Source organism: Brachybacterium sp. GPGPB12 (assembly GCF_038396325.1).
Lineage (GTDB): Bacteria > Actinomycetota > Actinomycetes > Actinomycetales > Dermabacteraceae > Brachybacterium > Brachybacterium conglomeratum.
Genome location: NZ_CP149573.1, coordinates 1 through 57671 on the forward strand (window position 1 = coordinate 1; position 57671 = coordinate 57671).

At 72.1% G+C, this 57671-nt stretch carries 30 protein-coding genes, 6 tRNA genes, 3 rRNA genes and 25 pseudogenes (1 of these 64 running past the window's edge); 48 read left to right on the top strand and 16 right to left on the bottom strand.

The features are described 5' to 3' along the window. The first annotated feature begins 109 nt into the window (after nucleotides 1–109). From WKH84_RS00005 to rrf, 3 genes are all read left to right on the top strand, one after another. Nucleotides 110–1630, top strand: a 16S ribosomal RNA gene (locus tag WKH84_RS00005). Between the two features lie 339 nt (nucleotides 1631–1969). Continuing rightward, a 23S ribosomal RNA gene (locus WKH84_RS00010) occupies nucleotides 1970–5038 on the top strand. A 122-nt stretch (nucleotides 5039–5160) separates the two neighbouring features. Continuing rightward, nucleotides 5161–5277 (top strand): 5S ribosomal RNA (rrf, locus tag WKH84_RS00015). Together the 16S, 23S and 5S rRNA genes form the textbook arrangement of a ribosomal RNA operon. Before the next feature lie 228 nt (nucleotides 5278–5505). Here the strand turns inward: rrf and WKH84_RS00020 are convergent. After that, nucleotides 5506–6278: pseudogene (locus tag WKH84_RS00020) on the bottom strand (MBL fold metallo-hydrolase); the annotation flags it as partial. Between the two features lie 417 nt (nucleotides 6279–6695). Here WKH84_RS00020 and WKH84_RS00025 point away from each other — a divergent pair. The 18 genes and pseudogenes from WKH84_RS00025 (at nucleotide 6696) to WKH84_RS00110 (ending at nucleotide 21589) form a co-directional block, all read left to right on the top strand. After that, nucleotides 6696–7769, top strand: a complete 1074-nt coding sequence (locus tag WKH84_RS00025; RefSeq protein WP_341855245.1) for a hypothetical protein — start codon at nucleotides 6696–6698, stop codon at nucleotides 7767–7769. Nucleotides 7770–8045: 276 nt separating this feature from the next. After that, nucleotides 8046–8453 (top strand): hypothetical protein, encoded by a 408-nt coding sequence (locus WKH84_RS00030; RefSeq protein ID WP_341855246.1) that lies wholly within the window; start codon nucleotides 8046–8048, stop codon nucleotides 8451–8453. A 198-nt stretch (nucleotides 8454–8651) separates the two neighbouring features. Beyond that, entirely contained in the window at nucleotides 8652–9476 is an 825-nt protein-coding gene (locus tag WKH84_RS00035; RefSeq protein WP_341856718.1) for an HAD-IA family hydrolase, read from the top strand. A 68-nt stretch (nucleotides 9477–9544) separates the two neighbouring features. Continuing rightward, nucleotides 9545–10356: pseudogene (locus WKH84_RS00040) on the top strand (TlyA family RNA methyltransferase); the annotation flags it as partial. A gap of 91 nt (nucleotides 10357–10447) precedes the next feature. After that, nucleotides 10448–11302 (top strand): NAD kinase, encoded by an 855-nt coding sequence (locus tag WKH84_RS00045; protein WP_341855247.1) that lies wholly within the window; start codon nucleotides 10448–10450, stop codon nucleotides 11300–11302. A gap of 10 nt (nucleotides 11303–11312) precedes the next feature. Further along, on the top strand, nucleotides 11313–12239 hold the full coding sequence (locus tag WKH84_RS00050) for an AAA family ATPase (protein WP_341855248.1): 927 nt from the start codon (nucleotides 11313–11315) through the stop codon (nucleotides 12237–12239). A gap of 69 nt (nucleotides 12240–12308) precedes the next feature. Further along, nucleotides 12309–13031, top strand: coding sequence for a hypothetical protein (locus WKH84_RS00055; RefSeq protein WP_341856719.1), 723 nt, complete (start codon nucleotides 12309–12311; stop codon nucleotides 13029–13031). Continuing rightward, nucleotides 13028–14202, top strand: a pseudogene (gene steA, locus WKH84_RS00060) (putative cytokinetic ring protein SteA). The gene WKH84_RS00055 and the pseudogene steA overlap by 4 nt, the downstream one beginning before the upstream one ends. A 15-nt stretch (nucleotides 14203–14217) precedes the next feature. After that, nucleotides 14218–15285: a copper transporter gene (locus WKH84_RS00065; protein WP_341855249.1), complete on the top strand. Its 1068-nt coding sequence runs from the start codon at nucleotides 14218–14220 to the stop codon at nucleotides 15283–15285. After that, nucleotides 15282–16160 (top strand): hypothetical protein, encoded by an 879-nt coding sequence (locus tag WKH84_RS00070; protein ID WP_341855250.1) that lies wholly within the window; start codon nucleotides 15282–15284, stop codon nucleotides 16158–16160. Before WKH84_RS00065 ends, WKH84_RS00070 begins: the two co-directional genes overlap by 4 nt. Then, on the top strand, nucleotides 16157–17281 hold the full coding sequence (locus tag WKH84_RS00075) for a hypothetical protein (protein ID WP_341855251.1): 1125 nt from the start codon (nucleotides 16157–16159) through the stop codon (nucleotides 17279–17281). The genes WKH84_RS00070 and WKH84_RS00075 overlap by 4 nt, the downstream gene beginning before the upstream one ends. Next, the gene (locus WKH84_RS00080; RefSeq protein WP_341855252.1) at nucleotides 17266–17571 is read left to right on the top strand and encodes a hypothetical protein; all 306 of its coding nucleotides are present in this window, start codon (nucleotides 17266–17268) and stop codon (nucleotides 17569–17571) included. Before WKH84_RS00075 ends, WKH84_RS00080 begins: the two co-directional genes overlap by 16 nt. Next, on the top strand, nucleotides 17571–17987 hold the full coding sequence (locus tag WKH84_RS00085; protein WP_341855253.1) for a hypothetical protein: 417 nt from the start codon (nucleotides 17571–17573) through the stop codon (nucleotides 17985–17987). The genes WKH84_RS00080 and WKH84_RS00085 overlap by 1 nt, the downstream gene beginning before the upstream one ends. A 270-nt stretch (nucleotides 17988–18257) precedes the next feature. Then, nucleotides 18258–18368 (top strand): annotated as a pseudogene (locus WKH84_RS00090) (glycosyl transferase); the annotation flags it as partial. A gap of 241 nt (nucleotides 18369–18609) precedes the next feature. Then, nucleotides 18610–19041: a glycosyltransferase gene (locus WKH84_RS00095; RefSeq protein ID WP_341855254.1), complete on the top strand. Its 432-nt coding sequence runs from the start codon at nucleotides 18610–18612 to the stop codon at nucleotides 19039–19041. A gap of 11 nt (nucleotides 19042–19052) precedes the next feature. After that, nucleotides 19053–20859 (top strand): annotated as a pseudogene (locus tag WKH84_RS00100) (CTP synthase). Nucleotides 20860–20870: 11 nt separating this feature from the next. Further along, nucleotides 20871–21152 (top strand): hypothetical protein, encoded by a 282-nt coding sequence (locus WKH84_RS00105; RefSeq protein ID WP_341855255.1) that lies wholly within the window; start codon nucleotides 20871–20873, stop codon nucleotides 21150–21152. Beyond that, the gene (locus tag WKH84_RS00110; RefSeq protein WP_341855256.1) at nucleotides 21146–21589 is read left to right on the top strand and encodes an NUDIX hydrolase; all 444 of its coding nucleotides are present in this window, start codon (nucleotides 21146–21148) and stop codon (nucleotides 21587–21589) included. Before WKH84_RS00105 ends, WKH84_RS00110 begins: the two co-directional genes overlap by 7 nt. Nucleotides 21590–21606: 17 nt before the next feature. Here the strand turns inward: WKH84_RS00110 and WKH84_RS00115 are convergent, their stop codons facing one another. The 3 genes and pseudogenes from WKH84_RS00115 to msrB form a co-directional block, all read right to left on the bottom strand. Next, nucleotides 21607–22107 carry a hypothetical protein gene (locus WKH84_RS00115; RefSeq protein ID WP_341855257.1) on the bottom strand — a complete coding sequence of 167 codons (501 nt, stop codon included), beginning with the start codon at nucleotides 22105–22107 and terminating at the stop codon, nucleotides 21607–21609. After that, nucleotides 22050–23588 carry a DUF3000 family protein gene (locus tag WKH84_RS00120; RefSeq protein WP_341855258.1) on the bottom strand — a complete coding sequence of 513 codons (1539 nt, stop codon included), beginning with the start codon at nucleotides 23586–23588 and terminating at the stop codon, nucleotides 22050–22052. Before WKH84_RS00120 ends, WKH84_RS00115 begins: the two co-directional genes overlap by 58 nt. Before the next feature lie 50 nt (nucleotides 23589–23638). Further along, nucleotides 23639–24080, bottom strand: a pseudogene (gene msrB, locus WKH84_RS00125) (peptide-methionine (R)-S-oxide reductase MsrB). Between the two features lie 315 nt (nucleotides 24081–24395). Between msrB and WKH84_RS00130 the strand changes: the two are divergent. Further along, the gene (locus WKH84_RS00130) at nucleotides 24396–24839 is read left to right on the top strand and encodes a hypothetical protein (RefSeq protein ID WP_341855259.1); all 444 of its coding nucleotides are present in this window, start codon (nucleotides 24396–24398) and stop codon (nucleotides 24837–24839) included. Then, the gene (locus WKH84_RS00135; RefSeq protein ID WP_341855260.1) at nucleotides 24836–25558 is read left to right on the top strand and encodes an alpha/beta fold hydrolase; all 723 of its coding nucleotides are present in this window, start codon (nucleotides 24836–24838) and stop codon (nucleotides 25556–25558) included. The genes WKH84_RS00130 and WKH84_RS00135 overlap by 4 nt, the downstream gene beginning before the upstream one ends. A 155-nt stretch (nucleotides 25559–25713) precedes the next feature. On the opposite strand, the pseudogene WKH84_RS00140 reads toward WKH84_RS00135, so the two are convergent. Both WKH84_RS00140 and WKH84_RS00145 read right to left on the bottom strand, forming a co-directional pair. Continuing rightward, nucleotides 25714–25872 (bottom strand): annotated as a pseudogene (locus WKH84_RS00140) (pyrimidine reductase); the annotation flags it as partial. Nucleotides 25873–26071: 199 nt separating this feature from the next. Then, nucleotides 26072–26218: pseudogene (locus WKH84_RS00145) on the bottom strand (dihydrofolate reductase family protein); the annotation flags it as partial. A gap of 272 nt (nucleotides 26219–26490) precedes the next feature. On the opposite strand from WKH84_RS00145, the pseudogene zapE reads away from it, so the two are divergent. Next, nucleotides 26491–27560 (top strand): annotated as a pseudogene (gene zapE, locus WKH84_RS00150) (cell division protein ZapE). A 410-nt stretch (nucleotides 27561–27970) separates the two neighbouring features. Here the strand turns inward: zapE and WKH84_RS00155 are convergent. The 5 genes and pseudogenes from WKH84_RS00155 to WKH84_RS00175 form a co-directional block, all read right to left on the bottom strand. Beyond that, a pseudogene (locus WKH84_RS00155) lies at nucleotides 27971–29227 on the bottom strand (alpha-amylase family glycosyl hydrolase); the annotation flags it as partial. A 127-nt stretch (nucleotides 29228–29354) separates the two neighbouring features. Continuing rightward, nucleotides 29355–31948 (bottom strand): annotated as a pseudogene (treY, locus tag WKH84_RS00160) (malto-oligosyltrehalose synthase). Between the two features lie 62 nt (nucleotides 31949–32010). Continuing rightward, nucleotides 32011–34178: pseudogene (gene glgX, locus WKH84_RS00165) on the bottom strand (glycogen debranching protein GlgX). Between the two features lie 152 nt (nucleotides 34179–34330). After that, nucleotides 34331–34405, bottom strand: a tRNA-Val gene (locus WKH84_RS00170). Nucleotides 34406–34431: 26 nt separating this feature from the next. Beyond that, nucleotides 34432–34507 (bottom strand) — tRNA-Gly (locus WKH84_RS00175). A 410-nt stretch (nucleotides 34508–34917) separates the two neighbouring features. Between WKH84_RS00175 and WKH84_RS00180 the strand changes: the two genes are divergently transcribed. The 21 genes and pseudogenes from WKH84_RS00180 (at nucleotide 34918) to WKH84_RS00280 (ending at nucleotide 50528) form a co-directional block, all read left to right on the top strand. Next, nucleotides 34918–34989: transfer RNA gene (locus WKH84_RS00180), tRNA-Val, on the top strand. A gap of 26 nt (nucleotides 34990–35015) precedes the next feature. Continuing rightward, nucleotides 35016–35088, top strand: a tRNA-Gly gene (locus WKH84_RS00185). Nucleotides 35089–35154: 66 nt separating this feature from the next. Next, nucleotides 35155–35225: transfer RNA gene (locus WKH84_RS00190), tRNA-Cys, on the top strand. 26 nt (nucleotides 35226–35251) lie between these two features. After that, a tRNA-Val gene (locus WKH84_RS00195) sits at nucleotides 35252–35323 on the top strand. A gap of 192 nt (nucleotides 35324–35515) precedes the next feature. Beyond that, nucleotides 35516–36109, top strand: a complete 594-nt coding sequence (locus WKH84_RS00200; protein WP_341855261.1) for an NAD(P)H-dependent oxidoreductase — start codon at nucleotides 35516–35518, stop codon at nucleotides 36107–36109. Between the two features lie 130 nt (nucleotides 36110–36239). Next, nucleotides 36240–38239 (top strand): annotated as a pseudogene (thrS, locus tag WKH84_RS00205) (threonine--tRNA ligase). Continuing rightward, nucleotides 38236–38820 (top strand): HIT domain-containing protein, encoded by a 585-nt coding sequence (locus WKH84_RS00210; RefSeq protein ID WP_341855262.1) that lies wholly within the window; start codon nucleotides 38236–38238, stop codon nucleotides 38818–38820. The pseudogene thrS and the gene WKH84_RS00210 overlap by 4 nt, the downstream one beginning before the upstream one ends. Nucleotides 38821–38914: 94 nt before the next feature. After that, a complete protein-coding gene (locus WKH84_RS00215) occupies nucleotides 38915–40081 on the top strand; it encodes a PrsW family intramembrane metalloprotease (RefSeq protein ID WP_341855263.1) in 1167 nt (388 codons plus the stop codon). Then, the gene (locus tag WKH84_RS00220) at nucleotides 40069–40236 is read left to right on the top strand and encodes a hypothetical protein (protein ID WP_341855264.1); all 168 of its coding nucleotides are present in this window, start codon (nucleotides 40069–40071) and stop codon (nucleotides 40234–40236) included. The genes WKH84_RS00215 and WKH84_RS00220 overlap by 13 nt, the downstream gene beginning before the upstream one ends. Nucleotides 40237–40412: 176 nt before the next feature. Next, nucleotides 40413–41171, top strand: coding sequence for a YebC/PmpR family DNA-binding transcriptional regulator (locus tag WKH84_RS00225; RefSeq protein ID WP_341855265.1), 759 nt, complete (start codon nucleotides 40413–40415; stop codon nucleotides 41169–41171). A gap of 135 nt (nucleotides 41172–41306) precedes the next feature. Beyond that, nucleotides 41307–41898 (top strand): annotated as a pseudogene (locus WKH84_RS00230) (crossover junction endodeoxyribonuclease RuvC). Between the two features lie 26 nt (nucleotides 41899–41924). After that, on the top strand, nucleotides 41925–42533 hold the full coding sequence (ruvA, locus tag WKH84_RS00235; RefSeq protein ID WP_341855266.1) for a Holliday junction branch migration protein RuvA: 609 nt from the start codon (nucleotides 41925–41927) through the stop codon (nucleotides 42531–42533). 107 nt (nucleotides 42534–42640) lie between these two features. Further along, nucleotides 42641–43651, top strand: a pseudogene (gene ruvB, locus WKH84_RS00240) (Holliday junction branch migration DNA helicase RuvB). 125 nt (nucleotides 43652–43776) lie between these two features. Then, entirely contained in the window at nucleotides 43777–44214 is a 438-nt protein-coding gene (yajC, locus tag WKH84_RS00245; RefSeq protein ID WP_341855267.1) for a preprotein translocase subunit YajC, read from the top strand. 155 nt (nucleotides 44215–44369) lie between these two features. Further along, nucleotides 44370–44906: a hypothetical protein gene (locus tag WKH84_RS00250; protein WP_341855268.1), complete on the top strand. Its 537-nt coding sequence runs from the start codon at nucleotides 44370–44372 to the stop codon at nucleotides 44904–44906. Continuing rightward, the gene (locus tag WKH84_RS00255) at nucleotides 44840–45616 is read left to right on the top strand and encodes a hypothetical protein (RefSeq protein WP_341855269.1); all 777 of its coding nucleotides are present in this window, start codon (nucleotides 44840–44842) and stop codon (nucleotides 45614–45616) included. Before WKH84_RS00250 ends, WKH84_RS00255 begins: the two co-directional genes overlap by 67 nt. Then, nucleotides 45604–46209 carry a hypothetical protein gene (locus tag WKH84_RS00260; RefSeq protein ID WP_341855270.1) on the top strand — a complete coding sequence of 202 codons (606 nt, stop codon included), beginning with the start codon at nucleotides 45604–45606 and terminating at the stop codon, nucleotides 46207–46209. Before WKH84_RS00255 ends, WKH84_RS00260 begins: the two co-directional genes overlap by 13 nt. Then, nucleotides 46206–46685, top strand: a pseudogene (locus WKH84_RS00265) (protein translocase subunit SecF); the annotation flags it as partial. The gene WKH84_RS00260 and the pseudogene WKH84_RS00265, both read left to right, overlap by 4 nt. Before the next feature lie 82 nt (nucleotides 46686–46767). Next, nucleotides 46768–46923, top strand: a pseudogene (locus tag WKH84_RS00270) (protein translocase subunit SecF); the annotation flags it as partial. A gap of 136 nt (nucleotides 46924–47059) precedes the next feature. Then, nucleotides 47060–47932 (top strand): annotated as a pseudogene (locus tag WKH84_RS00275) (hypothetical protein); the annotation flags it as partial. Between the two features lie 185 nt (nucleotides 47933–48117). Next, nucleotides 48118–50528 (top strand): annotated as a pseudogene (locus WKH84_RS00280) (bifunctional (p)ppGpp synthetase/guanosine-3',5'-bis(diphosphate) 3'-pyrophosphohydrolase). Here the strand turns inward: WKH84_RS00280 and WKH84_RS00285 are convergent. The 4 genes and pseudogenes from WKH84_RS00285 to WKH84_RS00300 all read right to left on the bottom strand — a co-directional run bounded on the left by WKH84_RS00285 (nucleotide 50515) and on the right by WKH84_RS00300 (nucleotide 53202). Next, a complete protein-coding gene (locus WKH84_RS00285; RefSeq protein WP_341855271.1) occupies nucleotides 50515–51273 on the bottom strand; it encodes a hypothetical protein in 759 nt (252 codons plus the stop codon). The pseudogene WKH84_RS00280 and the gene WKH84_RS00285 sit on opposite strands and share 14 nt — an antisense overlap. 616 nt (nucleotides 51274–51889) lie before the next feature. Further along, nucleotides 51890–52198: pseudogene (locus WKH84_RS00290) on the bottom strand (hypothetical protein); the annotation flags it as partial. Next, nucleotides 52119–52487: pseudogene (locus WKH84_RS00295) on the bottom strand (DUF349 domain-containing protein); the annotation flags it as partial. The pseudogenes WKH84_RS00295 and WKH84_RS00290, both read right to left, overlap by 80 nt. Further along, the gene (locus WKH84_RS00300) at nucleotides 52450–53202 is read right to left on the bottom strand and encodes a hypothetical protein (protein WP_341855272.1); all 753 of its coding nucleotides are present in this window, start codon (nucleotides 53200–53202) and stop codon (nucleotides 52450–52452) included. The gene WKH84_RS00300 and the pseudogene WKH84_RS00295, both read right to left, overlap by 38 nt. Nucleotides 53203–53436: 234 nt before the next feature. On the opposite strand from WKH84_RS00300, the pseudogene hisS reads away from it, so the two are divergent. Next, a pseudogene (hisS, locus tag WKH84_RS00305) lies at nucleotides 53437–54801 on the top strand (histidine--tRNA ligase). A gap of 103 nt (nucleotides 54802–54904) precedes the next feature. Next, nucleotides 54905–55255, top strand: a pseudogene (gene trxA, locus WKH84_RS00310) (thioredoxin); the annotation flags it as partial. Between the two features lie 197 nt (nucleotides 55256–55452). Here the strand turns inward: trxA and WKH84_RS00315 are convergent. Beyond that, nucleotides 55453–57355: pseudogene (locus WKH84_RS00315) on the bottom strand (DEAD/DEAH box helicase). 312 nt (nucleotides 57356–57667) lie between these two features. Here WKH84_RS00315 and aspS point away from each other — a divergent pair. Beyond that, nucleotides 57668–57671: pseudogene (gene aspS / locus WKH84_RS00320) on the top strand (aspartate--tRNA ligase); it runs 1825 nt beyond the window's last position.

Sequence of the window (57671 nt, forward strand, 5' to 3'; positions counted from 1 at the left end):
GTGTCTGTTTATCGATGCCATTATTTTGAATGGCAGATTATAACGGATGATACAGCAGTTAAATGCTGGTTGTTTGTTTATTTTGTCAGGTTTATAGTTTTTCATGATTTTCATGGAGAGTTTGATCCTGGCTCAGGACGAACGCTGGCGGCGTGCTTAACACATGCAAGTCGAACGATGACGGTGGTGCTTGCACCACCTGATTAGTGGCGAACGGGTGAGTAACACGTGAGTAACCTGCCCTCCACTTCGGGATAACCTCGGGAAATCGTGGCTAATACCGGATATGAGCACTCATCGCATGGTGGGTGCTGGAAAGATTTATCGGTGGGGGATGGACTCGCGGCCTATCAGTTTGTTGGTGAGGTGATGGCTCACCAAGACGATGACGGGTAGCCGGCCTGAGAGGGCGACCGGCCACACTGGGACTGAGACACGGCCCAGACTCCTACGGGAGGCGACAGTGGGGAATATTGCACAATGGGCGAAAGCCTGATGCAGCGACGCCGCGTGGGGGATGACGGCCTTCGGGTTGTAAACCCCTTTCAGTAGGGAAGAAGCGAGAGTGACGGTACCTGCAGAAGAAGCGCCGGCTAACTACGTGCCAGCGACCGCGGTAATACGTAGGGCGCAAGCGTTGTCCGGAATTATTGGGCGTAAAGAGCTTGTAGGTGGCTTGTCGCGTCTGCCGTGAAAACCCGAGGCTCAACCTCGGGCGTGCGGTGGGTACGGGCAGGCTAGAGTGTGGTAGGGGAGACTGGAACTCCTGGTGTAGCGGTGAAATGCGCAGATATCAGGAAGAACACCGATGGCGAAGGCAGGTCTCTGGGCCATTACTGACACTGAGAAGCGAAAGCATGGGTAGCGAACAGGATTAGATACCCTGGTAGTCCATGCCGTAAACGTTGGGCACTAGGTGTGGGGGACATTCCACGTTTTCCGCGCCGTAGCTAACGCATTAAGTGCCCCGCCTGGGGAGTACGGCCGCAAGGCTAAAACTCAAAGGAATTGACGGGGGCCCGCACAAGCGGCGGAGCATGCTGATTAATTCGATGCAACGCGAAGAACCTTACCAAGGCTTGACATGCACTGGACGGTCGCAGAGATGTGGCTTTCTTTGGACTGGTGCACAGGTGGTGCATGGTTGTCGTCAGCTCGTGTCGTGAGATGTTGGGTTAAGTCCCGCAACGAGCGCAACCCTTGTTCTATGTTGCCAGCACGTGATGGTGGGGACTCATAGGAGACTGCCGGGGTCAACTCGGAGGAAGGTGGGGACGACGTCAAATCATCATGCCCCTTATGTCTTGGGCTTCAAGCATGCTACAATGGTCGGTACAATGGGTTGCGAAACTGTGAGGTGGAGCGAATCCCAAAAAGCCGGCCTCAGTTCGGATTGGGGTCTGCAACTCGACCCCATGAAGTCGGAGTCGCTAGTAATCGCAGATCAGCAACAGTCGCGGTGAATACGTTCCCGGGCCTTGTACACACCGCCCGTCAAGTCACGAAAGTCGGTAACACCCGAAGCCAGTGGCCCATCCTCGTGAGGGAGCTGTCGAAGGTGGGATCGGTGATTGGGACTAAGTCGTAACAAGGTAGCCGTACCGGAAGGTGCGGCTGGATCACCTCCTTTCTAAGGAGCATCACCAATATTGGTGGCCATCGTCGTCTGCGAGTGTCAGGCGGGTGGTTGCTCAAGGGTGGAACATCGATGAATAGGCACTTCGCTCGTCGCGCTGAGCGCTAGTACTCCTTCGGGATGGAACGCGTGAGGGCATCGGGTTCGAGGTGGAGACACGCTATTGGGTTGTGAGGTCGCACGCGCCCCCGTTTGTGGGGGTGTGTGGCTGGTCCCCCCGATCATGACTGTCCTTTGGATGGTGGTGGTAGGTGTGGGGTTGTTTCTTGAGAACTGTATAGTGGACGCGAGCATCTTGTAAGCAATTTTTAAGCGCAAAGTGTCTTTGTGTTGCCGTAAGTTTTAAAGGGCGCACGGTGGATGCCTTGGCACAAGGAGCCGACGAAGGACGTGGGAGTCTGCGTTAAGCCTCGGGGAGTTGACAACCGAACTGTGATCCGAGGATGTCCGAATGGGGAAACCCACCACGAGTCATGTCGTGGTACCCGGCCGCTGAATGTATAGGCAGTGTGGAGGGAACGCGGGGAAGTGAAACATCTCAGTACCCGCAGGAAGAGAAAACAAATAGTGATTCCGTGAGTAGTGGCGAGCGAAAGCGGAGGAGGCTAAACCTGGTCTGTGTGATACCCGGCAGGGGTTGCAGGTCAGGGGTTGTGGGACGTGTCTGTGGGGTCTGCCGGCCTTGCGACGTGTACGCGCAGTGGTAGTCGAAGCCGTGGTGAGTGCGGTGGCGTAGAGGGTGTGACCCCCGTAGACGAAACCAGTGCGTGGCGTGACGCTGTTCCCGAGTAGCACCGGGCCCGTGAAATCCGGTGTGAATCTGCCAGGACCACCTGGTAAGCCTGAATACTACCTTGTGACCGATAGCGGACAAGTACCGTGAGGGAAAGGTGAAAAGCACCCCGGGAGGGGAGTGAAATAGTACCTGAAACCGTGCGCTTACAATCCGTCGGAGCCTTGAGGGGTGACGGCGTGCCTTTTGAAGAATGAGCCTGCGAGTTAGTGGTCGGTGGCGAGGTTAACCCGTGTGGGGTAGCCGTAGCGAAAGCGAGTCTGAACGGGGCGTTCAGTCGCCGGCTCTAGACCCGAAGCGAAGTGATCTATCCATGGGCAGTGTGAAGCGCGGGTAAGACCGCGTGGAGGCGCGAACCCACTTCAGTTGAAAATGGAGGGGATGACCTGTGGATAGGGGTGAAAGGCCAATCAAACTTCGTGATAGCTGGTTCTCCCCGAAATGCATTTAGGTGCGGCGTTGCGTGTTTCGTGCCGGAGGTAGAGCACTGGATAGGCGATGGGCCCCACCGGGTTACTGACCTTAGCCAAACTCCGAATGCCGGTACGTGAGAGCGCAGCAGTGAGACTGTGGGGGATAAGCTTCATGGTCGAGAGGGAAACAGCCCAGAACATCAGCTAAGGCCCCTAAGCGTGTGCTAAGTGGAAAAGGATGTGGAGTTGCTGAGACAACCAGGAGGTTGGCTTAGAAGCGACCACCCTTGAAAGAGTGCGTAATAGCTCACTGGTCAAGTGATTCTGCGCCGACAATGTAGCGGGGCTCAAGCACACCGCCGAAGCTGTGTCACTCAGGATTTGTCCTGGGTGGGTAGGGGAGCGTCGTGCGGCCGGTGAAGCCGCGGGGGAACCCAGTGGTGGAGGCTGTACGAGTGAGAATGCAGGCATGAGTAGCGAAAGACGGGTGAGAAACCCGTCCGCCGATTGATCAAGGGTTCCAGGGCCAGGTTTATCCGCCCTGGGTTAGTCGGGACCTAAGGCGAGGCCGACAGGCGTAGTCGATGGACATCGGGTTGATATTCCCGAACCGATCGTAGGAGGACCCATACCGAGGCGGCTGATGCTAACCACCCGAGCTGTCACCGCACCCTTCGGGGTGTGGATGGTGGTGAGGCTGGGAACCAAGGTCGTAGTAGGTCAGCGCGTGGGATGACGCAGAGAGGTAGCTTCCGCGGACTTAATGGAATAGTCCGTCTAAGCGTGCGACCCGGCCCCGGGTAATGCTGGGGCCATGAGGGTGAGACGTGATGGGGATCCCGTATGGGCGTAGGTGAGTGATCCTGTACTGCCTAGAAAAGTTCCGGCGTGACGAATACGGTCGCCCGTACCCTAAACCGACTCAGGTGATCAGGTAGAGAATACCGAGGCGTTCGAGAGAATCGTGGTTAAGGAACTCGGCAAAATGCCCCCGTAACTTCGGGAGAAGGGGGGCCCGATCCGTGAGAGCGGAGAGGGCCGCAGAGACCAGGGAGAAGCGACTGTTTACTAAAAACACAGGTCCGTGCGAAGTCGTAAGACGCTGTATACGGACTGACGCCTGCCCGGTGCTGGAAGGTTAAGAGGACCGGTTAGAGCTCTTCGGAGTTCGAAGCTGAGAATTTAAGCCCCAGTAAACGGCGGTGGTAACTATAACCATCCTAAGGTAGCGAAATTCCTTGTCGGGTAAGTTCCGACCTGCACGAATGGCGTAACGACTTCTCCACTGTCTCAACCGCGAACTCGGCGAAATTGCATTACGAGTAAAGATGCTCGTTACGCGCGACAGGACGGAAAGACCCCGGGACCTTTACTATAGTTTGATATTGGTGTTCGGGACGGCTTGTGTAGGATAGGTGGGAGACTGGAAAGCATTCACGCCAGTGAGTGTGGAGTCGTCGTTGAAATACCACTCTGGTCGTTCTGGATTCCTAACCTCGGTCCGTGATCCGGATCAGGGACAGTGTCTGATGGGTAGTTTAACTGGGGCGGTTGCCTCCTAAAGAGTAACGGAGGCGCTCAAAGGTTCCCTCAGCCTGGTTGGCAATCAGGTGTTGAGTGTAAGTGCACAAGGGAGCTTGACTGCGAGACAGACATGTCGGGCAGGTGCGAAAGCAGGAACTAGTGATCCGGCACCTCATTGTGGAATGGGTGTCGCTCAACGGATAAAAGGTACCCCGGGGATAACAGGCTGATCTTGCCCAAGAGCTCATATCGACGGCATGGTTTGGCACCTCGATGTCGGCTCGTCGCATCCTGGGGCTGGAGTTGGTCCCAAGGGTTAGGCTGTTCGCCTATTAAAGCGGTACGCGAGCTGGGTTTAGAACGTCGTGAGACAGTTCGGTCCCTATCCAGCGCGCGCGTTGGATATTTGAGAAGTCCTGTCCCTAGTACGAGAGGACCGGGATGGACTGACCTCTGGTGTGCCAGTTGTTCTGCCAAGGGCATGGCTGGTTGGCTACGTCGGGAAGGGATAACCGCTGAAAGCATCTAAGCGGGAAGCCTGCTTCGAGATGAGATATCCTTGCACCCTTGAGGTGTGTGAGGCCCCCAGTAGATGACTGGGTTGATAGGCCAGATGTGGAAGCACAGTAATGTGTGGAGCTGACTGGTACTAATGGCCGATGACTTACAGCAACATTCTTTGTGCGTGTTGTTTGCTGTGTGTGTTCGCGTCCACTGTGCGGTTCTTGGGGAACAACCCTCTTTGCCGGCACCTTTTTTGGTGTGGGTGGGTGGCTGGTTGTGTCTCATCGTGTTACGGCGGTCATAGCGTCGAGGAAACGCCCGGTTCCATTCCGAACCCGGAAGCTAAGCTCGATCGCGCCGATGGTACTGCACTCGGGAGGGTGTGGGAGAGTAGGTCGCCGCCGGACATCTTCACTGGGAGTGGAGGAGCGCTTGAACCCCTGAAACGGGTGTTCGCCTCCTCCACTCCCTTTTTTCATGCCCGCGAACAGGGAGAGTGCCCGTGAGCGAGGACATTCGCCGGTCACGGGCCCTTCTGCGGGAATCGGGGCGCTTCTTTCGGGCGCGTGCCGGCGCGTCGTTCTCCTCGCGCCAGCGGGACCAGCCGGCGTAGGCGCCGTCGACCTCGGTCGCCTCAAGGCCGGCCCGAGGACGTTCTGACGCTTCATCCGTCCGAAGTAGGCGTGGGCATCGGGCTGACTGTCCAGGAGGTCCTTGACGAAGCCCTGCTCGTCGTCGGCCGCGAGATGCGGAGCCCACCAGGCGAAGCTCCGCTCATACCCGACCGTCGTGGAGGGCACGGCCCCGAGGGACTTCCCACAGGCCGAGCCGGCGCCGTGGCCCGGGAGCACCTGGACATGGTCGGGGAGGGAGAGGAACACGTCCCGCAGCGAGGCGAAGAGGCGCCGTGCCCCGTCGATGCGCGTGTCCTTCATACCGGCCGCCTCGTCCAGCAGATCCGCCCGCCCAGATCGCCTGCGAAGACGAAGTCCCGCTGAGGAGATGCCCGGGGCTCGGCGCGAAGGAGGTGTCGGTGATGAGGAACGAGAGATGCTCCGGGGTGTGCCCGGCGTGTGGCGGGCGGTGATCGTGACCACGCCGAGCTCGATCGTGTCGCCGTCGTGGAGGCGCTCGGCCGGGAAGTCGTACTGCCAGTCCTCGCCACCCTCCCCCGGGACATAGGCGGTCGCGCCCGTCGCCGCGGCGAGCTCGCGCGTCCCGGAGAGGAAGTCCGCATGGACATGGGGCTCGGTCACGGCGACGATCCGCAGACCTCGATGCCGGGCGAGGTCGAGATAGACGACGATGTCGCGCCGCGGATCGACCACGAGCGCCTGCCGCTGTCCTGGCAGGCGACGAGATAGCTCGCCTGGGAGAGGCCCTCGTCGTAGAGGCGTTCGAGGAGCACGGCTCCTCTTGGTGGCTGCGAGGCACGGTGACCGGGCGGGGCCGTCCAAGTGGCCGGGGACCCAAACGCTTTCGAGGGTACGCCCCGTTCCCGAGGGACACACGGCGGGGATCGCGGAGAGGAACCGGCGGGGATCGCGGAGTGGGACGGGTGCGCGTCGCGGCGCCGAGCGGGAGACAGAGCGCCGAGATCGGAGGGGGCGAGCGGTGCGCGACGGGAGGGCTCCGGGCAGTGCGCCGGCGCGCCGGCGCAGGGTCCGCGAAGCCGAGCACCGTCGGTTCCCGGAGTCTGGGAGCCCCGTGAAAGCAGTCACGGATGATGCCGTTACCCGAGGGTCAAGGGCATGCTCTGGCTTAGAGTCGCCGGGAGACAAACGCATAGGGCGCACAGGGCGAGACGAAGAGGCGGGCGGTCCAGGTGGCTGAGCACAGCAACAACGGGAGCGACCGCGGCCGGGACGACTGGGGTCGTGACGGTCGGCGGCGGGACGAGCGAGGCTCGACGCCTCGATCCGGCGCGTCCGCCGGCGGCCGCGCCGGGGGTCCTCGAGGCCGCCGCGACGTAGGCCCCTCCCGCGACGGAGGAGCACGCCGCGAGGGCGGACCCCGCCGGGACGGCGACCGCCCCTATCTCACCCGTCAGGACGACCGCCCCCGTCACGATGACCGTCCGCGTCGGAACGATCGCCCCCGCGCCGACGGCGCGGGCCGCCGCGAGAACCGCCCCTACCGCGAGGACCGGGGCCGGTGGCAGGATCGCCCGCACCGGGAGGACCGCCCGCGCAGGGAGGGCGAGCGCCGCGACGACACCCGCGGACGGGACGACCGTGCTCGCCGCGACGACCGCCCCTGGCGCGAGAACCGTCCCCCGGGCGGGGAGCGCGGGGACCGCTATGCAGGGCCGCGCCGCGAGGACCGCGGTCGCCGCGACGATCGGCCGCGCCGCGACGATCGGTCCTGGCGCGAGGACCGCGACCGACGGGGGAGCGGCGAGGAGCGTCGCGGAGGTACTGGTCAGCGCCGGGACGACCGGCCCTGCCGTGATGATGGACCCCGCCGCGGCGGCCAGGACCGTTTCGACGACCGCCGGGGCGGCTCGCGCGACCGGGGCCGGGACGCGGGCCGCCGTGAGGACCGTCGCAGCGGCCGTCCGGGCGAGGAGCGGCGCGCCGATCGGCCGATCGAGCCGCGCGTGCCCGAGGGCATCACCGGCCGCGAGCTCGACAAGGAGACACACGCGGAGCTGCGGGGCCTGAGCAAGGAGACCGCGGAGCGCGTCGGTCGCCATCTCGTCTCCGCCCAGCTCCTCGAGGACACCGACCCCGAGACCGCCCTCGCCCACGCCCGCTTCGCCGCCCGTCTCGGCGGACGCGTCGGCATCGTGCGCGAGGTCTACGGCATCTTCGCCTATCACGCCGGCGACTACCGCACCGCATCCCGTGAGCGCGCACCGCGATGCGCATCACCGGGCGCACCGATGTCCTGCCGATGATCGCCGACTGCGAGCGCGGCCTCGGCCGGCCCGAGCGCGCCCTGGACATCGCGGCCTCGGAGGAGGCCGCCGCCCTCGGGGTCGAGTCCGCGATCGAGCTGATGATGGTCGTCGCTGGCGCCTACGCCGACACCGGTGACGTCCAGACCGCCCTGCGCACGCTCGAGATCCCGGCCCTGCGGCACAAGATCGACGGTCGCTGGCAGGTGCGGCTCTGGGTCGCCTACGCCGACCTCCTCGAGCGCGCGGAGCGCGAGGACGAAGCGCGCGCGCTGGATGACGCTCGCCGCCGACGCGGACACCGAGGGCCTCACCGATGCCGCCGAGCGTCTCGGCCGTCCGGCTCCCGCGCCCGCCGAGGCGCCCGTCCTGGAGGGCGACGAGCAGATAAGCGTGCTCGACGCCTTCGACCCCTACGCGCAGGACGACCAGGACGGCGCCGACGATGCAGAGGACGGCGACGTCCCGGTGGATGCCGGCGCGGACGCCGACGCTTATGAGGCAGGCGACGTCGACGGAGCGGAGAGCGCGGCGGAGGCCGCCGACGACACCGAGCGTCGCGACGCGGACGACACCGAGGGCGACGGCGCGGAGGACGGCGACGCGATCGTGACGGCGGAGAGCTCCGACGAGGCCGACCGCCCCGGCGCCCCGGAGTCCGAAACCCGGGAGGAGTCCGCGTGATCCGCCGGCCCGACCCCTCGCTCCTGGACCTCCACGACGCGCCGCTGTTCGACCTCGACGGCACCCTCATGCACGGCGCCCGGCCGATCCCGCACGCCGTCGAGGCGGTCGAGACCGCCCGGGCCGCCGGCCGCTCCGTCGTCTTCGCGACCAACAACGCCTCCCGCACCCCGCGAGCAGGCCGCCGACCACCTCGCCGTGATCGGCCTCGAGGCGAGCCCCGAAGAGTTCGTGACCTCCCCGCAGGTCGCCTCGCGCCTGCTCGCCGAGGACCTCGCCCCCGGCGCGAAGGTGCTCGTCGTCGGCGGACCCAGCCTCGCCGACCAGCTCCGCGCCGACGGGCTCGAGCCGGTCGAGACGGATGCCGAGGACGTCGTCGCCGTGGTCCAGGGCTGGTCCCCGGACCTCGGCTGGGCGCGCCTGGCCGAAGGGGCCTACGCGATCCGCCGCGGCGCGCGCTGGATGGCCACCAACGTCGATGCGACCCTGCCCACCGAGCGCGGCCTCGCCCCCGGCAACGGCTCCCTCGTCGCCTCCCTGCGCCACGCCACCGGCGCCGAACCCGAGGTCGCCGGCAAGCCCGAGCCGGGCATGTTCACCGTCGCCGCGACCCGGATCGGCGCCCGCCGCCCGCTCGTGGTCGGCGACCGGCTGGACACCGACATCGAGGGCGCCGTCCGTGCCGGGATGGACTCCCTGCTCGTCCTCACCGGCGTCGACACGGTCGAGACCGCCCTGCACGCCGAGCCGGTGCGGCGCCCCACGTTCATCACCCCGGACCTCGCCGGGATCGCCGCACCCTTCCCGCGCCCGTCGTCGACGGGGACGGCGCCCGCGCGGCGCCGTCTCGGTGCGCCGCGAGGGCGAGGACATCGCCGTCGTCCACGGCGAGGCCGACGACCCGCGCGTCGCGCGGGCCGTGCTCTCGCTGCGCGCACGACCCATCCCGAGCACGCCTGGCCGGGACGCCTGCTGAGCCGCGACGGGGCCACCGCCCTGCCCGCCGCGGCCGCCGCCCGGTGAGCGGGGACCGGCTCGACGTCGCGCCGCTCGAAGCTGGCCTCGCACGGTCCCGCACCCACGCCCGGCGCATCGTCGAGGAGGGACGCGCGCGGATCGACGGGCGCCGGGCCGACAAGCCCTCGGCCCCCGTCCCCGACGGGGCGCGCCTGACCGTCGTCGACGTGCCCGACGGCATCGAGTACGCCTCCCGTGCCGCGCACAAGCTCGCCGGCGCGCTCGATCTGCTCGAGCTCGACCCTCGCGGCCTGCTCTGCCTCGACGCGGGCGCCTCGACCGGCGGGTTCACCGACGTCTGCTGCGCCGCGGCGCCGATCGCGTGATCGCCGTCGACATCGGCCACGACCAGCTCGCCGACCATGTGCGCGAGGACGCCCGCGTCGAGGTGCGCGACGGCACGAGCGTGCGCGACCTCACCCCGGGCCTGCTCGGCGCCCGCGTCGACCTCGTCGTCGCGGATCTCTCCTTCATCTCCCTGCGCACCGTCCTGCCGGCCCTTGCGGGCGTGACCGCGCCGCACGGGGAGCCGCTGCTCATGGTCAAGCCCCAGTTCGAGGTCGGGCGGCAGGCGCCGCCCCGCACCGGCGTGGTCACCGATCCCGCCGCCCGGATCCGCGCCGTGGAGGGCGTGGTCGAGACCGCCGCCGAGCAGGGGATCGAGCTCGCGGCGATCGGCCCCAGCGCCCTGCCCGGCCAGGACGGCAACCGCGAGTACTTCGTGCACCTGCGGCCCGCCCGCTCGGTCCGGCCGCATGCCGCAGGGGCCACCGCGCCCGGCTCGTCCTGCACGCCGGATGCGCAGGCCTATGACATGATCGGATCTGCCGTGGGTGGGGCACTCCCGCGGCGCCGCTGCGACCAGAACGCCCCCGAGGAGGACTGACCCATGCGACGGTTCCTCCTGTACGTGCACACCGGCCGTCGGGCGGCGCGCGCGCCATGCTCACTGTCCTCGAGGAGCGCGCCGCCGGGGCGTGCGCGCGGTGGTCGTCGACGAGCAGGTCGACGAGGTCCTCTCCCTGCCCGAGGACGAGGCGCCGCCGCGCCTGCTGACCTTCCTCACCAACGGCGGCGTGGACGTGCTCGACGCCGTCTCGGCCGCGGACGCCGTCGAGCTCGGCATCGTCCTCGGCGGCGACGGCACCATCCTGCGCGCCCTCGAGGCCGTGCGCGAGGCCGACATCCCCGTCCACGGCGTGAACCTCGGCCATGTCGGCTTCCTCGCCGAGAGCGAGGTCGAGGACCTCTCCATCACCGTCGCCCGGCTCCTCGACGGCGACTACGAGATCGAGAAGCGCTCCACCCTGGACATCGCCGTCCTCGACGAGCACGACGAGCAGATCGGGCACCACTGGGCGCTGAACGAGGCGTCCCTGGAGAAGGCCGACCGGCAGAAGATGATCAACGTCGCGATCGAGATCGACGGCCGGCCCGTCTCGAGCTTCGGCGCCGACGGGGTGTCGCTGTCCACCCCGACCGGGTCGACCGCCTACGCGTTCAGCGCCGGCGGTCCCGTCATCTGGCCCGAGGTCGACGCGATGATGCTCATCCCGCTCGCCGCCCACGCCCTCTTCGCCCGGCCGCTGGTGCTGGGACGCTCCTCCGAGATCGCCGTCGAGATGACCATGGACAACCGCGACGACGCGATCCTCACCCTCGACGGGCGCCGCGGGGAGGACATCGTGGCGGGGATGCGGATCGAGGCGCGGCTCTCCGCGCACTCGGTGCGTCTGGTCCGCCTCGCCCCGACCCCGTTCGCCGATCGACTGGTCGAGAAGTTCCAGCCGCCCGTCGTGGGCTGGCGGGGCCGCGGCCCGCGCACCCGCTGAAGGGCGCGCCGTGCTGTCCACCCTGCGCATCCGCCACATCGGCGTGATCGACGACGCCCTGCTCGAGTTCGGGCCGGGATTCACCGCTCTGACCGGCGAGACCGGCGCCGGCAAGACCATGATCGTCACGGGCCTGACCATCTTCGCTGGGCGGTCGCCTGGACCGAGGCCGCACCCGCGGCTCCAGCACCGTCGACGGGACCCTCGCGCTCGCCGGGCACGGGGAGCTCGCGGACGCGATGGACGAGCTCGGCGCCGAGGAGGAGGACGGCGAGGTGCTCGTGGTGCGCCGTCTGACCCGCGACGGCCGCTCCCGCGCCCAGATCGGCGGGGTCCCCGTCCCGATCGGGACCCTCGCCCGGCTGGTGGGCACCGCGGTCACCGTGCACGGCCAGTCCGACCAGCGGCGTCTGCGCGACCACGACGCACAGCGCGAGGCCCTGGACCGCTTCGGGGCCGCCGAGATCGAGCCGGCTGCTCGAGCGGCACCGCACGATCTGGCGCGAGCGCACCGCCCTCACCGAGCGCCTCGCCGAGCTCGACACCCTGCTCGCCGAGCGGGAGCGCCGCGGCACCGTCCTCACCGAGGCGCTGGAGCGGCTCGAGCAGGCCGACCCCCAGGCGGGGAGGACGACGCGCGCGCGCCGAGATCGAACGGCTCGGCAACGCCGAGGAGCTCCGCGGCGCCGCCGGGCAGGCCGCGCTCGCCCTGGTCGGCGACGACGACGGGCCCGCCGCCGGATCCCTGCTCGACATCGCGGGGGAGGCCCTCGCCCGCGCCGCCCGCACCGACGGCACCCTCGTCCCCCTCACGGAACGGCTCGACGCGCGCGGATCGAGCTCTCCGACATCGCCGGGGAGCTCTCCAGCTACGCCGACGGGATCGACGCCTCACCCGGACGCATCGAGGAGGCCAACGAGCGCCTCCACGAGCTGACCGTCCTGGTGCGCGACCTCGGCGCCCTCGTCGCCGGGACGGGACGGCCCCGCAGAGGACGTCACCGCACTGCTCGAGACCTCCCGCACCGCGGCGCAGGAGCTCGACCGCTTCGAGGGCGCGGAGGAGGAGCGCGGCACCGTCGCGGCCCGCCTCGAGCGGCTCGAGACGGAGCTCGACGCGGCCGCCGAGGAGCTCACCGCGGCACGCACCGAGGCCGCCGGCGCCCTCTCCGGCGCGGTCCAGGAGGAGCCGCGCCACCTCGAGATGCCCGATGCGGAGATCCGGGTCGACGTCACGGGGCGCGCCCACCGCTCCCACGGCCGGGACGAGGTCGCGATCCTGCTCGCCCCCCATCCCGGCGCCGACCACCTCCCTGTCGCGCAGGCCGCCTCCGGCGGCGAGCTCTCCCGCGTCATGCTCGCCCTCGAGGTGGCGCTGGCCTCCTCCCGCAGCGACCGCACCGCCGCGCCCGTGTTCGTCTTCGACGAGATCGATGCGGGCATCGGCGGGCGCGCCGCCCTCGCCGTCGGCCAGCGCCTCGCACGCCTGGCCCGCCACGCCCAGGTCATCGTCGTCACCCACCTCCCGCAGGTCGCCGCCCACGCCTCCACCCACCTGCAGATCGTGAAGACCTCGCAGGACGGTGCGACCAGCTCGACCGTGGAGACCCTGGACCGGCCGGGCCGGATCCGGGAGCTCGCCCGGATGCTCGCCGGGGACGACGCCTCCGACGTCGCCCTCGCCCACGCCGAGGAGCCGCTAAACGAGGCCGGACGGACGAGGCCATGAGCGCGGCCCGCACCGAGGGCGTGGCCCGCCTCGGCAAGCGCACCAAGGACCTCACCAAGCGTCTCCGCCCCGGCGAGATCGCGATCATCGACCACGAGGACATCGACCGGGTCGCTGCCGAGGCGCTCCTCGAGCGGGAGCCGGCCGCGGTCCTCAACGTCGCCGCCTCCACCTCCGGCCGCTACCCCAACGCGGGCCCGCGCATCCTCGTCGACGCCGGGATCGTGCTCGTCGACTCCCTCGGGGACGAGGTCTTCGAGGGGATCCGCGACGGGGAGCGGATCACCGTCGAGGACGGGCGGGTCTTCGCTCGAGGGGGAGCCGATCGCCGAGGGCGCCCGGCAGGACGACGCGAGCGTCGCCGCCTCCCAGGAGGCGTCCCGGGAGGGGCTCTCCGAGCGGCTCGAGCTGTTCGCCGAGAACACGATGGAGTACATGCTCCGCGAACGGGACCTGCTGCTGGACGGGATCGGCGCGCCCGAGGTCGCCACCCGGATGGACGGCCGGCCGGTGCTGATCGTGGTGCGCGGCTACCACTACAAGGAGGACCTGGCGACCCTCAAGCCCTTCCTGCGCGAGAACCGCCCCGTGATCATCGGGGTCGACGGCGGCGCGGACGCGGTGCTCGAGGCCGGGTTCCGCCCCGACATGATCATCGGCGACATGGACTCCGTCTCCGACCGGGCCCTGCGCTCCGGCTCCGAGCTCGTCGTCCACGCCTATCGCGACGGCCGCGCCCCCGGGATGGAGCGGCTGGCGGAGCTGGGGCTGGCCGAGGGCGCGGTCTCCTTCCCCGCCTCGGGCACCAGCGAGGACATCGCCATCTTCGCTGGCCGACGAGAAGGGCGCCTCGGTCATCGTCGCCGTCGGCACCCACGGCACCCTCGAGGAGTTCCTCGACAAGGGCCGTGCCGGCATGAGCTCTACCTTCCTCACACGTCTGCGCATCGGCTCCAAGCTCGTCGACGCGAAGGGCGTCTCCCGCCTGTACCGTCAGAGGATCTCCACCTTCCAGCTCGTCTCGCTGGCGCTGGCGGGTCTGGCCGCGCTCGCCGTGGCGCTCTGGGCCACCCCGGGCGGTCAGGCGCTCGTGCAGATCCTCTTCGCCCGCCTCGACGGGCTCCTGTCCTGGTTCACCACGCTGTTCACACCCCGGGCCACCGGGTCGTAGGAGGGTCCCGCCCCCGTGATCGACTTCCGCTACCACCTCGTCTCGCTGATCTCCGTGTTCCTCGCGCTCGCCGTCGGCATCGTCCTCGGCGCCGGGCCGCTGCGCGAGAACCTGGGCGACCAGCTCGCCGGCCAGGTCGAGCGGCTGCGCACCGAGCAGGAGCGGCTGCGCACCGAGGCCGAGCGGCTCGCCGGCGAGAACGACCAGCTCTCCTCGTTCATCACCGAGGTCGGGCCGGAGCTCGTGGACGGCACCCTCGAGGGGCGCGGATCGCGGTCCTCACCGACGACGACTCCACCCGCGCCTCCACCGAGCGGATCACCTCGCTGCTGGACGCGGCCGGCGTCGAGCAGACCGTGCACGTCGAGCCGCAGAGCGCGCTGTGGGAGCCGGGACGCGAGCAGGCGCGGGCCGACGCGGTCGCCGCGGCGGAGCAGATCGCGCCCGAGGCGCTCACGGCCGTCGGAGGAGGAGGAGCTCACCGACTCCGAACGCCTCTCCGCGCTGATCCCCGGGCCGCTGGCCGGCGGCGAGGGCGATCCCCTGGACGAGGAGTCGCGCGGACAGATGTGGCAGGTGCTCATCGAGCACGGGATGGTGAGCGTGGACGGCGGGGCGCCGGGCACGGTCGACGGGGTCGTGCACGCGAGCGCCGCCCCCGAGGAGCTCGCCGTCGACACCGACGACGACCAGGCCGCCGCCGAGCGCGCCCAGGGGCCGCTCGCCTCCCGCACCAGCATGCTCACCGCCCTCGCCGGGACCGGCCTGCCTGCGGTGGTCTCCGCCGTGACGCCCGCGAACGACGCCTCCACCGGCATCCTGCGCACCGTGCGCGGGGAGGCGACCTACGACGCGCTGTCGACCACGGACCGGTCGCAGGAGCCCGACGGGCCGGTCCTTTCCGTGCTCGCGCTGGTCGAGCAGACCCGCGGCGCCTCCGGCGCCTACGGCACCACGGCCGATGCCGCCGAGCGTCTCCCCGCCCTGCCCGAGACCGCCCAGGTCGGCACCGAGGGCGACGGCTCCGGGGGCGTCGGCACCGAGGGCGGGGCCGCGCCGTCCGACGGCGGGGGAGCGGAGTGATCGCCGCCCTGCGCGCCGAGCTCGCCCGCACCAACTTCGCCGGACGCGAGGTGAGCCTCGCCGAGGGTGCGCTCGTGGTCGCGGGCACCTGCGCCCTCGGACGGCGCACGGGCCGCCCCCTGGACCTCCTCGCGCTCGCCGGGATCGGCGGGCTCGGGCCGCTCGACGACCTGCTCGAGCCGCATCAGCGACGCGCCGGCCGCCCGGTCTCCAAGGGGGCGCGCGGGCACCTCGCCTCGCTCCGCTCCGGCCGGGTGACGACGGGGGCCGCGAAGGCGCTCGGCATCCCCGCCCTCGCGCCGCTCGCCGCGGCGGGCGGCCCGGCCCCGCGCGGCGGTGCGATGGTCCCCGTGGACGCCGCGCTCACGGCGGGGCGCGCGAACCTCGCCAACCTGCTCGACCTCCGCCCCGGCCGTGCGCTCAAGGCTGTCTCGCCGCCCGCCGCCCTGCTCGCGCTCACGGCCGGGCAGGACGAGCGCGCCCGCAGCGGTGCGGGGCTCGCTGTCGCGGCCCTGCTTCCCGGGGTGCTCGCGGCGCCGGCGGACCTGCGCGAGCACGGCATGCTCGGCGACGCGGGCGCGAACGTGCTCGGCGCCGCCGTGGGCGCCGCCGCGACCCGCACCCTCCCGGCCCCTGCCCGTCTCGCGCCGCTCGGCGGGGTCGTCGCGCTGACCCTGGCCAGCGAGAGGGTGAGCTTCAGCGCGGTCATCGACCGCACTCCGGCGCTGCGAGCGCTGGACCGCGCAGGCCGGTCGCCCGTGTCCTCCCGCGCCGTGGACGGCTCCGCCGTCCCTGGGACGACCGACGGGCCCGCCGCGCCATCGGAGCCGGCGAGGACGTCCAGCGACCCGGACGACGCGGAGGAGGCACGATGAACGGGACCGACACCGCGTCGGAGGCGCGGCCCGTGCCCTCGCCCCGCGGCGGCCGCATCGCCCGCTCCGTGCGCGGTGCGGGGATCATCCTGATCGTCACCGTGTTCGCACGGATCGCGGGCTTCGTGCGCTATCTCGTGTTCGGCGCGAGCGTGGGCGCCGGCGACGTGGGCACCGCCTACACCACCGCCAACATGCTCCCCAACGTGCTCTTCGAGATCGTCGCGGGCGGGGCGCTCGCCGCGGCCGTCGTGCCGCTCATCGCGGGCCTCGTGCCCGAGCGGGACCCCGAGGAGGCGGAGGGGACGGCCGACGTGCCCGTGCCTGCGCCCGCCGCCGGGACGACCGCGGTCCCGCGACCGTCCACGGCGACGCCGGAGCCCACGACCCCGGCCCCCGGCTCTTTGGCGTCGCCGCAGAGCGCCTCCTCGCCCGACTCGCCGACGCGCCCCGTCCCCGCCGGTGCGGCGCTCGCCGACCGGATCGTCTCGGCGCCGCTGACCTGGACGGTGATCGGCACCCTGCTCCTCGCCGCGCTCGTGATCGCCCTCGCCGAGCCGCTCTCGCAGCCGCTGCTCGCCTCCGACCAGACCGGGGCGGCCGGCGTCGGCCTCGGCGCGACGCCGCTGCGGATCTTCGCGGTCCAGTCGCCGTTCTACGGGGTCTCCGTCGTGCTGGCCGCCTACCTCCAGGCCCGGCGGCGCTTCCTCTGGCCGGCGATGATGCCGCTGCTGTCCTCCCTGGTGGTGATGGCGTCCTATCGCGTGTACGCCCTGCTCGTGCCGTCGGTCGCGACGGTCTCCACCATCGAAGGCGCCGCCGTGCAGTGGCTCGGCTGGGGCACCACCGCCGGGGTCGTCGTGATGGCGCGCCCGTCGCGATCGCCTCCGCCCGGGCGGGGCGCGCGTCCGCCCCTCGCTGACCATGCCCGCCGCGCACGCACGGCGCGCCCTCGCCCTCGGCGGAGCGGGGCTCGGCGCGGTCGGCGCCCAGCAGATCGTGCTCGCCCTGGTGATCTCGCTGGCCATGCGCGCGGGCGGCGTCGGCACCCTGCCCGTCTTCCAGTACGCCCAGGCGCTCTACCTGCTCGCCCTACGCGGTGCTGGTGGTGCCGCTGGTGACCTCCGTCTTCCCGCACCTGTCCGAGCCGCGCCTGGTCGGGGACGTCACCGGCTTCGCCCGTGTCGCCGCCGTCTCGGTGCGCACCGTCATCGGCGTGTCCGTGGTCGGGGCGGCGATGCTCATCGCGGCCGGCCCGGCGCTCGGCCAGTTCTTCCGCCACATCGACCGGGCCGAGGCGACCGGGGTGGGCTCCGCGACCGCGGGCCTCGCGCTCGGGCTGGTCGGCTTCGCCGTGGCGACCCAGTGCACCCGCATCCTCTCCGCGGCCGCGCGCGCCGGGACGCGCTGATGGTCGGCGCGGTCGGCTGGGGCATCGCCCTGGTCGCCCTGCTCGTCCTGGTGCCGCCCAGCCCCGCCCGCTCCGCCGCGGAGGCGGCCACCGCCTTCGCCCTCGCGATCGCGGCCGGCATGGCGGTGGGCGGCCTGGTCGGTCTCTCCCGCATCTGGGACATGCTCGAGCACGGCGGCCACGAGCGACAGGTGCGCCGCACCGCCCTCGCGGTCCCCGTCGCCGTGCTCGTCGGGGCGGTGCCGGGACTGCTGCTGGGCCGTCTGCTGATCACGGTCGACACCGGCGAGGTGCTCACCGTGCTCTACGGCATCCTGTGCGGGCTGGTCGCGGCCGTGCTCTCCGCCGCGGTGCTCGGCGCGGTGGACCGGGAGCTCGCCGTCGGCGTGCTGCGACGCCTGCGGAGGGCGGGCTGATGCGCGTCCTGCTCGTGCGCCCCACCGCCAGCGGGGGACTGGCCGCGCACGTCGACCAGGAGCTCGCGGCGCTCGAGAGCGCAGGACGACGCGTCGCCGAGGCGCCGGTGCGGATCCGCGAGCGCCCCAGCCCCCGGCACGACGCCGCGACCGTGACGGCGCGCGCCGGATCGTGCGCGGCGCCGGGGAGCCCGTCGCCGTCCATGCCCACGGGCGCGCGCCGGGGCGCTGGCCGCCCTGGCCGTGCCCTGCCGGGGCGGGCACCGGCTCGTGGTCACCCTGCACAACCGCACCGTCGGCGGGGTCCCTGCCCGAGCGATCGGCGCCGCGCCGCTGCGGCTCCTCGCCCGCCGGGCCGACACCGTGCTCGCCGTCTCCCCGGACCTCGCCGAGGACGCCCGCCGCGCCGGCGCGCGCGACGTGCGACACGCCGTGATCCCCGCCCCGCGGCGCCGGGAGGAGGCGGGGGAGCGGCGCTCCGCGAGCGACGGGACCGGTGCCCGGGAAGCGACCGGGCCGGGAACGCCCGTGGCCCTCGTCGCCCTCGTCATCGCCCGGCTCGCCCCGCAGAAGGGGTCGCACGACCTGCTCGACGCGGCGGCCCTCGCTGCGCGGCGAGGAGGTGCGGATCCTCGTCGCCGGCGACGGTCCGCTGGAGCGCGAGCTCGCCGCCCGCATCACCGCGGAGCGGCTCCCCGTCGACCTGCTCGGCCGTCGTCAGGACGTCCCCGACCTGCTGCGCCGCGCCGACCTGGTGCTCTCCGCCGCCCGCTGGGAGGGGCGACCCGTCGCCCTTCAGGAGGCGCCGCTCGCCGGCCGCGCGATCGTCGCCACCGACGCCGGCGGCACCCGCTGGGTCACCGGAACGGCCGCGCACCTGGTCCCCGTCGGTGACGCGGAGGCGCTCGCCGCGGCGGTCAGGACGCTCCGCGCCCCGCTCGCACGGCGCCGCGCGGAGACCGCCTCCCGGCGGCGGGCCCGCGAGCTCCCGCGTGCCGAGGATCTCCTGGCCCAGCTCGACGAGATCCTCGCCCCCGCACCCCGTCGATGGTAGGTTGGCCGTCCGTGGCAGATACGAGCGCAAGCGCACCTCAGACCGGCACCGGCCCCATCCCCCGGATCGCGGCGGCCGCATCGGCCAAGCCCTTCCGCAACGAGGGCACCACCAAGCACATCTTCGTCACCGGCGGTGTCGTCTCCAGCCTCGGCAAGGGACTGACCGCCTCCTCCCTCGGGATGCTCCTGCGCGCCTGACCGCGGGCGCGCGTGACGATGCAGAAGCTCGACCCGTACCTCAACGTGGATCCGGGCACGATGAACCCCTTCCAGCACGGCGAGGTGTTCGTCACCGAGGACGGCGCCGAGACCGATCTCGACATCGGCCACTACGAGCGGTTCCTCGACGAGAACCTCTCCGCGAACGCGAACGTGACCACCGGCCAGGTCTACTCCACCGTGATCGCCAAGGAGCGCCGCGGCGAGTACCTCGGCGACACCGTGCAGGTCATCCCGCACATCACCAACCAGATCAAGGAGTCGATGCGCTCCCAGGCCGGTGACGACGCGGACGTGATCATCACCGAGGTCGGCGGCACCGTCGGCGACATCGAGTCCCAGCCCTTCCTCGAGGCCGCGCGACAGGTCCGCCAGGACATCGGCCGCGAGAACGTGTTCTTCGTGCACGTCTCCCTGGTGCCCTTCATCGGCCCGTCCCAGGAGCTGAAGACCAAGCCCACCCAGCACTCCGTCGCCGCGCGCGCGCGATCGGCATCCAGCCGGACGCGATCGTGTCGCGCGCCGACCGGGCGCGCCCGCCTCCGTGAAGTCGAAGATCTCCTCGATGTGCGATGTGGACATCGACGCGGTCGTCACCTGCGCCGACGCCCCCTCCATCTACGAGATCCCGCTCGTCTCGCACGGTGAGGGCCTGGACGCCTATGCGATCCGGCGCCTCGACCTGCTCAGCCACGACGTGGACTGGAGCCAGTGGGAGGAGTCGCTGCGCCGCGTCCAGCATCCCGCCTACGAGGTCACCGTCGCCCTGGTCGGCAAGTACGTCGACCTGCCCGACGCGTACCTCTCGGTCACCGAGGCGCGCGCGCCGGCGGCTTCCACCACAGCGCGAAGGTCACGATCCGCTGGGTCGAGTCGGACCTGTGCGCGAGCGAGGACGGGGCCCGCGAGCGGCTCGCGGACGTCGACGCGATCGTCGTCCCCGGCGGCTTCGGCGTGCGCGGCGTGGACGGGAAGGTCGGCGCGGCGCGCCACGCCCGCACCCACGGCCTGCCCGCGCTGGGCCTCTGCCTGGGCATGCAGTCGATGGTGATCGAGTACGCCCGCACCGAGCTGGGCCTGACGGGGGCGCACTCCACCGAGTTCGACCCCGACACCGCCCATCCCGTCATCGCGACCATGGCCGAGCAGGAGGACATCGTCGCAGGCAGCGGGGACCTGGGCGGCACCATGCGGCTCGGCTCCTACGCCCACACCCTCGCCGAGGGCTCCCTCGCCGCCGAGGTGTACGGCACCACCGAGGTCGCCGAGCGGCACCGCCACCGCTACGAGGTCAACAACGCTTATCGCGACCGGCTCGAGCAGGCGGGGGCGCGCATCTCCGGCGTCTCCGAGCTGACCGAGGACCACTCCCTGGTCGAGTTCGTGGAGTCCGCCCGCAGAGGTGCACCCGTTCTACATCGGCACCCAGGCCCATCCCGAGCTGAAGTCCCGCCCCACCCGCGCCCATCCGCTGTTCGCGGGCCTGATCGGGGCGGCGCTCGACCTCCAGAAGGCCACCCGCCTGCTCGAGGTGGAGCCCGACGGGACCGTGCCCGAGCTCGCCGAGCGCGAGGACGACCAGGACCAGCAGGACTGAGACCCGCGCGAGTGCGCCGGGACCTCCTCCCGGCGGCCCGCGACGACCGAGGACGGAGCGGCGATGACCGACGACGCGACCACGCACCCGCAGGACGGCGGCGAGGACCCGCGCGCGACGAGGCCGACCAGCGCCCCGTCGCCGCGCACCGCACGGTGCACGAGGGGATGGTGTGGGACCTCGTGCGCGACACGATCGACTTCGCGCCGGGCGTGCGCTTCGACCGCGAGTACATCCGCCACACCGGTGCCGTCGCGGTCCTCGCCGTGGACGAGGCCGACCGGGCTTGCTGATCCGCCAGTACCGCCATCCCGTCGGCCACCGGCTGTGGGAGATCCCCGCCGGACTGCTCGACCTCGCCGGCGAGCCGCCCCACGTCGCCGCCGCCCGCGAGCTCGCAGAGGAGGCCGGTCGCGAGCCGGTGCGGATGTCCACCCTGGTGGACCTCCGCCCGAGCCCGGGAGGCAGCGACGAGGTGATCCGGGTCTACCTCGCCGAGGGCGTGCGCGAGAGCGAGGAGGAGTTCGAGCGCGTCCACGAGGAGGCCGAGCTGATCAGCCGCTGGGTGCCGCTCGGCGGGGCCGTCGCCGCAGTGCTGGAGGGCCGGATCACCAACGGCACCACGGTCGCCGCGCCGCTCGCCCTGCAGGCGGCGCGCGGCGGGGGAGCACCCGCGGCCGCGCTGCGACCCGCCGACGCACCGTTCATGGAGCGGCCCGGACGGGATTGAGCGGGCGCTTCCCGGGCTCAGACGGACTCGACGAGCGCCCGGTGGATCACCGGCGCGGACTGCTCCGCCTGCCAGGGACGGGCGCCCAGGTCGCGCGCCGCCTGCTCGACCTCCGCCTCGGTCGCGGTTTCCTCGTGCTCCCACACCCACTGGCGCAGCAGCGCGGGCTGGAGGAGGTTCTCCGGCGGCATCTCGAGATCCTCGGCGCGCTGGTTCACCGCGGCGCGCACCACCTGGTAGCGCTCGGCCACCTCGGGATGCTTCTTGGACCAGAGCTTGTGGGGCGGGGGATAGGAGCGCTCGGAGCGCTCCGGCAGGTGCGAGGCCGGCGGCTCGATGCCCGAGCGGGCGACCTGCCACCAGCGGTCCTTGTGCCGCATCTTCGTCGGCGGCGCTCGGTCGAAGGCCTCCCTCCCGCGCGGCGCCTCCTTCGCGGCGGCGACGAGGTCGCGGTCCTTGATCACCCGGTGCGGGGAGAGGTCCGCCTCGCTCGCGAGCTCGTCGCGGCGGGTCCACATCTCCCGCGCCGCCGCGAGTCGCCGCACGGTGCGCAGGGCGCCCAGGCCGTGCGCCCCCGCCAGCTCGAGGAGCGGGTGGGACCGTGCTCGCGGGTGCGCTCGTGGGCGAACTCCTGAGCGGCCCAGTCCGCCTTGCCGGCCTCCTCGAGGCGCCGCGCCAGCACGTCCCGCACCTGGACCAGCACCTCGACGTCGAGCGCGGCGTAGACCAGCCAGCTCTCCGGCGGCGGCCGCTTCGACCAGTCCGCGGCGGAGTGCTCCTTGGCCAGGCGCAGGGCGAGGGTGTCCTCGACCACCGCGCCGAGGCCGACCCGCTCCATGCCCAGCAGCCGCGCCGCGAGCTCGGTGTCGAACAGGCCGCCGGGGCGCAGGCCCAGCTCCGCCAGGCTCGGCAGATCCTGGCCGGCCGCATGCGCACCCACTCGCGCTCGGCCAGCAGGGTGCGCGGCGTGCCCGGCATCGTGAACGCCAGCGGGTCGATCAGTGCGGTCCCGGCCGCCTCGGTGCGCAGCTGCACCAGATAGGCGCGGGAGCTGTAGCGGTAGCTGGAGGCGCGCTCTGCGTCCACCGCGACCGGCTCGGCGGGATCGGATGCCGCCGCCTCGCACCAGGCCAGCAGGGGCTGGATGCGGTCGATCACGGGCACGAGGCCGTCGCGGGGCGCGGTGAGGTCGCGCGGCTCGGGTCCCGGGGCAGGAGTGGTGGCGGTGTCGTGGGGCATCTGGGTGCTGGCTGCGCTGTCCGTGGTCTCGAGGGGGCGGGGGCGGCGAGGGCCGCGCGTGCGGGTGCGGCGGCGGGAGCGGGACGCCGCAGGATCGGCGTGATCGGCGGGGGAGGCGTCGCTCGCGGCGTTCACCGCAGCTCTCCGTCGTCCTCCGCGGTGCGGGGCGCTCGCGCATGGTGGGTGGGCGTGATCGCCGAGATCTGCGGAGGCGCCGGGGGCGACCCCCGGCCGCGGCGAGCATCGCGGTCCAGGCCGCGAAGTGCGGGGCGAGGGCGAGGTCCCCGTCCTCGGAGGGCTCCGGCGTCCACGACACCCGCATCTCGACGTCGACCGTGGAGGGCCGTGAGGCGAGCGCGCCGTAGGACTGGGAGACGACGCGGGTGGCCGTGCGGCCGAGCTCCCGGGCGTCGGCGTCGTGCGGCTCGAGGGACTCGGTCACCCAGGACCAGGCGACGTCGCCGAGCATCGACTCGATCGCGAACTCGGGCTCGAGCCGCGCCTGGACCAGCGCGACCATCCTCGAGGTGCCGTCCCAGGACTCCTGACCGGCGGGGTCGTGCAGGACTACCAGTCGACCGGAGGCGAGCTCGTCGTCATGGACCAGGATCTCTCCGGTGCAGGCCCACGTCGAAGGCGCCATCCTGGACGGGGCCGGGATGGTGCGCCAGGTGAACTCCGGGCGATGGGGAGCGCTGGTCATGGCGTCGATGGCGGCGCGGAAGGTGTCGTCGCCGGTGCGGATTCGATGGACGGACACGCAGGGAGGCTATCCCCGGCGTGCCCGCTCGCCCGGCAGGCGCGCCGGGCTCAGCCGCGGTCCGCCGCGTCGTCGCTGTGCAGCAGGCTGATCGAGTTGATGCAGTAGCGCTGGTCGGTCGGGGTGGGGAAGCCCTCGCCCTCGAAGACATGCCCGAGATGCGAGCCGCGGCTCGCGCGGCCGCACCTCGATGCGGCGCATCCCGAGCGAGGTGTCCTCGAGCGGCTCCACCGCGTCGGAGTCGCTCGGGGCGTAGAACGCCGGCCAGCCGCAGTGGGCATCGAACTGGGTCTCGGCGGTGAACAGCTCGACGCCGCAGGCGCGGCAGGCGTAGGTGCCGGCGGGACGCACCTCCTCGTACTCCCCGGTGCCGGGGCGCTCGGTGCCGCCCTGGCGGAGCACCTGGTACTCGGCGGGGGAGAGGCGCTCGCGCCACTCCTCCTCGCTGATCGCGACCGGGTAGGGGCGGGTGCCGATGGGATCGTTGGACATGATGCCTCCGCTCTGCGGCGCCTGGCGCCGCCTGGGGCCGCGGACCGGCGGGGACGGGCTCGTCCCCGCCGACGCGGACGGGTGTTCTCAGTGTCGATGCTAGTGCGTCGATAGGATGCGCGATATGACGTGCGACCCCGCCCGGAACCGCCCGACCACGGCGCTGACCCTTCGCGAGCGGTCGCTGTCCGCACGCCCCGACCAGGCCCGATGGCTCCACGTGGCGGGCTACGGGGTCACCGGCGCCGCCGGAGCGTTCGCGCTCAGCGCAGGGTCGCTCACCGTCGGCGCCCGGGTGATGGCGCGGCGCCGCTGGTGCCGCGGGAGAGCCTGCGCGGACGGCCCGACGTCACCGTCCGCGCCGTCCACCCCGACCGGGTGCACCTCGACGCCTCCGCGACCACGCGCCGTGACGGCCTGATGGCGCCGCGCCAGTCCGGCGGGACCGTGCACGTGCGTCTGGGGCCGGTCGACGGCCGCCCCACGCCCACGACGGTCTCCCGCCCGCCGCTGGTCGAGGACACCGACGAGCCGCTGCTCGTGGACCGGGCGACGTCCAACGGCTTCTTCTGGGCGGGCACGCCGCAGACGGCGCACGGGCTGGCGACGGAGGAGGTGGAGATCGGCTCGCCCGTCGGTCCGATGCCGGCGTGGCTCGTGCGGCCCGACGAGGCCGAGGGGTCCGTGCCGGGGCAGGAGGACACCTGGGCGATCCTGGTGCACGGCCACGGCTCCGCCCGCGGCGAGGCGCGCGCGTGATCCCGCTGCTGCACCGGCTGGGGCTGACCAGCCTCGCGATCACCTATCGCAACGACGCCGGCGGCCCCGCCTCCGCAGACCGGATGCACCACCTGGGCTCGGCCGAGTGGGAGGACGCCGAGGCCGCGATCGAGTACGCCGTCTCCCAGGGCGCCCGGCGCCTCGTGCTGGTGGGCTGGTCGATGGGCGGGGGGATCGTGCCGCGCACCTCCGTGCGCTCGGCCCACCGCGACCTCATCGCGGCCCTCGTGCTCGACTCCCCGGCCGTGGACTGGCAGGACATCCTCGTCTACCACGCCACCGCGCTGAAGGCCCCCGCCCCGATGCGGCGGCTCGCGCTGTGGATGATGACCTCGAGCATCGGGGCGCGGATGGTGCGCCTGCACGAGCCGCTGGCGCCGCACGAGATGACCCCCGCCTACTACGGACGTCATCTGCGCCACCGCACCCTGCTCTTCCACGCCCTGGACGATGCGACGGTGCCGCCCGCCCCGAGCCGGCATCTCGCCGCGCTCCGGCCGGACCTGATCGAGTTCGAGCCCTTCGAGGGCGCTTCCCACACCCGCGAGTGGAACCGCGATCCCGCCCGGTACGAGCGGTCGCTGGCCGACTTCCTCGGCGATGCGCTCGGTCTGGGGGAGCAGGCCGCCGCCCTCGAGGTGCCGGTGCGCGATCCCGCCGCGCCCGCTCTCGAGGGATCGATCGGGCTGCGACTCTGAGCGGTCGGGTCCCGCGGGCCCCGACCGCACCCCGACCGGGCGTGCTCAGGACCGCCGATAGCGCGACAGCGTCGCACCCTCGCCCAGCAAAGCAGGGACTCCAGCGTCCAGCGCGTCTCGTGCGCGGCGCCGTCGAGCACCCGCGGGGAGGGTCCGCCGACGGTGCGGTGCGCGGTGGTGAAGCACAGCTCGTCCAGCGGCTCCGCCTCCGCCAGCCGGGCGAGGGCCGACGGTCCGCCCTCGGCCTGGATCAGCCGCATCCCCCGGGCGGCGAGCGCCTCGACCGCCTCCTGCGGGGAGTCGGCGGTGAGCACCTGGGCGGCGGGCAGGCCCGAGCGGCGCGCGGCGTCCTTCGCCCCGGCCGACGGGGTGAGCAGGTAGGTCGGCTGATCGGGGTCGACGTAGTCCGGCGGCTCCCGGCGCGCGACCAGATCGCGAGCGCAGGTCGCGGGGCGCCGCCGGGCCGGAGGGAGGGCCGCAGCAGGTCCGTGCGGCCGCGCACGCGCGGTAGTCCTCCGCCCGCACGGTCGTGGCCCCCACGAGCACCACGTCGGCGAGCGCGCGCGCGACGGAGAAGAGGAACGAGTCGTCGGGGTCGTGGAGCGAGCCGGAGGTCCCGTCGGCCCCCGCGACCGCGCCGTCGATCGTGGTGGTCATCATCGCGCGCACGTGCACGGAGCCCGGCGGGAGCCGCGGGGCGGCGTACAGCGCGGCGAGCGCGCGAGCGCCCTCGGCGTCGGCCGGGACGGGCACGGGGGAGGGCAAGACGGCCCCGTCTCGCAGCAGCAGGTGCACGGAGCTCTCCTTCGCACAGGACGGATGGGACGGCCGCTCCGGGGCGGGGGCGGAGGGATGTGCCCTCGATCATCGCGCATCGGGGAACCGCCCGGGGCACGGCACGCGGCGCGGGATGGGCCCCTACACTGACCGGCGTGACCGACTCCCTCTGCGACCGTCGCCCCGAACCGACTCTCGAACGACTGCTCGCGGACCTCGTGCCCCCGCCCCGCTTCGCGCAGGCGCGCCTGGACAACTACGTCCCCGACCCCGCGCACCCCTCGCAGCAGGAGGCCAAGGAGCGCGTCTCCGCCTTCGCCGCCGCCCTCGACCGGCCGCGCGGCGGATTCCTCTCCGGGCGCGCCGACGCAGCGAGGCGGCGCGCGGCATCTACCTCGACGGCGGCTTCGGCGTGGGCAAGACCCACCTGCTCACCTCGCTCTTCCACGCGGTCGAGGGGGAGAAGGTCTACGGCACCTTCGTGGAGTACACCGACCTGGTCGGCGCGCTCGGCTTCCAGAAGGCCGTGGACCTGCTGGGGGGCTCGCGCCTGGTCTGCATCGACGAGTTCGAGCTCGACGACCCCGGCGACACCCTGCTCATGACGCGGCTGATCCGCGAGCTCTCCGACCGGGGCGTCTCCATCGTCGCGACCTCCAACACCCTCCCCGACGCGCTCGGCGAGGGACGCTTCGCCGCCCAGGACTTCCTGCGGGAGATCCAGGCGATGGCCGAGCGCTTCGAGGTGTCGCGGATCGACGGCGAGGACTACCGGCGCCGCGACGGGGTCGCCGAGATCTCCGCACTGCCCGAGCAGGAGGTGCGCGAGCACGCCGCGGCGCAGGACGGCGCGACCCTCGATGGCTTCGACGAGCCGCTCGCTCATCTCATGCGCGTCCACCCCTCCCGCTACGGCGCCCTGATCGACGAGGTCGCCGCCGCGCACCTCACCGGGGTGCACGGGCTCACCCACCACCACGACGCGCCGCGCTTCGTGGTGCTCGTGGACCGGCTCTACGACCGGGAGGTCCCGGTGCTCCTCTCCCTCGCCCCCGCGGGCGGCGCGGAGGCCGACGGCCGGGCCGCGGCGAGCGAGCCCGGGGACGGTGTGCTCGAGGACCTGTTCTCCGCCGAGTCGCTGCGCTCCGGGTACCGCAAGAAGTACCTCCGGGCGCTGTCGCGCCTGGCCTCCCTCGCCCGGGACGGACTCGTCCTCAGCCGCTGAGGCGCGCCCCGCGCGACGACGGCCGCTCCCGCCTCGTCCAGGTGCACGCCCCCGTCCTGTCCGTGACGGAGCGGCCCGAAGGAGCCCAGCACCTCCTCGGCGTGGAGCACCCGCCCGTCGGCCGCGGCGAGCGCGCCCGGGCCGCGGTGGGCGAGCACCGAGAGCTCCCCGCGATGCATCAGCACCGTCTCCTCGGCGAGCACCTCGACGCGGGTCACGGCCAGATCGCCCGAGCGCGCGCCTCGTGCGCGCGGCGCGGCGCGATCAGCTCCCGGTACCACTCCAGCATCCGCCCGTGCTCGCCCTCGGTGCGCTCCTCCCAGCGCAGCTGCGAGCCGACGAAGGTCGAGCGCTCGCTGCGGGTCGGGCACCTCCGCGGCCCAGCCCATCGCCGCGAACTCCTCGGCGCGGCCGGCGCTGACCAGGGGCCCGAGCTCGTCGTCGTGGTCGGTGAAGAAGGCGAAGGGGGTCGAGGCCGCCCATTCCTCGCCCTGGAAGAGCATCGGCGTGCCCGGGCCCAGCAGGATCAGCGCGATCGCGGCGGCATGGGTGCCCGGGGAGATGCCGTGGTGGATCCGGTCGCCGGCGGCGCGGTTGCCGACCTGGTCGTGGTCCTGCAGGAAGGTGACGAAGGAGTGGCCGTCGTAGTCGGGGGAGGCGGGGTCCACCGGCGCGCCCCAGACCTGGCCGCGGAAGCTCGAGTACGTGCCGGCGTGCAGGAAGATCCCCGGCGACACGGCGGCGAGCGCGTCGGCGTCGCCGAAGTCGGCGTAGTAGCCGGCGCGCTCGCCTGTGGCCCAGGCGTGCACGGCGTGGTGCACGTCGTCGGCCCACTGCATGTCCATCCCCAACCCGCCCGCGCCCGTCGGCGTGACGGTCGCGGGCTGGTTGCGATCCGATTCGGCGATCAGGGCGAGGGGGCGCCTGGTCTCCTCCCGCCAGGCGGCGACGGCGCCGGCGAGCTCGGCGAGGAAGTGCGGGGAGGAGTCGTCCTTGAGCTCGTGGACCGCATCCAGCCGCGGCCCGTCCAGTCCCAGCTCCACCAGCCACTGCCGGGCGCCGCCCAGCAGGAAGTCGCGCACCTGGCGGGAGCCGGGCTGGTCGAGGTTCACCGCCTCGCCCCAGGGCGTCTCGTGGCGGTCCGTGAAGTACGGGCCGAACATGCCCAGGTAGTTCCCCGAAGGGCCGAGGTGGTTGTGGACCACGTCCAGCACGACGGCGAGACCGCGGTGATGGGCGGCGCGCACGAAGCGGGCCAGCGCCTCCGGCCCGCCGTAGGCGGAGTGCACGGCGTACAGCCCCACCCCGTCGTAGCCCCAGCCGCGCTCGCCGGGGAAGGTCGCCAGCGGCATCAGCTCGACCGCGTCCACGCCGAGCTCGACCAGCGCGTCGAGCCGCTCGATCGCGGTGTCGAGGGTGCCGCCGGCGCCGTCCGGGCCCGGGGCGAAGGTGCCCACGTGCGGCTCGTAGAGCACGGCGCCGCGCAGGTCCCTGCCCTCCCATCCCGGTGACGGCGCGAGCGCCTGCGCGTCGACGACCTCGCTCGCGGCGTGGACGCCGTCCGGCTGGGACAGCGACCGGGGATCCGGCGCCACAGCTCCCCGTCGTCGAGGCGGAAGGCATAGCGCGCCCCCGCCACGGGCGCCGGGTCCGACAGCTCGAACCATCCCTCCTCGGCCGGGGCCATGGTGTGCACGGTCCCGTCCACGCGGATCTCCACGGCGCCGGCCGACGGGGCCCACACGCGATAGCGGTCTATCGCGCCGAGCGGGGTCGGGGACTGCGGTGCGGCGGTCATCGCGTCTCCTCGAGGTGGTGGGGGACCGGCAGGGCGCCGGTCGGGGTGGCGCCGACGCGCACCAGCAGAGCGACGGGGCTGTCGTCCAGCGGCTCGACCAGCGGGACCATCCCGCCCTCGTGCTCCGCGCCGCCGAGCACGTCGCGCCAGCGGCCCTCGGGCAGTCCGATCCTGCTCTCGCCCCAGCCGCCGCGCTGGGCGAGCCCGTGCGCGAGCCGTGTGACGACGGTGACCACCTCGACCGGTCCCTCACCGCATGCGCGGCCGAAGGCGACGGCATGGCCGGTCGTAGTGGGCAGCGGGTGGTAGGCGGCGTCCCGGCCCTGGAACAGGTCCGGCCGCTCCCGGCGCAAGACCAGCGCACGGTGGGTCAGCCACAGCTTCTCGTCGCCGATCCCCTCGGGACGGGCGCCCTCGATCATCCGTCCGAGGCGGGCGGCGTGCGCGGCGTGGTCGACCTCGCGGCGGTTGTCGGGGTCCACCAGGGAGAGGTCCACGCTCTCGTTGCCCTGGTAGACGTCGGGCACGCCGGGCATCGTGAGTCGCGACGAGCTTCTGGCCGAGGATCGCGGCGCGGCGCACGGCGGCCGTGCGCCGGGTCCAGTCGGCGAGGATCGCGGCGACCTCCTCGGACTCCAGCGCCGCTCGCCCCAGGGCCTGCACCTCGCGCTCGTACTCGGCGTCCTGCTCGGTCCAGGTGGTGTGGGTCTTCGCCTCGCGCATCGCCTTGGCGAGATAGCCCTCGAGCCGGTCCGCGTCCAGCGGCGCGGCCCCGGAGCCGGGCGACTCCCAGCAGGCGGCCAGGGTCTGCCACAGCAGCGGCTCGATCGCCCCGTCGACCCGGTCGCCGCGATGCGCGGAGGTCGCCCGATCCAGGTCCTGCACCACCAGCGCCCACTCGAGCGGTCGCTCTGTGAGGACGGCCAGGCGCGCCCGCACGTCCTCGCTGCGCTTGGTGTCGTGGGTGGACAGGGTGGTCATCGCATCGGGCCGGGTGCGCACCATGTGCAGGGCGTGGTCGTGCAAGACATCCGACTCGACCCCGATCCGCTCCGGGTCCGAGCCCACCTCGTTCACGGCCAGGAAGCGGGTGTAGCGGTAGAACGCGGTGTCCTCGAGCCCCTTGGCGTGGACGGGGCCGCAGGTCTGCGCGAAGCGGACCACGACCTCGTCGCGCTCGGCGCCGCGGTCGTGCGTCCCGCGCCGCCCGCCTCGTCCCCGCACACCAGGGCGACGACCAGCTCGAGGGTCGCGGCGAGGTCCTCGTCGTCCCCGAGCCGGGCCTGTGCCCGCGCCGCGGCCTGCTCGATCACGGCCCGCTCGGCGCCGGGGGCGGGCTCGCCCGGGACGATGTAGGCGCGGTAGCGGTCCATCGAGGTCAGCGGCGCGACGACGACCTTCTGGATGTTGCGCCGCGTGGTGTCGCGCAGGCGGATGTCGTCCTGGCAGATCCCGTGGATCAGCGCGGTCAGCCGTTCGATCTCGGCCCACAGGCTGGTGGTGACCACGAGGTCCGTGGACTCGGCGGCGACCTCCTCGAAGGGGCGCAGGTCGCCGGTGCGCCGCCGCCACAGATGGGTCAGGCCCAGCGCGCCGTGCGGGTCGTGGAACAGGCCCGTCACCCGCCACAGCGCGTCGTAGCCGGTCGTGCCCGCGCAGGGGAAGTCGCCGGGCAGGTGCTCCTCGCCCTCGAGGATCTTCTCGATCACGGTCCAGGCCCCGTCGGTGGCGCGCTCGAGATCGCGCAGGTAGCCGCGAGGATCGGAGAGGCCGTCGGGATGGTCGATCCGGTAGCCGTCGATCACGCCCTCGCCCTGCAGCCTGCAGGAGCGTGCGATGGGTCGCCTCGAACACGGCGGGGTCCTCGACCCGCACCGCGGCGAGGGTGTCCACGTCGAAGAAGCGCCGGTAGTTCAGCTCCTCGTCGGAGACCTTCCAGTACGCGAGCCGGTACCACTGGCGGTCCAGCAGATCGGCGAGCCCGAGGTGCTCGGTGCCTGCGGCGACGGGCGCGACGTGGTCGTAGTAGCGCAAGACGGTCTCCTCGGCGACCGACCCATCGGCTTGAGGGACCTGCTCGACGCCCATCGTGATCTCCCCGTCGGCGAGGACCGCGCCGATGGGCCGTCCCAGCACCGGCACGAGCACCGAGCGCTCGCCGGAGAGCTCGAGGTCGAACCAGTCGGCGAAGGGGGAGGCGGGGCCGTCGCGCAAGACCGACCACAGTGCCCGGTTGTGCCAGATCGGGGTCGGGATCGACATGTGGTTGGGGACGACGTCCACGACGATCCCCATCCCGTGGGCGTGGGCGGCCTCGGCGAGGCGGCGCGGCGCCTCCTCCCCGCCGATCTCCTCGCTGATGCGGGTGTGGTCCACGACGTCGTAGCCGTGGGTCGAGCCGGGCGCGGCCTGCGGCGACGGGGGAGCAGAACAGGTGCCCCACGCCGAGCCTGGCGAGATAGGGCACGATCTCCGCCGCGTCGTCGGCGGTGAAGCCGGCGTGCGGCTGCAGGCGGTAGGTCGAGGTCGGGACCCGGCGCACCGCGGGCTGGGCCCCGGTGACGGCGGGTCGGGAGCGCCGGGACGGCATCTCCCGGGTCGTGGGACGGGGACCGGTCTCGAGACTCACTGCGGGGCTCTCCTTCTCGGGGGTCAGGCGCGGACCGTGCGCTCGAGGTCGTCCGCGGCGCGCTCCTCGTCCTCGCCCGTCTCCGGGGGCCGCATGAGGATCAGCATCGAATGGCCGGGGCGGACGATCTCCTGGCCGGGGTCGAAGACGGAGCCGACGTCGATGGTGTCGCCCGTGCCGAGCACGACCTCCCACTCGGTGCCGTACTCCTCGCCGGGCAAAGACGAAGTCGACGTCGTTGCCGGAGGCGTTGAACACCACCAGCGCCGAGTCGCCCTCGATCCGTTCGCCGCGGGAGTTGGGCTCGGGGATCGCGGAGCCGTTGAGGAACATGGTCAGGCACTTGTTCTGAGGATCGTTCCACTCCTCCTCGGTCATCGGCTCCCCGTCGGTGCCCAGCCACTCCACGTCCTTGAGCACGGAGCCGGCGTCCTCGCGGACCACGCCCTGCAGGAAGCGGCGTCGGCGGAAGATCGGGTGCTCGCGGCGCAGAGCGATCATGCGCTGGGTGAACCAGAGCATCTCCTCCTGGTGCTCGTCGAGGTCCCAGTGCACCCACGACAGCTCGTTGTCCTGGCAGTAGGTGTTGTTGTTGCCCTGCTGGGTGCGTCCCATCTCGTCGCCGTGCAGGATCATCGGCACGCCCTGGCTGACCAGCGGCGTGGCCATGAGGTTCTTGGCCCTGCGCTTGCGCAGGGCGAGCACGGCCTCGTCGTCGGTGTCGCCCTCGATGCCCGAGTTCCAGGAGCGGTTGTGGCTCTCGCCGTCGCCGCCGCCCTCCTGATTGGCCTCGTTGTGCCGCTCGTTGTAGGAGACGAGGTCCCGCATCGTGAACCCGTCGTGGGCGGTGACGAAGTTGATCGACGCGATCGGTGTGCGGCCGGTGTGCTGGTAGAGGTCCGAGCCGCCGGCGAGGCGCGAGGTGAAGTCGCCGACGGTGCCCGGCTCCGAGCGGTGGAAGTCCCGCACCGAGTCGCGATAGCGGCCGTTCCACTCCGACCACAGCGGCGGGAAGCCGCCCACCTGGTAACCGCCCTCGCCCAGGTCCCACGGCTCGGCGATGAGCTTGACCTGGGAGATGATCGGGTCCTGCTGGATGATGTCGAAGAAGGCGGAGAGCCGGTCCACCTCGTGCGGCTCGCGCGCGAGGGTCGAGGCGAGGTCGAAGCGGAAGCCGTCCACGTGCATCTCGGTGACCCAGTAGCGCAGCGAGTCCATGATCAGCTGCAGCACGTGCGGGGTGCGCATCAGCAGCGAGTTCCCGGTGCCGGTGGTGTCGTAGTAGTGCGCCTCGTCGCCCTCGACCAGGCGGTAGTAGGCGCTGTTGTCGATGCCGCGGAAGCACAGGGTGGGGCCCAGGTGGTTCCCCTCGGCGGTGTGGTTGTAGACCACGTCGAGGATGACCTCGATGCCCGCCTCGTGGAGGTTCTTGACCATCTGCTTGAACTCCTGGACCTGCTGGCCCAGCTCACCCGCATAGGCGTACTCGTTGTGCGGGGCGAAGAACCCGATCGTGTTGTAGCCCCAGTAGTTGCGCGACCCCCTTCTCGACGAGATGGCCGTCCTGCACGAACTGGTGGACCGGCATCAGCTCGACCGCGGTGACGCCCAGCTCCTTGAGGTGCTCGATCACGGCGGGATGGCCCATCGCGACGTAGGTGCCGCGGATGTTGTCGTCGATCTCCGGGTGCGGCATCGTCAGGCCCTTGACGTGCGCTTCGTAGATCACGGTGTCGTGGTACTCGTGCGCGGGCGGATGGTCGTTGCCCCAGTCGAAGAAGGGGGAGACCACGACCGAGTGCATGGTGTGGGCGGCGGAGTCCTCGGTGTTGCGCTTCTCGGGATCCTCGAAGTCGTAGCTGTACAGCGAGGGATGGTTGCTGGCCATCCCGGCGATCGCCTTCGCGTACGGGTCCAGCAGCGGCTTCGAGGGGTCGCAGCGCAGGCCCGCGGCGGGGTCGAAGGGGCCGTGCACGCGGTAGCCGTAGCGCTGGCCGGGCTGGACCGCGGGGAGGTAGACGTGCCACACGTGGGCGTCGACCTCGGTGACCTCGATGCGCCGCTCGGTGCCGTCCTCGTCGAACAGGCACAGTTCCACCCGCTCGGCCGCCTCGGAGAAGAGCGCGAAGTTGGTGCCCGAGCCGTCGAACGTGGCGCCGAGGGGATACGACTTTCCTGTCCAGATCTGCATGGCCCCACAGTAGTGGGCGCGGGCGGGCGGGGACCGGTGCGCGGCGAGGCGGGTCCGATCGTGATGCTCCCGCGAGCTCGGTCGGGCCCCGGCGGGCTCGTCCACGCCGGGGCGGGGACGAGAAAGGCCCCGGCCGGAGCCGGGGCCTTGCATGGTGGGCGATACTGGGATCGAACCAGTGACCTCTTCCGTGTCAGGGAAGCGCGCTACCGCTGCGCCAATCGCCCGTCGCGCCGGAGGCGCGGGGGAGGGATGGAGCGGACGACCGGATTCGAACCGGCGACCCTCACCTTGGCAAGGTGATGCTCTACCAACTGAGCTACGTCCGCACATCGGCTGGGCCGACGAGGAGCTACCTTAGGCGCGCTCCGACCGCCTGTGCAAACCCGGACGGTCTTCAGTGTCCGAGGTCACGAGCGGCAGGGCCGGGGTGCACGGAGGGCTCGTGCCGGCCGGCCGGTCGGGGGCGCGGAGCGCGAGGAGCGCCAAAGGTGCTCCCGCTCCGTCCCCGCGTCTCACGGGCGCGGCGCGCCCGTGCAGTCGGATCGGCGGCGCGCCCGAGCGGTCGGATCGGGGAGGGCGGTGGGGCCCGGGTGTCGGCGGGGCCGGAGGGTCGGCTCGTCGGGTCCGACGCCGCTCCGATCGACCGGGACGCAGGTCACATCCAGAAGTGGCGCGAGCACCCGTCGGGAGCATGTAAGCTTCTTCAAGTCCGATCGAGAGAGCGGACATCACCTCAGGGCGATTGGCGCAGCGGTAGCGCGCTTCCTTCACACGGAAGAGGTCACTGGTTCGATCCCAGTATCGCCCACGGCAGGTTCTTCGGATCCCTGTCCTGCGGACGTAGCTCAGTTGGTAGAGCATCACCTTGCCAAGGTGAGGGTCGCCGGTTCGAATCCGGTCGTCCGCTCCGGGGGGACGGCGCTCCCGACCTCGCGTCGGGAGCGCTGTTCCGTATGATGCGAGAGCATCACCCGGTGGGTTGGCCGAGAGGCGAGGCAACGGCCTGCAAAGCCGTGTACACGGGTTCGAATCCCGTACCCACCTCGAACGGCACCCGCCGGTGCCGTCCCGGGCGATTGGCGCAGCGGTAGCGCGCTTCCCTGACACGGAAGAGGTCACTGGTTCGATCCCAGTATCGCCCACCCCAGCAGAAGAGCCCCGACCCCCTGGTCCGGGGCTCTTCTGCGTCCGCAGAGAGGCGCCCCACGCCGGGTCCCGCGGCTGGGGCCCACCGGGCCCTGGGTCCCGGTGCGCGGCCTCCGAGGTCTCTAGGCTCGACGGTGACGAGACCGCCATCACGTCACCCGCCACGCCGACCCGGAGGAGACCTCAGCATGCGTGCCCTCATCGTCCGTGCCCATCCGCTGGACCCCAGCAAGTCCCGTTCCATGACGATGGCCGACGCCTTCGTCGAGGAGCTCACCGCGCATCGCCCCGACACGGTGGTCGACGACGTGCGGCTGTACGAGACCGCCGTGCCCGAGATCGACCTGGACATGATGACCGGCTGGGAGCGGGCGCGAGCGGGCGAGCACTTCTCCCACCTCACCGGTGCCCAGCAGAACAAGCTGGCGCTGTTCGACCAGTACACCAAGCAGTTCCAGAGCGCGGACCTGGTGGTGATCGCGAACCCGCTGTGGAACCTCTCGGTGCCCACGCGTCTGAAGGCCTGGATCGACACCATCTGCCGCGCCGGCGTGACCTTCCGGTACACGGCCGAGGGCGAGGCGGAGGGCCTCGTCATGGACAAGACCGTGGTGCACCTGCAGGCCAGCGGCGGCCGCTTCGGCCAGCAGGATCCCGCGAGTCTGTACATCGCCGGGATGTTCCAGTTCCTGGCCGCACCACCCACACCGTCGCCGCCGAGGGCATGGACCACGAGCCCGATCGTGCCGAGGAGATCATGGAGGCGGCGCTCCTCCGGGTGAGGGAGCTCGCGCGCTCCCTCTGAGCCGCCGCCGTCGAGGGGCCGGTCCGGCGCGGGCGCGCCGGCCGGTACCATCGACGACGGATCCGGCGTCGTCGGCCGGCTCACCCCGAGAACTAAGGAGCACCCCCGTGGCCCAGATCGCCATCACCCTCGACGGATCGCCCCAGGAGATCGAGGAGGGGACCACGGGCACCGCGCTCTTCGAGGGCACCGCCGCGATCGTCGCCCTGCGCATCGACGGGGAGCTGCGCGACCTCGACACCGTGCTCGAGGACGGGCAGGACGTCGAGGGCGTGGACATCTCCAGCCCCGACGGGCTCTCGATCCTCCGCCACTCGACCGCGCACGTGCTCGCGCAGGCCGTGCAGAAGACGAACCCCGACGCGAAGCTCGGCATCGGCCCGCCCATCACCGACGGCTTCTACTACGACTTCGACGTCGCCGAGCCCTTCACCCCCGAGACCCTCAAGGTGCTCGAGAAGGAGATGAACCGGATCGTCAAGTCCGGCCAGCGCTTCGTGCGCCGCGAGATCACCGACGACGCGGCCCGCGCCGAGGAAGCCGCAGAGCCCTACAAGCTCGAGCTCATCGGCCTGAAGTCCTCCGCCGACGACGCCGCCGAAGGAGCGAGCGTCGAGGTCGGTGAGGGCGGCCTGACCATGTACGACAACGTCGACCGACGCGGCGAGGTGGTCTGGACCGACCTCTGCCGCGGCCCGCACCTGCCCTCCACCAAGCTCATCGGCAACGGGTTCGCCCTGACCCGCTCCGCCGCCGCCTACTGGCGCGGCGGCGAGAAGAACCCGATGCTGCAGCGCGTCTACGGCACCGCCTGGCCCACCAAGGAGGAGCTGCGAGCCCACCAGGAGCGGATCGCCGAGGCCGAGCGCCGCGACCACCGACGCCTGGGCAGCGAGCTGGACCTGTTCTCCTTCCCCGATGAGATCGGCTCCGGCCTGCCGGTGTTCCATCCCAAGGGCGCCATGATCAGGATGGAGATGGAGGACTACTCGCGTCGCCGCCACGTCGAGGCCGGCTACTCCTTCGTCTCCACCCCCACATCACGAAGAAGAACCTCTTCGAGACCTCCCGCCACCTCGAGTGGTACGCCGACGGCATGTACCCGGCCATGCACATGGACGAGGAGGTCGACGCCGACGGCAACGTCACCAAGCAGGGCCAGGACTACTACCTCAAGCCCATGAACTGCCCGATGCACAACCTCGTCTATCGCTCCCGCGGCCGCTCCTACCGCGAGCCGCCGCGCGCGGCTGTTCGAGTTCGGCGGCGTCTACCGCTACGAGAAGTCCGGCGTGGTCCACGGCCTGACCCGCGCCCGCGGCTTCACCCAGGACGACGCCCACATCTACACCACCCGCGAGCAGATGAAGGAGGAGCTCTCCAGCCTGCTCGGCTTCGTCCTGGACCTGCTGCGCGACTACGGTCTGGACGACTTCTACCTCGAGCTGTCCACCCGCGACCCCGAGAAGTCCGTCGGCGACGAGACGACCTGGGAGGAGGCCACCCGCACCCTGGAGGAGGTCGCCACCTCCTCCGGGCTGGAGCTGGTGCCCGACCCGGGCGGCGCCGCCTTCTACGGCCCGAAGATCTCCGTCCAGGCGAAGGACGCGATCGGCCGCACCTGGCGCTCTCCACCATCCAGCTGGACTTCTTCGAGCCGGAGCTGTTCGAGCTCGAGTACACCGCCCCCGACGGCTCCCGCCAGCGCCCGGTGATGATCCACCGCGCCCTGTTCGGCTCGATCGAGCGCTTCTTCGGCGTGCTCCTCGAGCACTACGCGGGCGCCTTCCCGGTCTGGCTCGCGCCGGTCCAGGTGGTCGGGGTGCCGGTCGCCGCCGAGTACGTGCCCTACCTCGAGGAGGTCGCCGCCAAGCCGCGCGCCCGCGGCGTGCGCGTCGAGGTCGACTCCTCCGACGACCGTATGCAGAAGAAGATCCGCACCCACACCAAGGAGAAGGTGCCCTACCTCCTCATCGCCGGCGGCGAGGACCAGGAGAAGGGCGCGGTCTCCTTCCGCATGCGCGACGGCGACCAGGACAACGGCATCGACGTCGACGAGGCCGTGGAGCGTATCGTCACCGCGATCGCCGACAAGGTGCAGGTGTGAGCCCGGCCGACCAGCCCGGCGGCGAGCCCGCGCTCGAGGACGCCCGCGACTTCGCGGGCGTCCCCGACGACACCCAGCGGCTGTGGACCCCGCACCGGATGGCGTACATCGGCGGGGAGAACAAGCCCGATGACCCGCACGACGACGAGCAGTGCCCCTTCTGCGCGGGGCCGCGCCGCAGCGACGAGGACGCGCTCATCGTCCACCGCGGCCGCGTCGCCTACGCGATCCTGAACCTCTACCCCTACAACTCCGGCCATCTGCTGGTGTGCCCGTACCGGCACGTCTCGGACTACACCGAGCTGACCGAGCAGGAGGTGGCGGAGGTCGCCGAGATCACCCGCACCGCGATGACCGTGATCCGCGAGGTCTCCGGCCCCGCGGGCTTCAACCTGGGCATGAACCAGGGCGAGGTCGCGGGCGCCGGGATCGCCGCCCACCTGCACCAGCACGTGGTGCCGCGCTGGGCGGGGGACGCGAACTTCCTGCCCATCGTCGGCCGCACCAAGGCCCTCCCGATCCTGCTCTCGGACACCCGTCGGCTCTACGCCGAGGCGTGGCCCGGCGGCGGCGGGGCCTGAGCTAGCATGGCCGAGCGCATCCGGGGGAGCGCCGTGCGGACGGCGGGAGCCGACCGACCGCGACCGAGCACCGGGGGAGAGGCAGGGCCACGCTGTGACCAGCTCGACCGGCGCGCCTGCGCGCCAGCCCGGCCCGCCGCGGGCCGCCGGCCCCGGCGCCGCCGCCCCGGCCGGTCCCGACGCCGGGTACGGCTACGACATCGCGCGCACCGATCCCCGCGCTCCCGGCCGGCTCGGCCCGGGCAAACTCGCCGCGGCCCGGCCCCGCCGACGCTGGCTGCGCTGGGTGTCGCTGATCGGCTCGCTGCTGGGCATCCTCGCCTCCCTGGTCGTGCTGTATCTGGTGGTGATCAGGCCGCTCGGCATCGGCACCGCGCTGGTCGCCCTCACCGCGGCGCTGGTGCCGGTCGCGCTCGTGCTCGGCGCGGTGTGGTGGCTGGATCGGTACACGCCGCGCCCCGGCTCTCGCTCGTCTCCGCTTTCGCCTGGGGCGCGATCGGCTCCGTCTTCGCTGTCGCTGTTCTTCGGGACCTTCTTCGACGCCTGGATCTCCCCGCAGGAGGAGACCGAGCTGATCGACTCCTTCCTCGGCGCGACCGTGCAGGCACCGGTGATCGAGGAGACGATGAAGTCCGCGGGCCTGTTCGCCCTGCTCATCTGGGGGCGACGCTTCATCTCCGGTCCGCTCGACGGCGTCGTGTACGCCGCCCTCATCGCGGGCGGCTTCGCCTTCACCGAGAACATCCTCTACTTCGGGAACTCCTTCCACCAGGCACAGGCCGCCGGGACGGTCGACGTCTTCTGGCAGACCTTCTTCCTGCGCGGCATCCTCTCGCCCTTCGCCCACGTGTCCTTCACCGCCCTGTGCGGCCTCGGCCTCGGCATCGCGGCCGAGCGCCGCTCGCTGATGCTCTACTTCGGCCTGGGCCTCGGCGGGCTGTCGCTCGGGATGGCGCCGCACGCGCTGTGGAACGGCTCGAGCTTCTTCCTCCCGGTGGACCCGGAGGCGCCGCTGGCCGGGTTCCTGCGCTACTACGTCACCGTGCAGGTGCCGATCTTCCTGCTTCGCTGGTGGGCATCGTGCTGTTCCTGCGCCTGCGGGAGAAGCGGATCCTGCGCCGCCAGCTGTCCGAGTACGGCAGGGCCGGCTGGTTCTCGCCCGACGAGGTCGAGATGCTGGTCTCGATGCGTCGACGCCGTCGCGCCGAGGCGTGGGCGGGCCGCCACGGCGCCGTCGCCCGGATGGGCATGCACGACCTGATCCGCTCGGCGGTCTCGCTGGGCATGGAGCGGCACAGCGTCCTGTTCGGCCGGCCGACGGCGAGGACCCGCGCCCGCGAGCGCGAGTCGCTCGAGCAGATCACCGCCGATCGTCGTCTGATCGGTGCGCTGACCGCCCCCGTCGTCCGTGGCTGACCGCCCCGCGGGGCGCGGCCGGACGACACGGGGGAAGCGCTGGCGCGGCGCCGGCGGGGACGCCACGGCGCGGTCTGCGGAGAGGCCCGGCGGCGCGCGGCGTGGAGCGCGTTCGCCATACCACTAGGATGGTGCGGCGATCCGCCACCCCATGGCGGACCATCGGAAGGAGCGAGATGTCCGGGCATTCCAAGTGGGCGACGACCAAGCACAAGAAGGCCGTCATCGATGCCAAGCGCGGCAAGCTGTTCGCCAAGCTGGTGAAGAACATCGAGGTGGTCGCACGCATGGGCGGCCCCGACCCATCGGGCAACCCGACGCTCTACGACGCCATCCAGAAGGCCAAGAAGACCTCCGTCCCCAATGACAACATCGACCGCGCCGTCAAGCGCGGCGGCGGGCTCGACGGCGGCGGCGTCGACTACGAGACCCTGATGTACGAGGGCTACGCCCCGGGCGGCGTCGCCGTGCTGGTCGAGTGCCTCACCGACAACAAGAACCGCGCCGTCTCCGAGGTGCGTCTGGCCTTCAACCGCAACGGCGGCAACATGGCGGACTCCGGCTCGGTCTCCTATCTCTTCGAGCGCCGGGGCGTGGTCACCGTCGCCAAGGGCGAGAACACCGAGGACGACCTGCTCGAGGTCGTGCTGGACGCCGGCGCCGAGGAGATCAACGACGAGGGCGAGACCTTCGAGATCCTCTCCGAGGCCACCGACGTGGTCGCCGTGCGCACCGCGCCGCAGGAGGCGGGGATCGACTACGAGAGCGCCGAGGTGCAGTTCGTGCCCACCATGCGCACCCCCGTCGACCTCGAGGGCGCGCAGAAGGCGCTTCGCCTGATCGACGCGCTCGAGGACAGCGACGACGTGCAGGCCGTCTACTCCAACCTCGACATCCCCGACGACGTCGCGGCCCAGCTGGACGAGCAGGAATGAGCGAGCGGGACGGCGCGGTCGCGGCCTGGGCCGCGTCGTCCCCTCGGCGGCACCGCCGACGCGGGCCGCACCACCCGGACCGGGGAGAGGGCCGTTGACACCGCCGACGGCCATGCCGGGAGGGGAGGAGCGCAGATGACGACCCTGCGTGTGCTGGGGGTCGACCCCGGGCTGACCCGCCGCGGGATCGGCATCGTCGACGCGATCGGCGGGCGACGCGCTCGTCTCGTCCACGCGGGCGTGATCCGCTCGGACTCCGAGGAGCCGCTCGAGCGGCGCCTGCTCGGCATCGCCCTCGGGCGCGCGCCGTGCTCGAGGAGTTCGCCCCCGACGCCGTCGGCGTGGAGCGGGTGTTCAGCCAGTCCAACATCTCCACCGTGATGGGCACCGCGCAGGTCTCCGGCATCGCGCCGCTCGAGGCGGCGGAGCGCGGCATCCCCGTCGCGCCGCACACCCCCTCGGAGGTCAAGGCCGCCGTGACCGGCGCGGGCGGGCGGACAAGAAGCAGATCCAATCGGTGCTGGTGAAGGTGCTGGGCCTGGACGCGGCACCCCAGCCCGCGGACGCCTCCGATGCCGTCGCGATCGCGCTGACCCAGCTGTGGCGGGGCGGCGGCCCCGTGGCGCTGGACCGCACCGGCGGCGCCCGCACGAGCGCGCAGGCCGTGTGGGCCGAGGCGGAGCGACGGGCCCGACGCGCCCGGGAACGCTCGACCTCCCGCCAGTGATCGAACAGGTGTTCTAGGCTGGTGGCGTGATCGCATCCCTGACCGGGCGGGTCGTCCGCCTCGACCTCGACGCCCTCGTGCTCGAGGTGGCCGGTATCGGCTACCTCGTGCGCACCACGCCGCAGGCCCTCGCCGCGACCCGTCACGGGGCCGAGGTCACCCTGCACACCGAGCTCGTCGTCCGCGAGGACTCCCTGACCCTCTACGGCTTCCCCCAGGCTGAGGAGGCCGAGACCTTCCGCATCGTGCAGTCCGTCACCGGGATCGGCCCGCGCACGGCGCTGGCCGTGCTCGCGGTGCTCGACCCGGAGGAGCCGCGCCGCGCCGTCGCCGAGCAGGACGTGAAGACCATCACCCGCACCCCGGGCATCGGCCCGAAGGTCGCCGGCCGGATGCTCCTCGAGCTCGGCGGGAAGGCGCCCGCGCCGAGCGAGGCCTCGCCGGAGGCGGCGTCGGCCCCGGGTGTCGCCCTCGGCGGCCCCGACGCCGACGTGGTCGAGGCGCTCGTCGGCCTCGGCTGGGCGGAGAAGGCGGCGCGCGGCGCCGTCGAGGCCGCGCGCGAGGAGGGCGGGGAGCAGATCGATGCCGCCGCGCTCCTGCGCACGGCGGCGCGCGGTCTCGGAGGACATCGGTGAGCGCGCAGGCGGCGGGCCGCGAGGAGGAGCCGGTCGGCGGGTCCTTCGCCGACGGCTCCTGGGAGGCGACCGAGGACGCGCCGCGCACCGTGACGAGCCCCGAGTCGATGCCGCCCGAGCGCACCGCGGAGGCGGCGCGCGCGCCCGCGTCGGCTGGAGGAGTTCGTGGGACAGCAGGTGGTGCGCGACCAGCTCTCGCTCGTGCTCGACGCCGCCGCGGCGCGCGGCCGCGCCCCCGAGCACATGTCGCTCTCGGGACCGCCGGGCCTGGGGAAGACGACCCTCGCCATGATCATCGCCGCCGAGCTCTCCGCCCCGCGCGCATCACCTCGGGACCTGCGATCCAGCACGCCGGCGATCTCGCCGCGATCCTCTCCTCCCTCGACGAGGGGGAGGTGCTGTTCATCGACGAGATCCACCGCCTCGCACGGCCCGCCGAGGAGATGCTGTACATCGCCATGGAGGACTTCCGCGTCGACGTGGTGGTCGGCAAGGGCGTCGGCGCGACGTCGATCCCGCTGGACCTGCCGCCCTTCACCGTCGTCGGCGCCACCACCCGCGCCGGTCTCCTCCCGGCGCCGCCGCGCGCGACCGCTTCGGGTTCATCGGCCACCTCGACTTCTACGGCGCCGAGGAGTCGCGCGAGGTGGTGCGCCGCTCTGCCGTGCGGCTCGAGGTCGAGCTCGAGGACCGCGCCGCGATCGAGATCGCCTCCCGCTCCCGCGGCACGCCCCGCATCGCCAACCGTCTCCTGCGCCGCGTGCGCGACTGGGCCCAGGTGCGCGGCGGCGGCCGGCGACCTCGACCTCGGCGCCGCGAAGGAGGCGCCGCGGGTCTACGAGGTCGACGACCGGGGCCTGGACCGTCTGGACCGCGCGGTGCTCAGTGCCCTGTGCGGCCGCTTCGCCGGCGGGCCGGTGGGCCTGTCGACCCTCGCCGTCGCGGTGGGGGAGGAGACCGAGACGGTCGAGACGATGATCGAGCCGTATCTCGTGCGCGAGGGATTCCTGCTGCGGACCCCGCGCGGCCGGGCGGCCGCCCCGGCCGCCTGGGAGCACCTCGGCCTCGAGCCGCCCGCAGGGGCGGAGGGCGCCTCGCCCATGCTCGGCCGCTTCTGAGCCCGGGCACCGGCTGGGAGGACCGCGGCGGACCGACGGGTACAGTGGGTTGGTCAGTCGCCCGCGGCAGGGCCTCCCCGTGCAGCAAGCACGATCCCGAGGGGCTGTCCGTCGAGAGGAAAACCGTGGACCTCCTTCCCATCCTGCTGATCATCCTCGTGATGATGTCGCCCCTGTTCCTGCTCTCCCGCGGCCAGCGCAAGGCGCAGGCCAGGCAGCAGGAGCTCGTCAAGAAGCTCGGCGTGGGCGACGAGGTGCGCACGCACTCGGGCTTCTACGGACTGATCGTCGAGGAGTACGACGACGTGGTGGTGCTCGAGTCGGAGGACGGCACGCAGACCAAGTGGGCACGCATGGCGATCGCGATGGCCGTGGACCCGGTCGAGGACGAGCAGGGCGAGGCCCTCGAGGGCGAGACCCTGGAGGGCGAGGCCGTCGAGGGCGTCGCCCCCGAGGGCGCCGACTCCCGCGAGGCGCAGGACACCTCCGCCGCCGGCCAGGTCCCCGGCGTCACCGTCGCCGACGAGGACCCCCGCGAGGACGGCTCCGCGCGCGGTCGCTGACCCGGCCCGCGCCGCGCGCCCGGCCGCGCACGACGCCGCACGACCCCGCGGGGCCTCCTCGCCCCGCCCTCCGCTCCCTGGCCCGTCGTCCTGAGGAATCCCCACCATGCCTGCACGCCGCATCGCCCTGGCGACCCTCGCGGTGCTGATCCTGCTTGCTCGGCGGCGGGATCGGCGCCGGGGTCTGGAAGGGTGGCTGGCGACCCGCCCCCAAGCTCGCCCTCGACCTCGAGGGAGGCACCCAGGTCATCCTCCAGGCGCAGTCGCGCGACGGCTCCGCGATCGACGAGACCGCGATGGAGCAGGCGCGGCAGATCATGAGCCAGCGCATCAACGCGATGGGCGTGGCGGAGACCGAGATCACCGTCCAGGGCGGCACGAACATCGTGATCGACGTGCCCGGGCAGATGGACCAGGAGACCTCCGCCGCGATCCGCCAGACCGCCGCGATGTCCTTCCGCCCCGTGCTCGGCGTGGTCGCGCCCGAGGGCGCGGCGAGGCGCTCGCCTCCGACGGCGGCGGTGCCTCCGATACCGGTGGCGACGAGTCCGCCGGGGAGACCTCCGAGGCCCCCGCCGATCCCTCCCAGCGACTCTTCTCCGGCCTGCTCAGCGACGACTCCTCGATGGCTCCCGCGACCGGTACCGGCGAGGGCGACCTGCCCTACCCCGCCTGGAGCATGGACTGGATGACCCCCGAGGTCCAGACCGAGCTGATGAGCGCGGACTGCGTCGACCCTTCCGCGCGGCAGGAGCGCGCCACGGAGACCGCCGCCGACGAGCCGATGGTCGCCTGCGCCCCGGACGGGAGCGCGAAGTACCTGCTGGGTCCCGAGGTCATCGCGGGCTCCTCGATCGAGAACTCCTCCGTCGCCTCGGACGTCACCCCGACCGGCCAGCCGACCGGCTACTACGTCGTGAACATGTCCTTCGACGAGACCGCCGCGGAGTCCTTCTCGACCATGACCGGCGCCCTGTACAACGGCGAGGGCGCCACCGCCGCCTTCGGCATCGTGCTGGACGGGATGGTCATCTCCGCTCCCGAGGTGCAGGAGCCCTCCCCGGGCGGCGAGGCGTCGATCTCCGGCAACTTCTCCCAGGAGCAGGCGACCCAGCTCTCGGACCAGCTGCGATTCGGCGCGGCGCCGCTCGAGTTCGAGGTCGCCTCCGAGCAGCAGATCTCCGCCACCCTCGGCGCGGACCAGCTCCAGATGGGCCTGATCGCGGGCCTGATCGGGCTCGCGCTCGTGGTGGCCTACGCTTTCGCGCAGTACCGCCTGCTCGCGATCGTGACGACCTCGAGCCTGCTCATCATGGGCGTGCTCACCTACGCCACCCTCACGGTGCTCTCGAACATCCCCGAGATCGGCTACCGCCTCTCCTCGCGGGCGTGGTCGGCCTGATCGTCGCGGTCGCGTTCACCGCGGACTCGTTCATCGTCTACTTCGAGCGCGTGCGCGACGAGATCCGCGACGGCCGCGGGATCGCCGCGGCCGTGGACCACGGCTGGGAACGCGCCAAGCGCACCATCCTCGCCTCTGACACGGTCAACATCATCGCGGCCGTGGTGCTGTACCTGCTCTCCACCGGCGGCGTGCGCGGCTTCGCCTTCGTGCTGGGGCTGACCACTCTGCTGGACCTCCTGGTCGTCTTCCTGTTCACGCATCCGGTGCCGCAGGCGCTCGTGCGCACGCGCTTCTTCGGGAAGGGCCATCCGTGGAGCGGCCTGGACCCGGTGCGGCTGGACCGGGACGTGCCCGCCTACGCCGGGCGCGGACGGGTCCGCCTCGGCGAGGAGCGCGGCCGCGGCGGGCGCCGCGGCGCCCGCGCGCAGGAGGAGGCCGAGCGCGAGCCGATCGCGGTGCGCCGTGCCCGCGAGGCCCGGGAGGCGCGCGAGGCGCAGGAGGCCCGTGACGGGGTCCCCGCGGACGGCACCGCCGACGCCGGCACCCCTGCCGACGAGGACACCGACGAGACCGAGGAGCAGGGCCGATGAGCACCACCTTCGCCACCTTCGGCAACGACCTCCACGCCGGCAGGCGGATTCTGCCGATCGTCTCCCGCCGACGCACCTGGTACCTGATCAGCGTCGTCGTCGTGGTGTCGCTGGGCGCCCTCGCGGTCGTGCGAGGGCCCAACCTCGGCATCGAGTTCACCGGCGGCTCCGAGTTCCAGATCGCCGGGGTCGCCGACGCCGAGCAGTCCTCCGCCCGAGAGGTCGTGCGCGAGCACCTGCCGGACAACGAGCCGAAGATCACCCAGCTCGGCAGCGACACCCTGCGCGTGCAGACCGAGCGGCTCGACTCGGCCGAGACGGCCGAGCTCGCCGGAGAGCTCGCCACGGCCTACGGCGTGCCGGCCGACGCGGTCTCGACCTCCTACATCGGCCCGGTGTGGAGCGGCGACGTCACCCAGAAGATGGCCCGCGGCGTCGTGGTCTTCCTGGTCCTGGTCGCCGCGATGATGGCGCTCTACTTCCGCGACCTCAAGGCGTCCCTCGCCGCGATGATCGCGCTGGGCCACGACATCTTCGCTCACCGCCGCGGTGTACGGCGTGGTCGGCTTCGAGATCACGCCCGGCACGGTCATCGGCTTCCTCACCGTCATGGGCTACTCGCTCTACGACACCATCGTCGTGTTCGACAAGGTGCGGGAGAACACCGCGGACCTCACGGGCCAGCGCCGACGCACCTTCGCCGAGCTCGTCGAGCTCGCCGCGAACCAGACCCTGGTGCGGTCGATCAACACCTCCGTCGTCGCGCTGCTCGCCGATCGGCTCGATCCTCGCCATCGGCGCGTTCCTGCTCGGCGCCGGCACCCTCAAGGACATCTCCCTCGCCCTGTTCATCGGGATCATCGCCGGCACCTACTCCTCGATCTTCCTCGCCCCGGGGCCGCTCGTGGACCTCCGCCGGCGCGAGGACACGATCGCCCGCCACACCGTCGCCCTCGAGCGGGCGCGCCGCGGGGAGACCGGCTCGACGTCCGAGGACTCTCCCGGGAGCCCCCGCGGGGAGGACGCCGCGACCCGCGCCGACGGCGCTGACCCCGACGCCGCTGACCCTGCGGACGCCGACGCGGCGGACGAGGGGGGGGGGCACCCCGGAGGCCGACCCCGCCGACGAGGACGACGGCACCGTCGGCCGCGACGCCGCGCCCCGCTCCGCCCGGCAGCGCGCCGCGCAGGACCACCCGACGCCGACGCTCCGGCAGGTGAGGAACCGATGAACGACCCGCAGACCGCCCCTGCCCCGCTCCGCACCGCGGAGGAGATCCCCGCCGCGGCCGAGATCGAGGCGGCGCGCGCGGACGCACATCGCCGAGTACCCGGACTTCCCGACCCCCGGCGTGCTCTTCCGCGACATCACCCCGCTGTTGCGCGACGCGAGCGCGCGCGCCGCGTCATCCGCTACTGGACCACGCTGCTGCCCGAGGGCATCGAGTACATCGTCGGCACCGAGGCCCGCGGCTTCGTGCTCGGTGCACCGCTCGCCTACGAGCTCGGTGCCGGGTTCATCCCGGTGCGCAAGGCGGGCAAGCTCCCCGGTCGCCCGGCCGGGCTGAAGTACGACCTCGAGTACGGCGGCGCCGAGATCCAGATCCCCGAGAACTCGCTCCCGGCCGGCGCGCGGACCCTCGTGCTCGACGACCTGCTCGCCACCGGCGGGACCGCCGCGGCGACGGTCGAGCTCACCCGACGCTTCGACGTCGAGCCGCTCGGCGCCTCCTTCCTCATCGAGCTCGAGGGCCTCGGCGGCCGCGACCTCTTCGCCGGACGTGCCGCTGACCACTGTCTGGTCCATCCCCGACTGATCTCCGGGGCGTCGCCGTCCGCCGCCGGCGGACGCGGCGCGCACCCCTGTCGCCCGCGCGTAGACTGTGCCTTCCACGCAGGGAGGTGTGCATGCAGGAGCGGACCGCATCAGAGCAGGCCGGGGCCGATACCGGCCCGGCCGACCAGGCCGCGCGCCCTCCTGCCACCTCGCCTGCACAGCCGGACTCGCCGCGCACCCCTCGACCGCGCCGCGACGCTCCCGCTCGCGCCTGTCCTTCTTCGCCCCGCGCTCCTCCCCGGTGGATCCGCTGCTCGCACCGCTGCTGGAGACGATGACGGCGGTGAGCCCGAAGGAGAACCAGGAGCTGGTGCGTCAGGCGTACACCGTCGCCGAGCGCGCCCACCGCGGCCAGACCCGCCGCAGCGGCGACCCGTACATCACCCACCCGGTCTCGGTCGCCACGATCCTCGCCGAGCTCGGCTCGCCGGCCGATGTCGTCGCCGCCGCGCTCCTGCACGACACGGTCGAGGACACCGACTACTCCCTGGACCAGCGCGCGCCGAGTTCGGCGAGGTGATCGCCGTCATGGTCGACGGCGTGACGAAGCTGGACAAGGTCACCTACGGCGAGGCCGCGCAGGCCGAGACCGTGCGCAAGATGATCGTGGCGATGAGCCGCGACGTGCGCGTGTCGCTGATCAAGCTCGCCGACCGCCTCCACAACGCCCGCACCTGGAAGTACGTGCCGGCCGCTTCGGCGGAGCGCAAGGCGAAGGAGACCCTCGAGATCTACGCCCCGCTCGCGCACCGCCTGGGGCTGAACACGATGAAGTGGGAGCTGGAGGACCGCTCCTTCCAGGTCCTCTACCCCAAGGTGTACGAGGAGATCGTCTCGCTGGTCGCCCAGCACGCCCCGGCGCGCGAGCAGTACCTCTCCACCGTCTCCTCCCAGATCCAGGAGGATCTCAAGAAGGCGCGGATCAAGGCCGAGGTCACCGGCCGGCCCAAGCACTACTACTCGATCTACCAGAAGATGATCGTGCGGGGCCGCGACTTCTCCGACATCTACGACCTGGTCGGGGTGAGAGTGCTCGTGGACACGGTTCGCGACTGCTACGGGGTGCTCGGCACGCTCCACGCGCGCTGGTCGCCGGTGCAGGGACGCTTCAAGGACTACATCGCGCCGCCGAAGTTCAACCTGTACCAGTCGCTGCACACCACCGTGATCGGCCCGACCGGCAAGCCGGTCGAGGTCCAGATCCGCACCCGCGAGATGCACCGCCGGGCCGAGTACGGCGTCGCCGCGCACTGGAAGTACAAGGCGATGGCGGGCGGCCAGGGCGGCGGCGAGTCCGCGGCGATCACGAACGACGCCGCCTGGCGCGCCAGCTGATGGACTGGCAGAAGGAGACCACCGACTCCGGCGAGTTCCTGGACTCGCTGCGGTTCGAGATCAACACGCAGGAGGTGTACGTCTTCACGCCGAAGGGGGACGTGCTCGCCCTGCCGCAGGGCTCGACCCCGGTCGACTTCGCCTACTCGGTCCACACCGAGGTGGGGCACCGCACGATCGGGGCGCGGGTCAACGGGCGCCTGGTCTCCCTGGAGTCCGCGCTCGCCACCGGCGACGTCGTGGAGGTCTTCACCTCGAAGTCCGCCGACGCCGGCCCCAGCCGGGACTGGCTCGGCTTCGTGAAGTCGCCGCGGGCACGCAACAAGATCCGCCAGTGGTTCTCGAAGGAGCGTCGCGAGGAGGCGCTCGAGCGGGGCAAGGAGGAGCTCGCCAAGGCGCGCGTCGGCAGGACCTGCCCATGCGCCGCTTGCTCACCCACGACACGCTCGCCACGATCGCCTCGGAGCTGAACCTCGGCTCTATCGATGCGCTGTACACCTCGATCGGCGAGGGTCACACCGGCGCCCAGCATGTCGTCGAGAAGTCGCGCGCCTCCTTCGGCGGCGCCGACGGCGCGGAGGAGGACCTCGCCGAGATCACCCTGCCCTCGAAGGTCCGCCCGCGGGGCGACCGTGCCGAACGGCACACGGCGGAGACGGACCAGGGCGTCATCGTGGATGGCCACGCCGACCTGTGGGTCAAGCTCGCCAAGTCGCGCGCCGGTGCCGGGCGATCCGATCGTCGGCTTCATCACCCGCGGCTCGGGGATCTCCGTGCACCACACCAGCCGCACCAATGCGATCCAGCTTCAGGAGCAGCGCCTGATCGCATGGTCGAGGCGAGCTGGTCCGGGCGGCACTCCACCGCCTATCTCGTGCACATCAAGGTCGAGGCGCTGGACCGTCCCCGACTCCTCACCGATCTGGCGCTGGTGATCTCGGAGCAGCAGGTCAATCTGCATTCCGCCTCGGCGCAGTCGAACACGGACCGGCTCGCGACGACCTTCTTCTCCTTCGAGCTGGCCGATCCCGCGCACCTCCAGTCCGTGCTCGCCCAGGTCAGGCGCGTCGAGGGCGTCTACGACGTCTACCGCGTCACGGCCGACGGCCGACCCGTCGGCCTCGGCGCACCGCTCACGGCGAGCTGAGAGGCCCGGTCCGCTCCGACCGTGCTGTGATCAGCGGACCCCCGAGGTGCATCCCCGTCAGCGGCCGCACGGTGGGCGGTCGCTCCTGGGCCCGTCGCGGCCCGCACCGTCCGGTCCCGTCCTGCTGTGCCGTGTCCGACCGCGCTGTGAGCGGTGTGAGCGCCCGATCCAGCCGCTCCCGGGCCTCCTGCACGCCGGGATGCCGGTGCGGCCGGTGCAGATGCGCGCGCGGCTCCTCGTGCTCCACCAGGCCCGCCCGTTCGAGCCGCCGAAGCAGTGGGCGGGCGATCGCCTCGGGGCTGAAGCGCAGCAGGTCCGAGGCGGTGCGGCGGGGCGTGGTCACGGGCGCGCCGCCGACGGTGTCGATGTCGCCCGGGCCGAGCCGGGCATGGCGCTGGACCACGCCGGCGAGGATCCCTCGGTGCGCGGGGGAGAGCGGCTCGAGCGGTGCCGGCGGCCGACCGCCCAGATGCACCCAGGCGGCGCTTATCCCGGCGATCACGTGATGGGACTGCAGGTGCTCCCCGAGGGCGCGACCGAGCGCCAGGGCACGGCGCACCGAGGTCCCGAGCAGATCCGGGGGCAGGAACACCCCGGGCAGCAGTCGGATGATCTCCCCGCGGGCGACCATCGCGGCGGTGGTCGGGGTCTCCTCCCAGCGCTGCGGCTCGGCGCCGAGGGGGAGGGCGAGATCCGCCGCGTGATGGGACCAGGCCGCGCACAGCCCGATCGGGCGCGACCTCACAGCTGGGGGCGGGCGGTCGCAGGGCGGGGGAGCGTCCTGTGCGGGGGCGTCGGCGAGGAGCTCGCGCGGCGACGGGGTCCGCCAGGGCGCCGCTGAGCGCGGCGTCGACGGGCACCCCGGGGGCGGGCGCGGTGAGGGCGGGCGCGGCGGCGGCGAGGGTCTCCATGCATCGACCCTGGCCCCCACCGGTCCGCACGGCAATGCCCCGCCCGTCCCTGTGGACGAGCGGGGCATTGGGGAGGAGAGGTGCGCGGCGCCGGTCGCCGGCGCGCGGGCGCCTCAGCCCAGGTCGCGGGCGGAGCGCTCGATCACGGCGAGCCACTCCTTGCGGGCTTCGAGCGCCGCCTCGGCCTCCGCGATCTTCTTCGGGTCGCCGCCGGCACGGGCCTTCTCCAGCGCCTCCTCGTAGGAGGCGATCGCGGAGTGCAGCCTGCGAGGACGCACCCTCGACGCGCGCCTTGGTGCGCGGATCGGTGCGGCGCCACTCGGCCTGCTCGGCGTCCTTCACGGCACGCTCGACGGCCCGCAGGCGGCCGTCGATCCGACGCATGTCGCCGCGCGGCACCTTGCCCGCCTCCTCCCAACGGTCCTGGACCGAGCGCGCCGCGGACTTCGCCGCGTCGAGGTCCTTGCCCGGGTCGAGCGCCTCGGCCTCGACCAGCGCCGCCTCCTTCACCTCGAGGTTCTTGCGGCTGCTCGGCCTCGGTCTCGTGGAGGTCCGCGTTGCGCGCCGCGAAGAACGTGTCCTGGGCGGCCTTGAACCGCTTCCACTGGGCGTCGTCCTTCTTGCGGTCGCCGCGGGGCGCGCGACGCCACTGGTCCATGAGGTCCTTGTACGCCCGGACCGTCGGACCCCAGTCGGTGGAGTCCTGCATCGCCTCGGCGCGGGCGATGAGCTCCTCCTTCTGCGCGGCGGCCTCGGCATGCCGCTCGTCGAGCTGGGAAAAGAACTGCTTGCGCATTCGGTCGAAGGAGGCGCGGGCGGCCGAGAGCCGCTTCCACAGCGCCTCCTCGGTGGGGCGGTCCAGGCCGATGTCCTCGGACTGCATCTGCTTCCACGTCGGGACCATCTGACGCATCGTCTCGCCGGCGTTCTTCCAGGAGATCTGCTCCGGCTCGGTGGCGACCAGGGCCTCGATCGACTCGACGAACTCGGTGCGGCGACGGGTCGCGGCCTCACGGCCCTCGGCCCGCTTCGCCTCGAGCGCCCGGATCTTCTCCTTGGCCTGCTCGCGGCTCGGAGGCGCGTGCGCGCGGCGCCGGGATGTCGCCGACGACCTGCGGCTCCTTCATGTTCTTGCGCAGGTTCTCCAGGAGCCGGTTGAGCTCGTTCTGGGTGTGCTCGGGCGCGGTGAGGGCGGAGGCGGTCTGGTCGAGGAAGGCGACCAGGTCCAGGTACCCCTTCGCGAAGGGCTCGAGCGCGGCGTCGTGGTCGGTCTCGGTCGTGGTGCCGATCGTGCGCACCTGGGTGCCGTCCTGGACGGTGACGGTGCCGTCCTCCGCCACGCGCGCCGAAGGCCTTCGCCGCGGCGATCTCGGCGGGATCGTGCTCGGCGGCCGCGGGAGCGACGGGCAGCAGGGCCGCCGTCGGCTTCTTGCCCGCCAGCGCGGCAGGGGAGGGGGGGCCGGTCGCGGGCGGAAACCGCCCGGCGCGGGCTTCGGCCCGGGGGTCGGTGCAGGCGTCGCCGCGGCGGGGGCGCCCGCTCCGCGGCGGGGGCCTCGTCGTCGGTGGGAGTCGCGTCGTCCGAGGAGGTCGCGTCGTCCGAGGAGGTCGTGTCGGCCGTGGAGGACTCGTCGGTCGGGGCGCTCTCCTCGGTCGTGGTGCTCTGCTCGGTCGTGGTGCTCTGCTCGGCCGTGGCGTCGACGACGGCGTCGGCGGGCTGGGCGGGCGCCTGGTCGGCGGGGGGAGGAAGTCTCGGACTCGCTCACGATGAGCTCCTTCGATGGGATCCGGCGCGGGGCGGGACACTGCCGTCACCAGGACGGCCGGGCTGATGGGGTGCTCGTCACGGAGGGACCGGGGCGACCACGTCACGGAACTCTACAGCGGAGCGCGCCGGCGTTCCGCCTCGTCCGGCGCCGTGCGATCGTGCCTCGGGCACGCCCGGCCCCGAGAGGGGATAATGGGCCCGCACCGCAGACGACCAGAAGGAAGTGCACCGCATGGCGAAGATCGCCGCCCTGTCAGGATTCCCGGAGTGGCTCCCCTCCGAGCGTCTCGTCGAGCAAGACGTGATCGACGTGTTCCGGGAGGTCGCCGAGTCGCACGGGTTCTCCGGCATCGAGACGCGCGCGGTCGAGCCGCTCGAGCAGCCTGCTGCGAAAGGGGGAGATCGACAAGGAGGTGTACGTCTTTGCGCCGCCTCCACGCCGAGGAGGGCGACGAGGACGCCGGCGCCGACCGCTCCCGCACCCTCGGCCTGCACTTCGACCTCACCGTCCCGCTCGCGCGCTACGTGCTCGAGCACCAGAACGACCTCGTCTTCCCCTTCCGGCGCTACCAGATCCAGAAGGTGTGGCGCGGCGAGCGCCCCCAGGACGGCCGGTTCCGCGAGTTCTACCAGGCCGATCTCGACGTGATCGGCCAGGACACCCTGCCCGGCCACGTCGAGGCCGAGGTCGCGATCGTGATGGCGGAGATCCTCTCGCGCCTGCCGCTCCCGCAGGTGAGCATCCACGCCAACACCCGCCGCCTCTCCGAGGGCTTCTTCCGCGCGATCGGCTTCGAGGACCACACCCCCGTGCTGCGCGCCCTGGACAAGCTCCCGAAGATCGGCGCCGACGCCGTGGCCTCCCTCTGCGCGACGAGGCCGGCGCGAGCGAGGAGCAGGCGCAGAAGGCGCTCGCCTTCGCCTCGATCCGCACCCGTGACGCCTCCTTCGGTCAGCAGGTCCGCGACCTCGGCGGAAGCGGCGAGATGGTCGAGGAGGGCATCGCCGAGCTCGCCGCCGTCATCGAGCGGGTCGAGGCGGCCGTGCCCGGCATGATCGTCGCGGACCTCTCGATCGCCCGCGGCCTGGACTACTACACCGGCACCGTGTTCGAGAGCTTCGTCGCCGGGCACGAGTCGCTCGGCTCGATCTGCTCCGGCGGACGCTACGACCGCCTCGCCTCCGACAACCGCCACACCTATCCCGGCGTCGGCCTCTCCATCGGCCTCTCGCGGCTGGTCTCCCGCCTCGTCTCGGCCGGGATGGCGGCCCCGAGCCGCGCGGTCCCCACCTGCGTGCTCGTCTCGGTCGCCGACGAGGAGCACCGGAGCCACAGCGATGCGGCCGCCCGAGCGCTGCGAGCCCGCGGCATCTCCTGCGAGGTCGCCCCGAGCGCCGCGAAGTTCGGCAAGCAGATCCGCTACGCCGACCGCCGCGGCATCCCCTTCATCTGGTTCCCCGGCGAGGAGGGCACCGGCGGGGAGGTCAAGGACATCCGCAGCGGCGACCAGTCCGCGGCCGACGCCGCCACCTGGCGACCCCCGCCGAGGACCTGCGCCCGCGCGTGCTCGCCGCCCAGGAGGGCCGGACGGACTGACGGCCCGTCCGACCGCCGGCGGATGAGCTGTCTCACATCGCGGCCCCGAGGGAATGATCCCCGGGGCCGCGGCGTTCCAGCCACCATGGCTACGCTCACCCTGACCACCGAGAACCACGACAAGACCGTCGAGGACGGCATCGTCCTGATCGACTTCTGGGCGGGCTGGTGCGTGCCGTGCCAGCGCTTCGCCCCGATCTACGAGGAGGCCTCGGAGACGCACGAGGATGTCACCTTCGCGAAGGTCGATACCGAGGACCAGCAGGACCTCGCCATGCGCTACGGCGTCACCTCCATCCCGACCCTCGTCGCCTACCGCGAGGGCATCCCGGTCTTCTCCCAGGCCGGCGCCCTTCCGCAGTCCGCGCTCGAGGACCTCATCGGCCAGGTGAAGAACCTGGACATGGACGAGGTCCGCAAGGCCTACGCCGAGGCCCAGCAGAAGCAGGGCTGATCCCTCCGCAGGGCCGACCCCGGCCGCGCCCCCCGCGACCCCGACGACGACAGGACCCCGCCACCCGAGAGGGCGGCGGGGTCCTGTGCTGTGCGGAGGCACTGCGCCGCGAGATGCCCGGCGGAGCCGGACACCGCCGAGCTCACGCCCCGGGCGGTCGCATCGAGGCGGGGCCGGCATCGGGGCGGGAGCGGCGCTCAGCCCTCCCGGCGGAAGGGGCGACGCTTCCCCTCGGGGCGGCCGCCGCGGTCGTCACGGCGCGGACGGTCGTCGCGGCGGAAGGGTCGCTCGCCGTCACGACGCGGGCCCTTGCCCCCGCGCGGCCCGCGGTCCGGGCCGATGCGCGACTCGCGACCGGCGAGCTTCGCCCGGCCGATGCGGTCGATCTGCTCCGGGCTGAGCGAGCCGCGGATCTGGACCAGCGAGAAGTGCGGGAAGATCTGGATCTTGCCGATGTCCTTCCCGTTCAGGCCGCCCTCGCCGGTCATGGCGCCGACGATGCCCGGCGGGCGCGCGCCGTGGGAGTGGCCGACCCCGACCTTGTAGGAGGTGTACCCGCGCTCCGTCGGCGTCGCCTCCCGCGGGCCGCGGTCGCCGCGCTCTCGGTCGTCCCCGCGCAGGCTGCGCGCCGGTGAACTCCTCGTCCTCCGTCGCCGCGCCGGGGCCCTCGTCGCCCACGGTCATCGCGCCGAGCACGGCGGCGAGCTCGAGCGGATCGATCTCGTTCTCGGCGACGAACTCGCCGATCAGCTCGCGGTACAGCTCCAGACGGCCCCGCTCGATCCGCTCGGGGACCTGGGTCAGCGGCGCGGCGAGACGATGCTTGGAGACGTCGCGGGGCGAGGGGATGTCCGCCTCGGCGAGGGTCTGCTTGGTGGCGCGCTCGATGTTCTTCAGCGCACGGCGCTCGTGCGGGCCGATGAAGGTCAGCGCCTCGCCGGTGCGGCCCGCGCGACCGGTGCGGCCGATGCGGTGGACGTACGACTCCGCCTCCTTGGGCACGTCGAAGTTCACCACCAGGCCGATCCGCTCGACGTCCAGGCCGCGGGCGGCGACGTCGGTGGCGACGAGCACCTGCAGGGAGCCGTCGCGGAGCCGCTCGACGATCTTCTCGCGCTCCTTCTGCGGCACGTCGCCGCTGATCGACGCCGCGATCAGGCCGCGGGCCACCAGCGCGGAGCCCACCTCCTCGGCGGCGGCGCGGGTGCGCACGAAGACGATCGCCGCCTCGGCGGACGAGGTGGCCAGCACGCGGGCGAGCGCGCCGGTGCGGTGCTTGAAGGGCACCACGGCGTAGGTCTGGGTGACGCTCTTGACGGTGGAGGACTGCGGGGTGACGCTCACGCGCACCGGGTCCTTCATGTGGGTCTGCGCCACGCGCTGGATCGCGGCGGGCATCGTCGCGGAGAACAGCGCGACCTGACGGCTCTCGGGGGAGTGGGAGAGGATCTCCTCGACGTCCTCCGCGAAGCCCATGCGCGAGATCTCGTCGGCCTCGTCCAGGACCGCGAAGCGGATCGTGTCCAGCTTGAGGTTCGCGCGGCGCATGTGGTCCATCACGCGGCCGGGGGTGCCGACGACGACCTGGGCGCCGCGGGAGAGCGCGCGCTCCTGCGGCCCGTAGGGGGAGCCGCCGTACAGGGCGACCACGTCGAGCCCGCCCATGGAGGTGGCGAAGGAGGAGATCGCGTCGGCGACCTGCATCGCGAGCTCACGGGTCGGGGCGAGCACCAGCGCCTGCACCTCGCGGACGGACGGGTCCACGGCGGCCAGCGGCGGCAGGCCGAAGGCGGCCGTCTTGCCGGTGCCGGTCTGGGCGACGCCGATCACGTCGCGGCCCTCGAGCAGCGAGGGGATCGCCTGCGCCTGGATCGCCGAGGGGGTGGTGAAGCCGAGCTCGTCGACCGCGCGCCGCGGCGGCGCCGGCAGGTCGATGTCGTCGAAGCTGGGCCCGGCCGGGGCCTGCGGCTCCTCGGCGGCCGACGGGGCGGTCCCGCTCTGCGCGCCCGCCCCCTCGGTGCTCTCGGTCACGGTCTCGGCAGGGACGTCGGACCCGTCGGCGGGGTCGGCGGCATCGGGGGCAGGGCGGGATTCGGTCATGGCGTCCTTACGACGGTCAGGGGTTTCAACAGGCCCCAACAGGTCGCAGGGCGTGGTCGCCCATACATTCCGCGCTGCGAGCGCCATGCGCGGGGCACGGCATGCTCGGGCGGACTCGGGCGGAAGGACCTGCGCTCCGGCAGGTCGAACAGATCTCGAGTCTACGGGGGAGAGGGCCCGCTCCGACAGGTCGGCGGTGGCGAGATCCCTCACCCCGGACGGTAGGCTGGCCTCTCCGCGCACCCCGTGCGCCGGACCCCGCGCGCCCCGCGCCGGGGAGCCACCGACCCCCGACACCGCGAAGGACATCCCGTGC

What these genes read in the sequence shown, in the direction of transcription:
- WKH84_RS00030 (WP_341855246.1), top strand. Translation starts at nt 8,046, where the DNA reads ATGACGCTCGCCGCCGACGCGGACACCGAGGGCCTCACCGATGCCGCC.
- WKH84_RS00075 (WP_341855251.1), top strand. Translation starts at nt 16,157, where the DNA reads ATGAACGGGACCGACACCGCGTCGGAGGCGCGGCCCGTGCCCTCGCCC.
- WKH84_RS00085 (WP_341855253.1), top strand. Translation starts at nt 17,571, where the DNA reads ATGGTCGGCGCGGTCGGCTGGGGCATCGCCCTGGTCGCCCTGCTCGTC.
- WKH84_RS00115 (WP_341855257.1), bottom strand. Translation starts at nt 22,107, where the DNA reads ATGTGGACCCGCCGCGACGAGCTCGCGAGCGAGGCGGACCTCTCCCCG.
- WKH84_RS00200 (WP_341855261.1), top strand. Translation starts at nt 35,516, where the DNA reads ATGCGTGCCCTCATCGTCCGTGCCCATCCGCTGGACCCCAGCAAGTCC.
- WKH84_RS00220 (WP_341855264.1), top strand. Translation starts at nt 40,069, where the DNA reads ATGCACGACCTGATCCGCTCGGCGGTCTCGCTGGGCATGGAGCGGCAC.
- WKH84_RS00225 (WP_341855265.1), top strand. Translation starts at nt 40,413, where the DNA reads ATGTCCGGGCATTCCAAGTGGGCGACGACCAAGCACAAGAAGGCCGTC.
- WKH84_RS00255 (WP_341855269.1), top strand. Translation starts at nt 44,840, where the DNA reads ATGGCTCCCGCGACCGGTACCGGCGAGGGCGACCTGCCCTACCCCGCC.